The sequence below is a fragment of the Rhodococcus sp. C26F genome (genome assembly GCF_053345925.1).
On sequence record NZ_JBKFBA010000007.1, the window covers coordinates 146,647 to 203,264 of the forward strand.

Annotated in this window: 57 protein-coding genes, 1 tRNA gene and 1 pseudogene (2 of these 59 only partly in view); 39 read left to right on the forward strand and 20 right to left on the reverse strand. The window is 68.8% G+C overall.

The window, feature by feature from the left end; genetic code table 11:
- The 4 genes and pseudogenes from ACLBYD_RS11250 to ACLBYD_RS11265 form a co-directional block, all read right to left on the reverse strand.
- Positions 1-94 (reverse strand): annotated as a pseudogene (locus ACLBYD_RS11250) (Type 1 glutamine amidotransferase-like domain-containing protein); it reaches 549 nt to the left of the window's first position.
- A 4-nt stretch (positions 95-98) separates the two neighbouring features.
- Positions 99-953: a maleylpyruvate isomerase family mycothiol-dependent enzyme gene (locus ACLBYD_RS11255; RefSeq protein WP_264721787.1), complete on the reverse strand. Its 855-nt coding sequence runs from the start codon at positions 951-953 to the stop codon at positions 99-101.
- The gene (locus tag ACLBYD_RS11260) at positions 950-1,390 is read right to left on the reverse strand and encodes an HIT family protein (RefSeq protein WP_050993456.1); all 441 of its coding nucleotides are present in this window, start codon (positions 1,388-1,390) and stop codon (positions 950-952) included. Before ACLBYD_RS11260 ends, ACLBYD_RS11255 begins: the two co-directional genes overlap by 4 nt.
- Before the next feature lie 9 nt (positions 1,391-1,399).
- The gene (locus tag ACLBYD_RS11265; RefSeq protein WP_447816499.1) at positions 1,400-2,164 is read right to left on the reverse strand and encodes an SIR2 family NAD-dependent protein deacylase; all 765 of its coding nucleotides are present in this window, start codon (positions 2,162-2,164) and stop codon (positions 1,400-1,402) included.
- A 631-nt stretch (positions 2,165-2,795) separates the two neighbouring features.
- Here ACLBYD_RS11265 and ACLBYD_RS11270 point away from each other — a divergent pair.
- Genes ACLBYD_RS11270 through ACLBYD_RS11280 form a run of 3 tightly spaced genes read left to right on the forward strand, consistent with a single transcriptional unit; the run spans position 2,796 to position 5,677 of the window.
- Positions 2,796-3,923 carry a Re/Si-specific NAD(P)(+) transhydrogenase subunit alpha gene (locus tag ACLBYD_RS11270; protein ID WP_145691544.1) on the forward strand — a complete coding sequence of 376 codons (1,128 nt, stop codon included), beginning with the start codon at positions 2,796-2,798 and terminating at the stop codon, positions 3,921-3,923.
- Positions 3,924-4,253, forward strand: a complete 330-nt coding sequence (locus tag ACLBYD_RS11275; protein ID WP_006552916.1) for an NAD(P) transhydrogenase subunit alpha — start codon at positions 3,924-3,926, stop codon at positions 4,251-4,253. It abuts the gene before it with no gap.
- Positions 4,253-5,677: an NAD(P)(+) transhydrogenase (Re/Si-specific) subunit beta gene (locus ACLBYD_RS11280; RefSeq protein WP_138842486.1), complete on the forward strand. Its 1,425-nt coding sequence runs from the start codon at positions 4,253-4,255 to the stop codon at positions 5,675-5,677. Before ACLBYD_RS11275 ends, ACLBYD_RS11280 begins: the two co-directional genes overlap by 1 nt.
- 25 nt (positions 5,678-5,702) lie before the next feature.
- Here ACLBYD_RS11280 and ACLBYD_RS11285 read toward each other — a convergent pair whose 3' ends face one another.
- The 4 genes from ACLBYD_RS11285 to pdhA are packed head-to-tail and all read right to left on the reverse strand — an operon-like array spanning position 5,703 to position 10,316.
- Positions 5,703-6,878 (reverse strand): MFS transporter, encoded by a 1,176-nt coding sequence (locus tag ACLBYD_RS11285; RefSeq protein ID WP_447816500.1) that lies wholly within the window; start codon positions 6,876-6,878, stop codon positions 5,703-5,705.
- Positions 6,879-6,909: 31 nt separating this feature from the next.
- Positions 6,910-8,229: a dihydrolipoamide acetyltransferase family protein gene (locus ACLBYD_RS11290; protein ID WP_447816501.1), complete on the reverse strand. Its 1,320-nt coding sequence runs from the start codon at positions 8,227-8,229 to the stop codon at positions 6,910-6,912.
- A 9-nt stretch (positions 8,230-8,238) separates the two neighbouring features.
- Positions 8,239-9,222, reverse strand: a complete 984-nt coding sequence (locus tag ACLBYD_RS11295) for an alpha-ketoacid dehydrogenase subunit beta (RefSeq protein ID WP_447816502.1) — start codon at positions 9,220-9,222, stop codon at positions 8,239-8,241.
- A complete protein-coding gene (gene pdhA, locus ACLBYD_RS11300) occupies positions 9,219-10,316 on the reverse strand; it encodes a pyruvate dehydrogenase (acetyl-transferring) E1 component subunit alpha (RefSeq protein WP_447816503.1) in 1,098 nt (365 codons plus the stop codon). Before pdhA ends, ACLBYD_RS11295 begins: the two co-directional genes overlap by 4 nt.
- A gap of 166 nt (positions 10,317-10,482) precedes the next feature.
- Between pdhA and ACLBYD_RS11305 the strand changes: the two genes are divergently transcribed.
- A complete protein-coding gene (locus ACLBYD_RS11305; RefSeq protein WP_006552549.1) occupies positions 10,483-10,971 on the forward strand; it encodes an Lrp/AsnC family transcriptional regulator in 489 nt (162 codons plus the stop codon).
- Between the two features lie 4 nt (positions 10,972-10,975).
- On the opposite strand, the gene ACLBYD_RS11310 is transcribed toward ACLBYD_RS11305, so the two are convergent.
- Positions 10,976-11,449, reverse strand: a complete 474-nt coding sequence (locus ACLBYD_RS11310; protein ID WP_447816504.1) for an acyl-CoA thioesterase — start codon at positions 11,447-11,449, stop codon at positions 10,976-10,978.
- Between the two features lie 184 nt (positions 11,450-11,633).
- Between ACLBYD_RS11310 and ACLBYD_RS11315 the strand changes: the two genes are divergently transcribed.
- From ACLBYD_RS11315 to ACLBYD_RS11325, 3 genes are all read left to right on the forward strand, one after another.
- The gene (locus ACLBYD_RS11315; protein WP_447816505.1) at positions 11,634-12,473 is read left to right on the forward strand and encodes a sulfurtransferase; all 840 of its coding nucleotides are present in this window, start codon (positions 11,634-11,636) and stop codon (positions 12,471-12,473) included.
- A gap of 286 nt (positions 12,474-12,759) precedes the next feature.
- Positions 12,760-13,029, forward strand: a complete 270-nt coding sequence (locus tag ACLBYD_RS11320; RefSeq protein ID WP_447816506.1) for a hypothetical protein — start codon at positions 12,760-12,762, stop codon at positions 13,027-13,029.
- Entirely contained in the window at positions 12,993-13,487 is a 495-nt protein-coding gene (locus ACLBYD_RS11325; RefSeq protein WP_447816507.1) for a DUF5995 family protein, read from the forward strand. The genes ACLBYD_RS11320 and ACLBYD_RS11325 overlap by 37 nt, the downstream gene beginning before the upstream one ends.
- A gap of 28 nt (positions 13,488-13,515) precedes the next feature.
- On the opposite strand, the gene ACLBYD_RS11330 is transcribed toward ACLBYD_RS11325, so the two are convergent.
- Complete coding sequence (locus tag ACLBYD_RS11330) at positions 13,516-14,334, reverse strand: shikimate 5-dehydrogenase (RefSeq protein WP_447816508.1); 819 nt, start codon at positions 14,332-14,334, stop codon at positions 13,516-13,518.
- A gap of 92 nt (positions 14,335-14,426) precedes the next feature.
- Between ACLBYD_RS11330 and ACLBYD_RS11335 the strand changes: the two genes are divergently transcribed.
- Positions 14,427-15,209 (forward strand): enoyl-CoA hydratase/isomerase family protein, encoded by a 783-nt coding sequence (locus ACLBYD_RS11335; protein WP_447816509.1) that lies wholly within the window; start codon positions 14,427-14,429, stop codon positions 15,207-15,209.
- Between the two features lie 6 nt (positions 15,210-15,215).
- Here the strand turns inward: ACLBYD_RS11335 and ACLBYD_RS11340 are convergent, their stop codons facing one another.
- Positions 15,216-15,887 (reverse strand): HNH endonuclease family protein, encoded by a 672-nt coding sequence (locus tag ACLBYD_RS11340; protein ID WP_447816540.1) that lies wholly within the window; start codon positions 15,885-15,887, stop codon positions 15,216-15,218.
- Positions 15,888-15,957: 70 nt separating this feature from the next.
- The gene (locus ACLBYD_RS11345) at positions 15,958-16,881 is read right to left on the reverse strand and encodes an NADP-dependent oxidoreductase (protein ID WP_252174035.1); all 924 of its coding nucleotides are present in this window, start codon (positions 16,879-16,881) and stop codon (positions 15,958-15,960) included.
- 49 nt (positions 16,882-16,930) lie between these two features.
- Here ACLBYD_RS11345 and ACLBYD_RS11350 point away from each other — a divergent pair, with 49 nt between their 5' ends.
- From ACLBYD_RS11350 to ACLBYD_RS11385, 8 genes are all read left to right on the forward strand, one after another.
- Positions 16,931-19,738: a DEAD/DEAH box helicase gene (locus ACLBYD_RS11350; protein WP_447816510.1), complete on the forward strand. Its 2,808-nt coding sequence runs from the start codon at positions 16,931-16,933 to the stop codon at positions 19,736-19,738.
- A complete protein-coding gene (locus ACLBYD_RS11355) occupies positions 19,739-20,509 on the forward strand; it encodes an SWIM zinc finger family protein (protein ID WP_447816511.1) in 771 nt (256 codons plus the stop codon). It abuts the gene before it with no gap.
- A 108-nt stretch (positions 20,510-20,617) separates the two neighbouring features.
- A complete protein-coding gene (locus ACLBYD_RS11360) occupies positions 20,618-21,169 on the forward strand; it encodes a DUF1360 domain-containing protein (RefSeq protein ID WP_447816512.1) in 552 nt (183 codons plus the stop codon).
- Between the two features lie 178 nt (positions 21,170-21,347).
- Positions 21,348-22,880, forward strand: coding sequence for a CoA-acylating methylmalonate-semialdehyde dehydrogenase (locus ACLBYD_RS11365; protein WP_006552559.1), 1,533 nt, complete (start codon positions 21,348-21,350; stop codon positions 22,878-22,880).
- An 11-nt stretch (positions 22,881-22,891) separates the two neighbouring features.
- Positions 22,892-24,046 (forward strand): isobutyryl-CoA dehydrogenase, encoded by a 1,155-nt coding sequence (locus ACLBYD_RS11370; RefSeq protein WP_120282092.1) that lies wholly within the window; start codon positions 22,892-22,894, stop codon positions 24,044-24,046.
- Entirely contained in the window at positions 24,043-25,107 is a 1,065-nt protein-coding gene (locus ACLBYD_RS11375; protein ID WP_447816513.1) for an enoyl-CoA hydratase/isomerase family protein, read from the forward strand. Before ACLBYD_RS11370 ends, ACLBYD_RS11375 begins: the two co-directional genes overlap by 4 nt.
- A complete protein-coding gene (mmsB, locus tag ACLBYD_RS11380; RefSeq protein ID WP_447816514.1) occupies positions 25,104-26,012 on the forward strand; it encodes a 3-hydroxyisobutyrate dehydrogenase in 909 nt (302 codons plus the stop codon). The genes ACLBYD_RS11375 and mmsB overlap by 4 nt, the downstream gene beginning before the upstream one ends.
- Positions 26,009-26,785: an enoyl-CoA hydratase gene (locus ACLBYD_RS11385; RefSeq protein ID WP_060654796.1), complete on the forward strand. Its 777-nt coding sequence runs from the start codon at positions 26,009-26,011 to the stop codon at positions 26,783-26,785. Before mmsB ends, ACLBYD_RS11385 begins: the two co-directional genes overlap by 4 nt.
- A 71-nt stretch (positions 26,786-26,856) precedes the next feature.
- Here the strand turns inward: ACLBYD_RS11385 and ACLBYD_RS11390 are convergent, their stop codons facing one another.
- The 4 genes from ACLBYD_RS11390 to ACLBYD_RS11405 all read right to left on the reverse strand — a co-directional run bounded on the left by ACLBYD_RS11390 (position 26,857) and on the right by ACLBYD_RS11405 (position 30,572).
- Positions 26,857-27,384, reverse strand: a complete 528-nt coding sequence (locus ACLBYD_RS11390) for a MarR family winged helix-turn-helix transcriptional regulator (protein WP_006552564.1) — start codon at positions 27,382-27,384, stop codon at positions 26,857-26,859.
- Positions 27,385-27,456: 72 nt separating this feature from the next.
- Positions 27,457-28,605 (reverse strand): sulfotransferase family protein, encoded by a 1,149-nt coding sequence (locus ACLBYD_RS11395; protein WP_447816515.1) that lies wholly within the window; start codon positions 28,603-28,605, stop codon positions 27,457-27,459.
- A 12-nt stretch (positions 28,606-28,617) separates the two neighbouring features.
- Positions 28,618-29,409, reverse strand: a complete 792-nt coding sequence (locus ACLBYD_RS11400; RefSeq protein ID WP_447816516.1) for an SDR family oxidoreductase — start codon at positions 29,407-29,409, stop codon at positions 28,618-28,620.
- On the reverse strand, positions 29,406-30,572 hold the full coding sequence (locus ACLBYD_RS11405; protein ID WP_447816517.1) for a hypothetical protein: 1,167 nt from the start codon (positions 30,570-30,572) through the stop codon (positions 29,406-29,408). The genes ACLBYD_RS11400 and ACLBYD_RS11405 overlap by 4 nt, the downstream gene beginning before the upstream one ends.
- An 82-nt stretch (positions 30,573-30,654) precedes the next feature.
- On the opposite strand from ACLBYD_RS11405, the gene ACLBYD_RS11410 reads away from it, so the two are divergent.
- From ACLBYD_RS11410 to ACLBYD_RS11435, 6 genes are all read left to right on the forward strand, one after another.
- Positions 30,655-31,596 carry an IclR family transcriptional regulator gene (locus ACLBYD_RS11410; RefSeq protein ID WP_447816518.1) on the forward strand — a complete coding sequence of 314 codons (942 nt, stop codon included), beginning with the start codon at positions 30,655-30,657 and terminating at the stop codon, positions 31,594-31,596.
- Between the two features lie 115 nt (positions 31,597-31,711).
- Positions 31,712-32,644, forward strand: a complete 933-nt coding sequence (cysD, locus tag ACLBYD_RS11415) for a sulfate adenylyltransferase subunit CysD (protein WP_447816519.1) — start codon at positions 31,712-31,714, stop codon at positions 32,642-32,644.
- The gene (cysC, locus tag ACLBYD_RS11420) at positions 32,644-34,479 is read left to right on the forward strand and encodes an adenylyl-sulfate kinase (protein WP_447816520.1); all 1,836 of its coding nucleotides are present in this window, start codon (positions 32,644-32,646) and stop codon (positions 34,477-34,479) included. Before cysD ends, cysC begins: the two co-directional genes overlap by 1 nt.
- Positions 34,476-35,657 (forward strand): 3'(2'),5'-bisphosphate nucleotidase CysQ, encoded by a 1,182-nt coding sequence (locus ACLBYD_RS11425; protein WP_447816521.1) that lies wholly within the window; start codon positions 34,476-34,478, stop codon positions 35,655-35,657. Before cysC ends, ACLBYD_RS11425 begins: the two co-directional genes overlap by 4 nt.
- A gap of 52 nt (positions 35,658-35,709) precedes the next feature.
- Positions 35,710-36,708 (forward strand): MBL fold metallo-hydrolase, encoded by a 999-nt coding sequence (locus ACLBYD_RS11430; protein ID WP_447816522.1) that lies wholly within the window; start codon positions 35,710-35,712, stop codon positions 36,706-36,708.
- Positions 36,705-37,067, forward strand: a complete 363-nt coding sequence (locus ACLBYD_RS11435) for a nuclear transport factor 2 family protein (protein WP_447816523.1) — start codon at positions 36,705-36,707, stop codon at positions 37,065-37,067. The genes ACLBYD_RS11430 and ACLBYD_RS11435 overlap by 4 nt, the downstream gene beginning before the upstream one ends.
- A gap of 72 nt (positions 37,068-37,139) precedes the next feature.
- On the opposite strand, the gene ACLBYD_RS11440 is transcribed toward ACLBYD_RS11435, so the two are convergent.
- The 3 genes from ACLBYD_RS11440 to ACLBYD_RS11450 form a co-directional block, all read right to left on the reverse strand.
- A tRNA-Arg gene (locus tag ACLBYD_RS11440) sits at positions 37,140-37,215 on the reverse strand.
- Positions 37,216-37,335: 120 nt separating this feature from the next.
- On the reverse strand, positions 37,336-38,049 hold the full coding sequence (locus tag ACLBYD_RS11445; protein ID WP_447816524.1) for a DUF305 domain-containing protein: 714 nt from the start codon (positions 38,047-38,049) through the stop codon (positions 37,336-37,338).
- 2 nt (positions 38,050-38,051) lie between these two features.
- Entirely contained in the window at positions 38,052-38,873 is an 822-nt protein-coding gene (locus tag ACLBYD_RS11450; RefSeq protein ID WP_447816525.1) for a DUF3105 domain-containing protein, read from the reverse strand.
- Between the two features lie 155 nt (positions 38,874-39,028).
- Between ACLBYD_RS11450 and argS the strand changes: the two genes are divergently transcribed.
- The 8 genes from argS (at position 39,029) to prfA (ending at position 49,463) form a co-directional block, all read left to right on the forward strand.
- Positions 39,029-40,681, forward strand: a complete 1,653-nt coding sequence (gene argS, locus ACLBYD_RS11455; protein ID WP_447816526.1) for an arginine--tRNA ligase — start codon at positions 39,029-39,031, stop codon at positions 40,679-40,681.
- Positions 40,678-42,099: a diaminopimelate decarboxylase gene (gene lysA / locus ACLBYD_RS11460; RefSeq protein ID WP_447816527.1), complete on the forward strand. Its 1,422-nt coding sequence runs from the start codon at positions 40,678-40,680 to the stop codon at positions 42,097-42,099. The genes argS and lysA overlap by 4 nt, the downstream gene beginning before the upstream one ends.
- Positions 42,100-42,137: 38 nt before the next feature.
- Entirely contained in the window at positions 42,138-43,424 is a 1,287-nt protein-coding gene (locus ACLBYD_RS11465) for a homoserine dehydrogenase (RefSeq protein ID WP_016693794.1), read from the forward strand.
- Entirely contained in the window at positions 43,421-44,512 is a 1,092-nt protein-coding gene (thrC, locus tag ACLBYD_RS11470; protein WP_016693795.1) for a threonine synthase, read from the forward strand. The genes ACLBYD_RS11465 and thrC overlap by 4 nt, the downstream gene beginning before the upstream one ends.
- Before the next feature lie 37 nt (positions 44,513-44,549).
- Complete coding sequence (gene thrB / locus ACLBYD_RS11475) at positions 44,550-45,479, forward strand: homoserine kinase (protein ID WP_447816528.1); 930 nt, start codon at positions 44,550-44,552, stop codon at positions 45,477-45,479.
- Between the two features lie 391 nt (positions 45,480-45,870).
- On the forward strand, positions 45,871-47,937 hold the full coding sequence (gene rho, locus ACLBYD_RS11480; RefSeq protein WP_447816529.1) for a transcription termination factor Rho: 2,067 nt from the start codon (positions 45,871-45,873) through the stop codon (positions 47,935-47,937).
- A gap of 122 nt (positions 47,938-48,059) precedes the next feature.
- Positions 48,060-48,293: a 50S ribosomal protein L31 gene (rpmE, locus tag ACLBYD_RS11485; RefSeq protein WP_006552583.1), complete on the forward strand. Its 234-nt coding sequence runs from the start codon at positions 48,060-48,062 to the stop codon at positions 48,291-48,293.
- 90 nt (positions 48,294-48,383) lie between these two features.
- Positions 48,384-49,463 (forward strand): peptide chain release factor 1, encoded by a 1,080-nt coding sequence (gene prfA, locus ACLBYD_RS11490; RefSeq protein WP_120282109.1) that lies wholly within the window; start codon positions 48,384-48,386, stop codon positions 49,461-49,463.
- A 35-nt stretch (positions 49,464-49,498) separates the two neighbouring features.
- Here prfA and ACLBYD_RS11495 read toward each other — a convergent pair whose 3' ends face one another.
- A complete protein-coding gene (locus tag ACLBYD_RS11495) occupies positions 49,499-49,969 on the reverse strand; it encodes a hypothetical protein (RefSeq protein WP_447816530.1) in 471 nt (156 codons plus the stop codon).
- 184 nt (positions 49,970-50,153) lie between these two features.
- Here ACLBYD_RS11495 and prmC point away from each other — a divergent pair, with 184 nt between their 5' ends.
- The 9 genes from prmC to atpA form a co-directional block, all read left to right on the forward strand.
- On the forward strand, positions 50,154-51,077 hold the full coding sequence (gene prmC / locus ACLBYD_RS11500) for a peptide chain release factor N(5)-glutamine methyltransferase (protein ID WP_447816531.1): 924 nt from the start codon (positions 50,154-50,156) through the stop codon (positions 51,075-51,077).
- 51 nt (positions 51,078-51,128) lie between these two features.
- Positions 51,129-51,791 carry an L-threonylcarbamoyladenylate synthase gene (locus ACLBYD_RS11505; protein WP_024103704.1) on the forward strand — a complete coding sequence of 221 codons (663 nt, stop codon included), beginning with the start codon at positions 51,129-51,131 and terminating at the stop codon, positions 51,789-51,791.
- 19 nt (positions 51,792-51,810) lie between these two features.
- Positions 51,811-53,016: an MraY family glycosyltransferase gene (locus tag ACLBYD_RS11510; RefSeq protein ID WP_447816532.1), complete on the forward strand. Its 1,206-nt coding sequence runs from the start codon at positions 51,811-51,813 to the stop codon at positions 53,014-53,016.
- 11 nt (positions 53,017-53,027) lie between these two features.
- On the forward strand, positions 53,028-53,507 hold the full coding sequence (locus tag ACLBYD_RS11515) for a hypothetical protein (protein WP_006552589.1): 480 nt from the start codon (positions 53,028-53,030) through the stop codon (positions 53,505-53,507).
- Between the two features lie 409 nt (positions 53,508-53,916).
- Entirely contained in the window at positions 53,917-54,615 is a 699-nt protein-coding gene (gene atpB, locus ACLBYD_RS11520; RefSeq protein WP_006552590.1) for a F0F1 ATP synthase subunit A, read from the forward strand.
- A gap of 90 nt (positions 54,616-54,705) precedes the next feature.
- Positions 54,706-54,954: an ATP synthase F0 subunit C gene (locus tag ACLBYD_RS11525; RefSeq protein WP_006552591.1), complete on the forward strand. Its 249-nt coding sequence runs from the start codon at positions 54,706-54,708 to the stop codon at positions 54,952-54,954.
- Between the two features lie 13 nt (positions 54,955-54,967).
- Positions 54,968-55,531 (forward strand): F0F1 ATP synthase subunit B, encoded by a 564-nt coding sequence (locus tag ACLBYD_RS11530; protein ID WP_006552592.1) that lies wholly within the window; start codon positions 54,968-54,970, stop codon positions 55,529-55,531.
- Between the two features lie 5 nt (positions 55,532-55,536).
- Complete coding sequence (locus tag ACLBYD_RS11535; RefSeq protein ID WP_447816533.1) at positions 55,537-56,352, forward strand: F0F1 ATP synthase subunit delta; 816 nt, start codon at positions 55,537-55,539, stop codon at positions 56,350-56,352.
- A 60-nt stretch (positions 56,353-56,412) separates the two neighbouring features.
- Positions 56,413-56,618, forward strand: the 5' end (the start) of a protein-coding gene (gene atpA, locus ACLBYD_RS11540; RefSeq protein ID WP_059383708.1) for a F0F1 ATP synthase subunit alpha. Its footprint extends 1,438 nt past the window's final position; 206 of the gene's 1,644 nt are visible here — the first part of the coding sequence; its start codon is at positions 56,413-56,415; its stop codon lies off the right edge, out of view.

Consider the following 56,618-nt stretch of genomic DNA (forward strand, 5'->3'; position numbering starts at 1 on the left):
CGTTCGCGATCACCGCGATCCGGCCCGGCGCCACCAGACGGACGAAGGCGTCCGGGTCGGCGCCGAACCGGTAGGAGGACAGGAACAGCCGCACGACGTCAGATCGTGAACGCGAGGTTGTCGACGATGCGGCGCCCGACCTCGGTGTCGCCGCCGAGGGTGATCTCGTCGATCCGGTCCTCGGCGCGCACGCGTCCTCCGGCGAGCCGAACGAACAGTCCCGAGTCCATCGCGATCGTCGTGGTGGCCGGTTCGGAGAGGGCCGGGACCTCGGTTGCCCGTCCGTGCACCTCGACGTGGACGGTGCGTGCGAGGGGACCGGAGAGCTCGATCGTGATGCGTGCTCCCTCGGGGGCCTTGCCGCGCTTGCCCACGATGAACGGAACCGCACCGAAGACCTCCGCGGATCCGAGTTCGGCACGCGGGCCGCCCTCGCTGCCCGTCCTGCCGAGAGCGTCGCAGATGTCGAGTTCGTGGAGCCAGCAGTCGAACACGCGGATCCGCATGAAGCGTCCGTAGGGCGCCGGCCCGACGGGAGTGTTCGACTGCTTCCCGAAGTCCGCCTGGGTCATCGCGCCGAGTTGCTCCGTGCGTAGGGCGACGATCTCCCGGTAGCGCTCGAGCACGTCCGGGCCGGGGACGGGACGCAGCGACTCCACCCACAGCTCGTTGAAGGCCGCGATGTCGTTGCGGACGTGGTCGAACGAGCGCACGTCGCGTTCGACGCGCGGCGCTTCGGTGCCCGCGAGCATCGACTCGGTGCCGATGAGATGCGCAGTGATGTCCTTGACCGTCCATCCCGGTAGGCAGGTGGCGGTGGTCCACTCGTCCTCGGTCAGTCCCGAGAGCAGATCGTCGAGCACGGCGAACTGCTCGAGCAGCAGCGGCCGGATCGTGTCGATCGGGAACTCGGCAGCGGAGGTGTCGGGGGTGGTGTCGGGCTGCGATGTCACTGGTGCTCCTCGGCGGTGAGACGTTCGAGACCGGCGCGGATGAGTGCCGCGGTGGTCTCGGGGTCGTGGGGTCGACGGCGGACCAGACCGATACCCATCCGGACACGATCGCCGTTCCAGCGGGGCAGGACGTGCAGATGGGTGTGGAAGACGGTCTGGAAGGCTGCCCGTCCGTCGTTCAGGACGAGATTGGTTCCGTCGGTGGCGAGTTCGGAACGGGTCATCGCCCGGGCGATCCGCTGTCCGGCGCGGAAGACGGCCGCGCCCGACGCCGGATCGAGGTCCTCGAGGCGTGCGGCGTGCACGCGCGGGATCACGAGGGTGTGCCCGCGCGCGATCGGCCGGATGTCGAGGAAGGCCACGACCTCGTCGTCCTCGTACACCCGTGTCGCCGGACCGCTGCCGTCGGCTATGGCGCAGAACACACAGGAACTCACCGGGTCACCTTAACGCGGTGTGTCGGTCCCGATCCTCAGCGCGTCGACGAGGGCGGGAAGACCCACGGCGGCCGTGGTGCGCCAGACGTGGTCGACCTGATCGCTCAGATCGGTCTCGCGCGGATCGATCTGCACCACCGGCACGCCGTGACTGCGCGCGAGCGACGGCAGGCCGGCCGCCGGGTAGACGACACCCGAGGTGCCGACGACCAGCAGCAGGTCGGCCTCGCGCAGGGACTCGGTCGCGGTCTCCCACGGTTCCTGCGGCAGCATCTCGCCGAACCACACGACGCCCGGCCGGCCGTCGCCTCCGCACGCGGGGCACGACGGCGGATCGAGACGGGCGACGGGATCCTCCGGCGGATCGGGGAGCTCGACGGCACGCTCGCACCGGCTGCACCGCGGGGCGAACAGGCTTCCGTGCAGATGGGTGACCTCGTGGCTTCCGGCCCGCTCGTGAAGGTCGTCGACGTTCTGCGTCACGATCTGCACGTGCGCCGCCCGTGCCCAGTCGGCGAGGGCCCGGTGTCCGGCATTGGGTTGTACGCGCCGGACGAGCGCGACCCGCCACTGGTACCAGGCCCAGACCGTCGCGGGATCGTCCGCCCACGCCGCCGGTGTGGCGAGGGCAGTGGCGTCGAAGTTCTCCCACAACCCGGTCTGCGCGTCGCGGAAGGTGGGGACACCGCTCTCGGCGGACATCCCGGCACCGGTGAGGACGGCGACGCGGCGGGCCGAGCGGGCGAGGTCGAGGACGGGTTCCGGCACGTTCATGAGGCCAGGTTAGGTGCTCGGGTCAGGAGGGATCCGGGATCGAGTGCTCCCTGCCGCATCGCGGGCACGGTTCCTCCTCGGAGGTGAGCATCGCCCCGCAGTCGGGGCAGAGGAGATGGAGCCAGCAGACCGGGTCGCCGCCGAGGTCCTCGGTGCTGTCGTTCGCGGGGTCCTTCCGAGGTTCGTGTGTCACGGACGCCCCCCTACGCGGGCTGCCGGACGAGCGCAAAGGCCGGGTCCGGCGACCGGGTATCTGAATCGATTCCGAAGTGTTCTGAATCGGTACACACCGCCGTTCGGTACACACGGAACGAATCTGTTTGCACACCGCCTTCTTTCGCATCGGGGGCCGCTCCCCGGGCCGTTTCCGTGACCGATTCCGATCGTCCTACACGGTCTTGCTCACCGGAGGAAAATGGCATTTGTGAGGTGAGCTGCCTCACAAACTTGCGCCATCTTGCTGTTCGGACTCGATTCAGATGATCTGACCAGGTTGCGAGGTCACGGGAGGGCACGGTAGGTCTGCTTAAGCCTTTCAGTGCATGACAGGCCGTCACATGGCCTTCGATAACGCATCTTTCGCCGCCGATCGCGGCACGACGCGCACTTTCATCGACGCAGGAGTCAAGAATTGAGTACCGAAGGATCGAACACGGGGAGCGGAGCGCACCGCCGTCCGACCGTCGGCGTGGTTCGTGAGACGAACGACGGGGAACGGCGGGTCGCGCTCGTGCCGAAGATCGTGCCCTCCTTGATCGGCAAGGGTCTCGACGTCGTCGTCGAGTCCGGTGCCGGCCAGGGCGCGCTGATTCCGGATGCGGCCTACAAGGAAGCCGGCGCGACCGTCGGCGACGCCTGGTCCGCCGACATCGTCGTCAAGGTCGCTCCGCCGAGCGACGCCGAGATCGCCCACCTGAAGTCCGGCCAGCGCCTGATCGGCTTCCTCGCCCCGCGCAACGCAGACAACCAGATCGGCGCTCTGACCCGCGCCGGAGTCGAGGCGTACGCCGTCGAGGCCATTCCGCGTATCTCCCGCGCACAGGTCATGGATGCCCTGTCGTCGCAGGCGAACGTCGCCGGTTACAAGGCCGTGCTGGTCGCGGCGAGCGAATCCACCCGCTTCTTCCCGATGCTCACCACCGCCGCCGGCACCGTGAAGCCGGCGACCGTGCTGGTGCTCGGTGTGGGCGTGGCGGGTCTGCAGGCGCTGGCCACGGCGAAGCGTCTCGGTGGCCGCACCACCGGTTACGACGTGCGTCCCGAGGTCGCCGACCAGGTCCGGTCGGTCGGTGCCCAGTGGCTCGACCTCGGCATCGACGCCGCGGGTGAGGGCGGCTACGCACGCGAGCTCACCGAGGCCGAGCGGGCCCAGCAGCAGCAGGCGCTCGAAGACGCCATCAAGGGCTTCGACGTCGTCATCACCACCGCGCTCGTGCCGGGCCGCCCGGCGCCGCGCCTGGTGACCGCCGCCGCGGTCGAGGGGATGAAGCCGGGTTCGGTGATCGTCGACCTCGCCGGCGAGACCGGTGGCAACTGCGAACTCACCGAGCCGGGGCAGACCGTCGTCAAGCACGACGTCACCATCTGCTCGCCGCTCAACCTGCCCGCGACGATGCCGGAGCATGCCTCCGAGCTCTACTCGAAGAACGTGTACGCGCTGATCGAGCTGCTCCTCGACGAGTCGGGTGCCCTGGCCCCGGACTTCTCGGACGAGATCCTCGAGGCCGCCTGCGTGACGCGTTCGAAGGAGAACTCCTAGATGTACAACGAACTACTCGCGAACATCGCGATTCTGGTCCTGGCCGGATTCGTCGGTTTCGCCGTCATCTCCAAGGTGCCGAACACGCTGCACACGCCGCTGATGTCGGGCACCAACGCGATCCACGGCATCGTCGTGCTCGGCGCTCTCGTCGTGCTCGGTCATCTCCCCGGTGATGCCCACTGGGGCATCAAGATCATCCTGTTCGTCGCTCTGGTCTTCGGCACCCTGAACGTCGTCGGTGGCTTCGTCGTCACCGACCGCATGCTCGGGATGTTCAAGCAGCGCAAGGACTCCCCGGCTGCACAGAAGAAGGGGGCTGACGCCTGATGGGCTACCTCGTCTCGGTCCTGTACATCATCGCCTTCGCGATGTTCATCTACGGTCTGTCGGGTCTGACCGGCCCGAAGACCGCCGTGCGCGGCAACTACATCGCCGCCGTCGGTATGGTCATCGCGGTCGTCGCGGTGCTCATCGACATCCGGGAGACGGAGAACTGGGGTCTGATCATCGGCGGTCTGGCCGTCGGCATCATCCTCGGCGTCCCGCCGGCACTGAAGACCAAGATGACGGCGATGCCGCAGCTGGTCGCACTGTTCAACGGCGTCGGTGGTGGCACCGTCGCACTCATCGCGTGGGCCGAATATCTCGAGTCCACCAGCTTCACGACGCTCGACGACGACCCGACCGTGGTCATGATCGTCGGTTCGCTGTTCGCCGCGATCATCGGTTCGATCTCGTTCTGGGGTTCGCTCGTCGCCTTCGCGAAGCTGCAGGAACTGCTGAACAAGAACCTCGAGCGCAAGCTCGTCGCGTCGGCGAAGCTGTTCCAGCTGGCCAACATCGTGCTCGTCCTCGCGTCGATCGCCATCGCCGTCTACATCGGCATCAGCGCCGACGGTGACCCGCTGGCCTCGTGGTGGATCCTGGCGCTGCTCGTCGCCGCCGGCCTGATGGGTCTGTTCGTCGTGCTGCCGATCGGTGGCGCCGACATGCCCGTCGTCATCTCGCTGCTCAACGCCCTGACCGGTCTGTCGGCAGCAGCTGCCGGTCTCGCGCTGAACAACCAGGCCATGATCGTCGCGGGCATGATCGTCGGCGCCTCGGGCACCATCCTGACCAACCTCATGGCCAAGGCCATGAACCGGTCGATCCCCGCGATCGTCTTCGGCGCCTTCGGTGGCGGCGAGGCGGCCGCCGGTGTGGCCTCGGCGTCGGGTGGCACGGTCAAGGCCACCTCGGCCTCGGACGCCGCCATCCAGATGGCGTACGCCAACCAGGTCATCGTCGTCCCCGGCTACGGTCTGGCCGTCGCCCAGGCGCAGCACGCCGTCAAGGAGATGGCAGCGCTGCTCGAGGACCGCGGTGTCGAGGTCAAGTACGCGATCCACCCGGTCGCCGGTCGTATGCCCGGCCACATGAACGTCCTGCTCGCCGAGGCCGACGTCGAATACGACGCGATGAAGGAGATGGACGACATCAACGGCGAGTTCAACCGCACCGATGTCACCATCGTCATCGGCGCGAACGACGTCACCAACCCGGCTGCCCGCCTGGACTCGACGAGCCCGATCTACGGCATGCCGATCCTCAACGTCGACCAGTCGAAGTCGGTCATCGTGCTCAAGCGCTCGATGAGCTCCGGTTACGCCGGTATCGACAACCCGCTGTTCACCGCCGACAACACCTCGATGCTGTTCGGTGACGCGAAGAAGATGGTCTCGGAGGTCACCGAGGAACTGAAGGCCCTGTAGGCCTTCCGGACCTGTCGCTGCTCCGTCACGGCGCCCACGCGGNCGCCGTCGGCGTCAGTACGGGAGCCAGCAGTGCGGCGAGGAGCACGCATGCGAGCGGTACGACCATCGCCGTCGTGAGGGAGGTCGCCTCGGCGATCCACCCGATGCACGCAGGGCCGGCCAGGAAACCCAGATAACCCAGACCGACGACGCGGGACATGTTCGCGCCGGGGGATCCCGAATCGAGATTGCCCGCGGCGCTGAACAGCTGCGGGAGGGCACCGGACAACCCCAGGCCGAACAATGCCCATCCGGCGAGTGTGAGGACCAGCCACGGCGACAGTGCCACGGCGCCGATCCCGACCGCGGCGACCAGCGTTCCGTATCGGATGACGGCGGCGCTGCCGAACCGGGCGGTGACCCGGTCGGCGACGAAGCGCCCGATCGTCATGGTCGCCGAGAACGCACCGAACGCGAGCGCGGCCACCGACTCCGGACTGCCGAGCCGTTCCTGCACCTGCAGCGCGCTCCAGTCGTTCGCGACCCCCTCGCACAGCATCAGCGCGAACGCCACACCTCCGAGCAGCACCACGCGGCGCGAGTAACCGGCCCGGGGCCCCGGTGACGACGATCGGATCGGCGGCTCCGTCCGGACGAGGCGCGGCCCCGCCCGGCCCACCACCGCGGCCGCGACGACCCCGGCGACCGCGAGCGTGAGCGCGGGGCGAACCCCGGCGGCCAGGGCGGCCGCGCCCACCAGCGACCCGGCGATCCCGCCCGCGGAGAACAACCCGTGGAAGGCCGACATGATCGGTCGCCGGTACCGCTGTTCGACCACGACCGCCTGGGAGTTCATCGACACGTCCAGCGCGCCGTTCGCGAAACCGAACACTGCGAGAGCGAGTCCGAGCTGCCACGGCGCCGCGGCCAGGCCCGGCCCGACCACCGTCAGGGACAACATCAGAGCGAAGACGATCGTCGTGCGGTGGCTACCGATCAGGTCGGCGAGCCGACCCGTCACGTGCATCCCGCCGAGCGCCCCGAGGGCGAGCAGCAACAGCAACGATCCGAGTGCCGCGTGATCGATGCCCACCCGTTCCCGGATCGCCGGGATGTGGACGACCCACAGGGCGAGCAGGAAGCCGTTGAGCCCGAAGATCGCGAACACCGCCGCCCGGGCGTGCGTGAGCCGGTCCGTCGTCCGTTGCGAATCCACCACGTGGAGGCACGCTACCGAGCGTTCGCGGCCCCTACGTATCGGCGAGCAGCATGGGCACGGGATCGCCGAGGAACGCACCGATCGTCGCGAGTGCCCGTCCCGCCTGCTCCCCGTCGACGAGCCGATGGTCGAACGACAGCGACAACGTGACCACCTTCCGGATCGCGAGAGCACCGTCCACGACCCACGGGCGGTCGGAGATCGCTCCGACGGCGAGGATCGCCGACTCGCCGGGATTGAGGATCGGTGTTCCCCCGTCCACCCCGAACACGCCGACGTTCGTCACCGAGACCGTCGAACCCGTCAGCTCGGACGGCGTGGAGCGGCCCGTCCGCGCGCGGTCGGCGACCTCGGCGATCGACCGGGCCAGACGCGGCAACGACAGGCGCTGGGCCTCCCGGACCACGGGGACCTTCAGGCCGTCGGAGGTCGCAGTGGCGATCCCGAGATGCACGTCGTGGTGGAGCACGATCTCGCCCGTGTCGTCGTCCCAGTGCGCATTGAGCGACGGCTCGTCGGCGATCGCGTGCAACAGCGCGCGGGAGACGATGCTCAGCGCCGTCGGACGGACGCCTTCGAAGGCCGGCGACGCGCGCAGGGTCGACACCAGGTCGACGGTGGCGGTCGCGTCGCACGTGAGGAAGACGCTCGCGTGCGGGGCGGTGAAGGCGCTGCGGGAGACGGCCTCGGCGGTCCGCTTGCGCACCCCTCCGACGGGTATCCGCGTGGTCCGTTCGGGGGACGGCTCAGGGGCGGGTGAGTGTGGTCGTTCGGAGGTGGGTTCTTCGCCGTGGCCTGCGGTAGGTTCGTCGCCGTGTCCGGCGGTGCGCCGCACGTCGTCGCGCGTGATCACACCGCCGCGGCCGGTGCCCGTCACCGTGTCCAGATCGACCTCGAGGAGAGCCGCGAGTTTGCGTGCGCCGGGCTTCGCGTCGGGTCGTGCGGGAGGGGGATCGCCGTCGCGGGCACGACCGGCGTCCGCCGAGTCACGGCGGGTCGCGCGTCTGCTCTCCGGGGCGTCGCCGGGTCCGTATCCGACGAGCACCGACGGTCGGGACGGGCCGTCGCTGTCACCGGCCGGTTCGGCGGGCCCGTCCTCGGTCGCGATCCGCAGCAGGGGTGCCCCGACCGGCACCGTCTGCCCCGGTTCGACCAGCAATTCCTCGACCGTGCCGGCATAGGGCGACGGCAGTTCCACCGTGGCCTTGGCGGTTTCGACCTCCCCGATGACCTGGTTGAGTTCGACACGATCGCCGACCGCGACGACCCAGTGCACCCAGTCCGCTTCGGTGAGTCCCTCACCGAGATCGGGAAGACGGAATTCCTCTACTGCGCGTGTGGGGTTCGTCATCGGTGCGCCTCACGCTGCGAGTGCGCGGTCGACCGCGTCGAGGATGCGATCCGGGTCGGGACGGTGGTGGGATTCGAGTTTGGCCGGGGGATAGGGGATGTCGAATCCGCCGACCCGCAGGACCGGTGCCTCGAGCTGGTAGAAGCACCGCTCGGTCGTGCGGGCGGCGATCTCCGCGCCGATGCCGCAGAAGACCGGTGCTTCCTGCACGACGACGAGCCGGCCGGTCCGTCGTACCGACGCCTCGATCGTGTCGAAGTCGATGGGGGACAGCGACCTCAGATCGACGATCTCGAGCGAACGTCCTTCCGCCTCGGCGATCTCGGCTGCGCGCAGCGCGGTGCCGACCAACGCACCGAAGGTTACAACCGTCGCGTCGGAACCGGACCGGACGACCCGCGCGGACGTGAGCGGGAGGTCGGGTGTGGTGTCCGTGTCGACCTCACCGCGTTCCCAGTAGCGGTGCTTCGGCTCGAGGAAGATCACCGGGTCGTCGAGCGCGACGGCCTGCTGGATCATCCAGTACGCGTCGGACGGGGTACTCGGGCTCACGACCCGCAGACCCGCGGTGTGGGTGAAGTACACCTCCGGTGATTCCGAATGGTGTTCGACCGCACCGATGCCGCCGCCGTAGGGGATCCGGACGGTCAATGGGGCCACCACGGCACCGGCGGTGCGGTAGTGGATCTTCGCGACCTGCGAGACGATCTGGTCGAAGGCCGGATAGACGAAACCGTCGAACTGGATCTCGCACACGGGCCGATAGCCACGCAGCGCCATCCCGAAGGCCGTTCCCACGATCCCGGATTCGGCGAGCGGCGTGTCGATCACGCGACCCTCACCGAAATCCTTCTGCAGGGTGTCGGTGATGCGGAAGACGCCACCGAGGGTGCCGACGTCCTCGCCCATGATGACGACCTTGGGGTCGTGTTCGAGTGCGCGGCGGAGTCCGGCGTTGAGGGCGCCGCCGAGCGTCATCGTCGTGGTGGTCATCGTCGCGCCTCCTCCGTGGGTCCGAAACTCGCCAGATACTCGGCGTAGTCCGCACGTTCCTGTTCGACGAGCGGATGCTCGGTGGCGTAGACGTGGTCGAACAGCGCGTCGGGTTCGGGGTCGGGCATCCCGAGCGTGCCGCGTCGGAGCCGCATCGCGGCGTCGTCGGCGGCCGTCCGGACCTCGTCGAAGAAGTTGTCGTCGGCGTGCCCTTCGCGTTCGAGCAGTCGTCGCAGCCGATCGATGGGGTCGCGTGCCTGCCACTCCTCGAGATCGGCGGGTGTTCGGTAGCGGGTGGGGTCGTCGGAGGTCGTGTGCGGGCCCATGCGGTAGGTGAGTGCCTCGATGAAGAACGGACCGGCACCCTCGCGGGCGTGCCGGACGGCACGCCGGGTCACCGCCAGGACTGCGAGAACATCGTTGCCGTCGACCTGCACGGCCGGCATCCCGAATCCGGCGGCGCGCCGGGCGAGGGGGACCGGGCTCTGCACGTGGGTGGGCACGCTGATCGCCCAGTGGTTGTTCTGGCAGATGAACACCACGCCGACGCCCCAGCTGACGGAGAAGACCATGGCCTCCGAGAGGTCGCCCTGGCTCGTGGCGCCGTCGCCGAAGTACACGACGGTGGCGATCTCGGCTCCGTCGAGCTTCGCGCCCATCGCGTAACCGGTGGCGTGCAGGCCCTGGGCGCCGACGACGATCGCCGGGTTGGTGGTGGCGACCGTCTGCGGATCCCATCCGGACAGGCCGCACCCACGCCACAGGCGGGTCATGTCGGCGGGGTCGACGCCGCGGCACAATGCGACGGCGTGCTCGCGGTAGCTGGTGAAGACGTAGTCGTCGGGCGCGAGTGCCCGGGCGGAGCCGACCTGCGCGGCCTCCTGGCCCTGGAGCGGCGCCCAGAGGCCGAGCTCACCCTGCCGTTGGAGCGCCGTAGCCTCCGCGTCGACGCGTCGCGCGACGACCATGTCGCGGTAGAGCCCGCGCAGTTCGTCGGGGCCGACGTCGGCGACGAGTGGGCCGTACTCGGTGTCGAGGACGCGTCGCCCGTCGGGTTGGATCAACTGGACCGGATAGGCGGTCGGTACAACCATCGGATCACCTCGTCGGTGCGGATCCGGCGTGCCCTCGTGAGGCCCGACCGGATGATGTGTGCCGTACATCACATCATCCGGGCAAATCGCGCGTGCGCAATCGATCCGCCCCCGACCGTGCAGAAAGCACGGTTTCGGGGTGCTCCTAGCTGGCAGACTGCGAAGAATGACCAGTCTGGATGCCACCGATGCGCGTCTGCTGCTCGAACTCACGCGCACACCACGGGCCACGGGAGTCGAACTCGCGCAGCGTCTCGGGTTGTCCCGCAACACCGTCCAGGCGCGTCTCGCCCGATGGGAGGCCGAGGGCGTGCTCGCCTCGTTCGACCGGCGGGTGGATCCCGTCAGCCTGGGTTATCCGCTCGCCGCCTACGTGGCCACCCGGGTCGATCAGCACCGTCTCGACGAGGTCGTCGACGAACTCGCACAGATCCCCGAGGTCACAGAGGTCTACGGGCTGACCGGGCAGATCGACCTGTCGGTGAAGGTGGTCGCCCGTGACGCCGACGACCTCTATCGGCTCGCGGGCCGGATCCTGAAGATCCGCGGCGTCGAACGCACGGACATGTCGCTGGTCATGCAGGACCTCGTCCCGCAGCGCACGGCGCCGCTGCTGGCCCGGGCCGCCGGGCGCAGCGGAGACGAGGCGACCTAGAGCACTAGCGGCCCGCGTTCGGGGTGGCCAGCTGGGCGGCGGCCTTGCGGATCTGATCGGGGATCGGGACGGGGCGGCGCGTCTGCGGATCGACGTAGACGTGGACGAACCGGCCGGTCGCCGCGGGGATCAGGTTGTCGTCGGCCTCCCGGAAGATTGCGAGCGAATAGGTGATCGACTGTGCGCCCAGGCGTTCGACCGCCAGTCCGACCTGCAGGCGGTCGGGGAAGGACAGTTCGGCGAGATAGCGGCAGGAGGTCTCGGCCACGACCCCGATCGCGTCGAGTTCGCGGATGTCGACACCGGTGGTGGAGATGAGCCACCCGTTGACCGCCGAGTCGAAGTACGAGTAGTACGTGACGTTGTTGACGTGGCCGTAATGGTCGTTGTCGGCCCAACGCGTCTGCATGGGCCACAACACCGGGAACTGCTCCGGCTCAGGCGGGGCGGCTGGGCTCGTCGGTTGGCGGTTGCTCACGTCTCGACGATAGTGCTCTCCGCACGTCAAATCAGACCAACCCCCACGCCAATCCCGAACCGAGACGCAAAACCCTCGAATCGGACGTGCACAGGGCGTGTCCGCCTGCCGGGGTCGTCCCGGCACGCACGGCGTGTCGCCCCAAAGCCGGAACGGCGTGTGCCGTTCGTGTCAGGATCGGGTCATGTCCGATACCCCCGTTCTTCTCTCCACCGTCGAACTCGCCGAGATGATCGAGCAGGGCCGGTCACCGGTGATACTCGACGTCCGCTGGGCACTCGGCGACAGACACGGACGGGACCGATTCCATGAGGGGCACATCAGCGGCGCGGTCTACGTCGACCTGGACGAGGATCTCGCCGATCCGCCCGCACCCGAGCTCGGTCGTCATCCGCTGCCCGACATCGACCGTTTCCAGGCCATCGCACGCCGGTGGGGGACCGACGACGGTGCTCTCGTCGTCGCATACGACGACAGCGGCGATCTCTCCGCGGCCCGCGCGTGGTGGCTGTTGCGCTGGGCGGGGCACTCCGAGGTGCGGCTGCTCGACGGCGGACTGCAGGCGTGGATCGCCGGCGGGCACCCTCTCGCCGCAGGACCGGGCGGCGAGAAGAAGCCCGGCAACGTGACGTTGAGCCCCGGCCACATGCCCACCATCGGTCCCGACGAGGCCGCGACCTACGCGACCCACGGAGTTCTGCTCGATGCGCGCGCCCACGCGCGGTACCGCGGCGACGAGGAGCCGGTGGATCGCCGGGCGGGCCACATCCCCGGCGCGGTCAGCGCGCCGACCACCGAGAACCTCCGTCAGGACGGGTCGTTCCTGCCCGCGGATCAGATCGCGCACCGCTTCTCGACACTGGGCGTGAAGCGCACCGACGTCGCCGTGTACTGCGGATCGGGAATCAACGCCGCACACGAGATCGCCGCGCTCGAGATCGCGGGCATCGACGCCGCGCTGTATCCGGGTTCGTGGTCGCAGTGGTCGGCGGATCCGAAGCGGGAGGTCGCCACCGGCAGTTGAGCGGCGATCCGCCGGCCGATGCGCAGTTCTCGTCGACGATTCGCAACATCGCCGACGAGAACTGCACTCCGGAGGCGGGACCACCGGTCGTGAATGGACTCGCGGAGTATCCCGGAGAAACGGCCGGTAAATCAACGCAAATGAAACATTTCGCCCGAGGCCGTACGGCTGTCACGCCCGAGGCCGTACGGCTGTCACGGTAGGTGCTGCAGTCCTGGCGACCCTGCTCGCCGCACCGACCGTCTCGGCCGCACCGGTGCCGGTCGATTCGGCACCGTCCCACTGCGTGTCTGCTGTTCCCCAGGCCGACATCGCCGCGCTGACCGATCCCGCGGGAATCGAGACCTTCGACGACGCCCGCACCCGGATCGCGGAGTTGCGCGACCTCCTCACACGCAGCGACGACTACCGCGGCACGTTCGTCCTTGCCTTCGACGAGATCCTCGAACTCACCGGCCCGACCCTCGACTCCGGGATCTACGCGATCCGGAATGGGCGTCCGCGCTCGCCCTCGAAGTGGTGCGTCTCTACCTGGCGAATCTGCACGAGTACGTGACCGGCGCGTCGCCGGCGCCGCACTGGGCGGACGCGCTCGCGCTCACCGAACAGTGCGACCGCAGTCCCGGTCGCGTGCTGCTCGGAGCGATCGTCGCCCACCTGGTGATCGACTTCCCGGAAGCGCTCGTGACCATCGGATCGACGCCTGAGCACACGCGTGACTTCTACACCTTCGGTGAAGCGCTCGTCGAGGCCGCACCGGTGATCGCCGACGAGTTCGAGGTGACCTACGGCGTCGACCTCGGCCCGTTCTTCACCGGCTGGTTCGTCGGCGACCTGGTGGGCGACACCGAGACCACCACGTTCATGTTCCAGTCGGCGCGAACGGCCGCGTGGGTCAACAACTTCGGTCTGCAGAACCCCGCCACGCACGACATCACCCGCGTCGAGATGACCGTCGCGGTCGATGCTGCCACCGTGGTGCTCGACGGTCTCGAACGGGGCCGGATCGTCTGACGGCCGAGTCCTCCTCGGTCCCGACCGTTCAGGAACGGGAGTACTCCGACGCGCGGCGTACCTGCTCGCGCGTCGGGGTCACCCCCGTGTAGAGCTCGAACTGCAGTGCCGCCTGCAGCGCGATGACCTCGTCGCCCGTGATCACCGGGATGTCGTGCTCGCGGGCGAATCGGACGAGCGGGGTGTCCGGCGGCACGGCCACGACGTCGAAGACCGTCGACGCTGCGGCGACGAAGTCGTGGGGCAGCGGCAGGTCGCCCGATTCGGCACCGCCCGCCATCCCGATCGGAGTGGCGTTGACGATCAGCCCGGGTGCGACGTCGCTCGTGTCGGCTCGCCATTCGTAGCCGTACTTGCGTGCGAGGGGCCGCCCGGTGTCCTCATTGCGCGCGACGATCGTTCCGTCGGTGAATCCGTTGTGGCGCAGCGCCGCTGTCACCGCCTTCGCCATGCCGCCGCTGCCCACCACCGTGACGGGCAGGGCGGAGTCGACGCCGTGCTCGACGAGCAGATCGCTCACCGCCTGGTAGTCGGTGTTGTAGGCGTGCAGGACGCCGTCGTCGTTGACGATCGTGTTCACGGACTCGATGGCCCGCGCCGAATCGTGCAGTACGTCGACGAGGGGCAGCACGGCTTCCTTGAACGGCATCGACACCCCGGCGCCGCGGATGCCCAGGCCGCGTATCCCCGCCACGGCATCCTCGATGTTCACGGGCGCGAACGCCTTGTAGACGAAGTCGAGGCCGAGTTCCTCGTAGAGATGGTTGTGGAACCGGGTGCCGATGTTGCTGGGACGGCCGGACATCGAGATGCACAGCCGGGTGTCCTTGGAGATGCGCTCGAGCATTTCCTCACCGTAGTCCCGACATACACGGAAACATCGATGTTCTTGTACGAGCATGCTGTTCTCGAAACAAAGAATGAGATACTGTCCGATGCATGGGAGACGATCTGGGTGCAGGTGGACTGAGATTCGAACGGGAAGGCGCGATCGGCTGGTGCATCATCGACCGGCCCGCAGCGCGCAACGCGTTCACTCCGGCGATGTACTACGGACTCAAACGTGCGGTGCGACTGGTCGATTCCGATCCCGACCTCGCCGCCCTCGTCATCACCGGTGTCGACGACGTCTTCGCGCCCGGCGGTGATCTCGGCGGTCGCGCCGAACCCGGCGACGATCTGCCCGAGGGCCTCTCGGGGGTGGACGTCGTCCCGTTCCTGACCATCCGTGACAGTCGCGCCCCCGTCATCTCCGCCGTCAACGGCATCTGCCAGGCGGGGGGACTGCTGGTCGCGATGATGTCCGACATCGCCGTCGCCAGTGAGCGCGCGACCTTCCGTGTCCCCGAACTCCTCCGGGGCATCCCCGACGCGACCTTCGCCGCCGCGCTGCCCGCGCACGTCGGTCTCGCTGCCGCCCGCGACCTGCTGTTGTCGGCCCGGGTCTTCGACGCCCACGAGGCGCAGCGTCTGGGTGTCATCTCGCGCGTCGTCCCGCACGAGCAACTGCGCGAGGCCGCACTCGAGGCCGCGCGGCAGGTCCTGCGCACCGCGCCGATCGCGCGCGCCCAGGTCAAGCGCATGCTCAACGAGCGCTACGGACAGTTCGACTACCAGACGATGTTCGGGGCACTCGAGACCTCACCCGAACCCCGCGAAGGAATGCGGGCGTTCATGGAGAAGCGCGAACCCGACTGGATCCCGCGCAACCTTCCCGCCTGAGCGGTGTCACGGGCACGACTCCGCCGCGCTCACCAGGGCGCGGTGGTCGTCGGCCGTGATCGGCAACGCGTAGCGCACCGCCACGGTCAGGTACCGGCCGGCGAACCAGCAGCGGTAACCGGCGGCCGGTGGCAGCCACTGGGCCGGCGTGCCGTCGCGCTTGTCGAGGTTGGCCTGCCCGTCGACAGCGACGAGGTTGTAGGTGATGTCGTTCGCGAACCGGAGTCGACGTTCGGCGGGCCATGCGGCGGCACCGAGATCCCAGGCCGCGGCGAGCGGATAGATGTGATCGATGTGCACGGCGTTCGCCTCGGCACGCCGGAACTCCACGCGCGCCCCGGTGTACGGATCGTTCAGGACCCCACTCGTCACGACACAGTCGTCGCTACCGGCTCGGAAGGTGGGGGAGGCGAGGTCGCGCGCGAGGACGTTGTTGCGGGTGTCGCAGCCGTCGTGCCCGCCGGCACCGGGGTGGTCGTCGGACCAGGCCGGACCGAACACGCATCGCTCGCCCGGGCCGCAGCCCCGCTGATAGCCGGGCACCTTTCGGCGCTGATCGACCACCGTCACCTGCTCGAGCAGGGCATGCACCTCGGCTCGGGTGGGGCTGCCCGGCACCGTCCCGGACCCCGGCGCGGTGCGGTCCCACAGCCAGGACACCACCACCGCGACCACCACTGCCGCCACCCACCACGTCGCGTTCCCCCCACGCACGCGGCGATCCTGGCACGCCCTGCCGACAGGATCTTCAGGGCACGGTGACGACGATCTTCCCGCCGGCGTGCCCGGACTCGACGAGTTCCAGCGCAGCCCCGGCCTCGGTGAGCGGGAAGGTCCGCTCGACGCGCGGCGTCAGGACACCACGCTCGACGAGCGCCGCGACATGTTCGAACACCTCCCGGGTCCGTCGCCGCGTGATTCCCGAACCGCCCAGCTCCTCCGCGCGTGCAGGGTCGGCGACACTCACGACCCGTTCCGGCGCCCGCGTCAGCGCGACCGCCCGCTCGAGTACGTCGCCGCCGACGAGGTCGACGACCGCGGTCACCGCCCCGCACCGTTCCGCGGTGGCCGCGACTCGCGCGTCGAACCCGTCGCCGGACTCGATCCACATTCCGCCGCACGATTCGACGAGCTCCCGTTTCCCCGCGCTCGTCACGCCGAGCACAGCGGCACCTGCGGCGTGCGCGAGCTGCGTCGTCGCCGACCCGACGCCACCACCGGCACCCAGGACGAGGACGGTGTCCGCATCGACGATCTCGAGGTGCTCGACGATGTCGAAGGCCGTTCCGGCCGCGACCGGGAGGGTCGCCGCCACCTCGAACGGCACCGACTCGGGCACGAGCGCGGCAGCCCGCGCGTCGACGAGGGTGTACTCGGCGTAGCCGCCGTAGCCCTCCGCGGTGGCCCCGAAGACGGCGTCGCCCGGCCGGAAGCCGGTGTCCGGACCGGCGGCCTCCACCACACCGGCGACCTCCCGGCCGAGGACCGCCGGAAAGTGCACCGTGACGCTGCCTGTGCGCCGTCCGGACCGCACCTTCCAGTCGGCGGGATTCACGCCCGCGGCCCGGACTGCCACGAGGAGTTGCCCCGGACCGGGCGATGGGACGGGGGTGTCGAACAGCTGCTGTGTCTCCGGACCGCCGTACTCCACGAAGCCGTATGCGCGTGCCATGGGACCCAGCCTGCCATCGGGGTCGGGTGCGGCTGGCACGATAGTGGGCATGTTGCACGGGCTGTGGTCACCGGGATCCGGCCTGATGCTGTGGTGGGACCCCGCCGCAGAGCCCGATCCCGACGCGCTGCCGTCTGCGCTGCGCCGGTGGATCGACCGCCCGTTCCGCCATCGCGTCACCCTCACCTTCCCCACGGAGACCGAGCCGAGCACGCTGCCCGCCGTCGCGGTCGCACCGGCGGACGCAGCCGAGCTTCTGCTGGACATGCCGCGGCGTCCCGGGGGTGTCGGCGGCGATCTGCGATATCTCGCGCACGTCGCCCGTGGCATCGAGAGGTGGGCGCAGGCCGGCCGGGTCGCACCGGAGCTCGTGCGTGTCGAGAAGCAGTGGTGGGCGCGGTGGCGCCTGCTCGGCGGCGAGAAGACGCGGGCCTGGTCCGCCGAACTCGCGGCCGCGATGTCTCCCGCGCAACGACAGCTCGGACGGCCCGTCGATCTCCTCGACGATCTGTGCCGCGAACTGACCGACCCCATCGTGCGCACCCTCCACGGCTCGTCGACCTCGCTGCACCCCCTCGTCGCTGCACTGGCCGAGGGCAGTCCCCATCCCCGCGGGACCCAGCGCATGGCCGATGCGCTCGAGGAATGGCGCGCCAGCCTCGCCGGATACGAACCCGACCTCGTGCTGCGCCTCGTCGAACCGGACGACGTCGACGACGGGGTCGGAGCCGACTCCATCTGGCGGCTCGAGGTGTGCCTGCGTCCGGAGGGACAGTCCCCGACGCCGCTGCCCGTCGAGGACACCGACCCGCACCTGCTCCAGATCGGCGTGCGCAAGCTCGGGATCGCGCTCCAGGCCTATCCTCGCCTGCAGGACGTGCCCCGCGATCCCGACAGTCTCGACCTGCTGCTGCCCACCCCGGTCGTCGTCGATCTCGTCGAGCACGGCGCCCGGGAGCTCGACGCCGCGGGCATCGCGGTGCTGCTGCCGCGCGCCTGGACCCGGGTCGATCCGTCCCTGCGTCTGCAGGTCGAGTCACCCGTCGCCCCCGTGAGCGCCGACGACAGCGTCGTCGGGATGAGCGCGATCGTCTCGTACGAATGGCAGCTCGCCGTCGGCGACATGCTGCTCACCCCGTCGGAGATGGAAGAGCTCGTCGCGGCCAACAGCGACCTGGTCAAGCTGCGCGGCAAGTGGGTGCGGGCAGATGCCGAGGCACTGGCCCGCGCGGCCCGGTACGTCACGGCGCATTCCGCCGAGGATGCGACCCTCGGGTCGTTGTTCGCCCAGTTCACCGGCGACGATGCTCCGCCCGCGGAGGTCACCGAGATCTCCGCCTCCGGCTGGGTCGAGATGCTGCTCGACGGGCAGGCGCACCCCGAGCCCGTCCCCGTGCCGGCGGGACTGAACGCCGAACTGCGTCCCTACCAGCAGCGCGGCCTCGACTGGCTCGCGTTCATGAGTCGGCTCGGTCTCGGCGCCGTGCTCGCCGACGACATGGGCCTGGGCAAGACCATCCAGGTGCTCGCGCTGCTCGCCCACGAACGAGAGTCGGGCCTGCGGAACGCCCCGACCCTGCTGGTCTGCCCGATGTCGGTGGTGGGCAACTGGCAGCGTGAGGCCGAACGGTTCGTGCCCGACCTGCGGGTGCACGTCCACCACGGCGCCCAGCGGCTGAGCGGACCGGCGCTCGCCGCCGCTGCCGCCGACCACGACCTCGTGGTGACGACCTACGCCATCGCCGCCCGCGACGTCGCGCAGCTCGCGACGCTGACCTGGCAACGCGTGGTCCTCGACGAGGCCCAGCACGTGAAGAACACCGCGACCGCGCAGTCCCGCGCCACGCGCGCCGTGCCCGCGGCGCACCGGATCGCGCTCACCGGCACACCGGTGGAGAACCGGCTCGAGGAACTGCGCGCGATCCTGGACTTCGCGAATCCGTCCCTGCTCGGCAGCGCGGCGTCCTTCCGTGCCCGGTTCGCGGTGCCGATCGAGCGCGACCACGACGCCGTCGCCGCGGCACGGTTGCGGGCACTGTCCGCACCGTTCGTGATGCGCCGCGTCAAGACCGACCCCGACGTGATCTCCGATCTGCCCGAGAAGTTCGAGCAGACCGTGCGCGCCAACCTCACGGCCGAGCAGGCCGCCCTGTACCGGGCCGTCGTGGACGACATGATGCGCCGGATCCGCGACAAGGAGGGCATGGCCCGCAAGGGCGCGGTGCTCGCGGCGCTGACCCGGCTCAAGCAGGTGTGCAACCACCCCGCGCACTATCTGGGCGACGGCTCGCCCGTCCTGCGTCGCGGACGGCACCGCTCGGGCAAACTCGGCCTGGTCGAGGACATCGTCGAGTCGGTGCTGGCCGACGGCGAGAAGGTGTTGCTGTTCACGCAGTTCCGCGAGTTCGGTGAGCTCGTCGTCCCCTATCTCGAGGAGCGGTTCGCCACGACGGTGCCCTTCCTGCACGGGGGAGTGTCCAAGGGCCGGCGCGACGCGATGGTCGACGGCTTCCAGGGTGAGGGCGGACCGCCGATCATGGTGCTCTCGCTCAAGGCGGGCGGCACCGGACTGAACCTCACCGCCGCCAACCACGTCGTGCATCTCGACCGGTGGTGGAATCCGGCGGTGGAGAACCAGGCCACCGACCGTGCGTTCCGGATCGGGCAGCGCCGCGACGTCCAGGTCCGCAAGCTCGTCTGTGTGGGAACGGTGGAGGAGCGTATCGACGAGATGCTCACCGGCAAGCAGGAACTGGCCGAGATCGTGGTCGGGGCAGGGGAGAACTGGATCACCGAGCTGTCCACCGATCAGCTGCACTCCCTGCTCACCCTCGGCGACGACGCGGTGGGGGACTAGATGGCACGGGGCAACGTACGCCGCTACGGCACGGCCCGCCGGATCGACGGCGGCATCGAGGCGCGCACCAAGCGGGGCTCGATCGGCCGCAGCTGGTGGTCGAAGGAACTGATCTCGGCGATGGAGGAGGTCGCCGAGAAGGGGCGACTGACGCGGGGCCGTGCGTATGCGCGCGCCGGCCAGGTGATCTCCATGCGGCTCGAACCCGGAGTGGCCGTCGGCGACGTGCAGGGCAGTCAACTCACCCCGTTCACCTCGGCGGTGCGGGTGCGCACGCTCGACGAGGGGGCGGTGGGAGAACTCGTCTCGCTCGTCCGCTCGTCGCCGGGCATGCTGGCGCGACTTGCGGCGGGTATCCTTCCCGAGGAACTCGGATCGGCCCTCCTCCCGCGACGCGCGGGTGAACTCGACTTCGACTGCACCTGCCCCGACGACGGGTGGCCCTGCAAGCACGCCGCGGCCGTCGCCTACCTGCTCGCAGAACACGTCGACGACCAACCGCTCGCGGTCCTGACCCTGCGCGGGGTGGACCTCGCGACGCTGATCGGCGGCGTCGACGATGCGGACGCCGACGAAGAGGTGGCCGCGGCGCGGGACTTCTACGGCGACGACACCGAGTTGCCCGAGCTGCCCACGGAACGGTTCCGTCCCGCGCTCGAGGACCTCGATCCGATGCTGCTGCGCCGCGCGTTGCGGGCCGGCGGAACCGACGAAGCCGTGGTGATCCGGGGGATCACCGACCTCGAGGATCTCTACCGCCGCATGCGCTGACCTCGATCGGTCGCCGGTGGTTGTGCCGTCCGTTCCCGGGGTATGCCGCCCGTGAAGGTGACGGCTCCGGTCGCGCCACCGACAGCACATGCCACGAGTGGAGGATTCATGCGGACACCGGAAGCATCGTCGACAGCGCGGGAGAACGCCGAACGTGCGGTCGATGCGGTCCAGGACGAGGCCGACACCTATCGGAACGGGGAGGATCGACCCCTCGGTGGATATGCGGTGCTCATGTCCGTGTACCTCACCACTGTCGGCACGCTCGGCGCCGTCGCGGCCAAGCGCGGGCGGCCGATGCCGAAGCCCGATGCCGGCGATCTCGTGGTGACCGCGCTCGCGAGCCACAAGGTCTCCCGGATCGTGAGCAAGGCGGCGGTGACCAGTCCCGTCCGCGCACCGTTCACGAAGTTCGACGGCCCCGGTGGTCCGGCCGAGGTGATGGAGCAGCCCCGCAAGTCGTCGCGGGTCCGTCACGCCGTCGGGGAACTGCTGGCCTGCCCCTTCTGCCTCGACCTGTGGACGGTGACGGCGATGGTCTTCGGCCGCGTCTACGCTCCGAATCTCACGCGTCTGGTGGCCGGTTCGTTCGCGGCGCTGACCGGAGCCGACTTCCTGCACCTGGCGTACGCGAAGGCGCAGCAGATCGCCGAGGGCTGATCGCGATCCCTCGTAGATCGACCCCGCGTGAGGGGTGCCGGCCGATCCGGTCCGGTGTGACGGTAGACATACGTGGACTTCCAACTATAGGATGAGCGAAGACTTCGGGCCTGCGCCCGTTCGCGCCGAAAATCGCACACCCCACGTCATCGCACACCAGTAAAGGACGGGATCGGACATGAGCGTTCGAGAATTGACCCACTTCGTCGGCGGACAGCACGTCGCCGGCACCTCCGGCCGCTTCGCCGACGTCTTCGCCCCCAACACCGGAGAGGTCCAGGCCCGCGTGCCGCTCGCGGCCGACTCCGAGGTCGACGCCGTCATCGCCAACGCCGCCGAGGCGCAGAAGGTGTGGGCGTCCTGGAATCCTCAGAAGCGCGTGCGCGTCCTCATGAAGTTCGTGTACCTCGTGCAGGAGAACATGGACGAGCTCGCCCACCTGCTGTCGAGCGAGCACGGCAAGACCGTCCCCGACGCGAAGGGGGACATCCAGCGCGGCCTCGAGGTGATCGAGGTCGCCATCGGCGCCCCGCACCTCCTCAAGGGTGAGTACACCGAGTCCGCAGGCGGCGGAATCGACGTGTACTCGATGCGTCAGCCCCTCGGCGTCGTCGCCGGGATCACCCCGTTCAACTTCCCGGCCATGATCCCGCTGTGGAAGGCCGGCCCGGCGCTCGCCGCCGGAAACGCGTTCGTGCTCAAGCCTTCCGAGCGCGACCCCTCCGTGCCGCTCCGTCTGGCCGAGCTGTTCCTCGAGGCCGGCCTGCCCGCCGGTGTGTTCAACGTAGTCAACGGCGACAAGAGCGCCGTCGACTACCTGCTCGACGACCCGCGCATCAAGGCGATCGGCTTCGTCGGCTCGACCCCCATCGCGCAGTACATCTACGAGACGGCCGCGAAGAACGGCAAGCGCGCACAGTGCTTCGGTGGTGCGAAGAACCACGCGATCGTCATGCCCGACGCCGACCTCGACCAGGTCGCGGACGCACTCGTCGGCGCCGCCTACGGCTCGGCCGGTGAGCGCTGCATGGCGCTGTCCGTCGCCGTCCCCGTGGGCGAGGAGACCGCGGATCGTCTCGTCGCCAAGCTCACCGAGCGCATCGCCGAACTGCGTATCGGCACCAGCTTCGACGAGAAGGCCGACTTCGGTCCGCTCGTGACCGCCGCCGCCCGCGACCGCGTGCACGGCTACATCGCCCAGGGCGTCGAAGAAGGCGCCGAGCTGGTCGTCGACGGCCGGGACTTCGTCCTCGAGGGCCACGAGAACGGCTTCTTCTCGGGCGCCACCCTGTTCGACAAGGTCACCCCCGAGATGTCCATCTACAAGGAGGAGATCTTCGGCCCCGTGCTCACCGTGGTGCGTGCGCGCGACTACGAGGACGCCCTGCGCCTGCCCACCGAGCACGAGTACGGCAACGGCGTCGCGATCTTCACCCGCGACGGCGACACCGCCCGCGATTTCGCGGCCCGCGTCGAGGTCGGCATGGTCGGCATCAACGTCCCGATCCCCGTCCCGATCGCGTACTACACCTTCGGCGGCTGGAAGGCCTCCGGCTTCGGCGACCTCAACCAGCACGGCCCCGACGCCTTCCGCTTCTACACCAAGACCAAGACGGTCACGCAGCGTTGGCCGTCCGGTGTCAAGGAAGGCGACATCGAGGGTGCGCACGTGGCCGATACCGACCACTTCGTCATCCCGACGATGAACTAGGCGGTCCATCGATGTTCGTTCTCACCGACGACGACCGGGCGATCCGCGACACCGCCCGGGACTTCGCCACCGAATATCTGGTCCCGAACGCGGTCGAATGGGACCAGAGCAAGCACTTCCCCGTGGACGTGCTGCGCAAGGCCGCCGAACTGGGCATGGGCGGGATCTACGTCCGCGAGGACGTGGGCGGATCGGGGCTGCGACGCCTCGACTCCGTCCGCATCTTCGAGGAGCTCGCGAAGGGCTGCCCGTCCATCGCCGCCTACATCTCCATCCACAACATGGTCACGTGGATGATCGACAAGTTCGGCAACGACGACCAGCGCAAGCAGTGGATCCCGAAGCTCTGCACGATGGAGCACCTCGCGAGCTACTGCCTCACCGAGCCGGGCGCCGGATCCGACGCAGCGGCCCTGAGCACCAAGGCCGTTCGTGACGGCGACGAGTACGTGCTCACTGGAGTCAAGCAGTTCATCTCCGGGGCCGGCACGTCCGACGTCTACGTGGTCATGGCCCGCACCGGCGACACCGGCGCGCGCGGCATCTCGGCGTTCATCGTCCCGAAGGACACCCCCGGGCTGTCCTTCGGCGCCAACGAGAAGAAGATGGGCTGGAACGCGCAGCCCACCCGCCAGGTCATCCTCGACGGTGCCCGCGTGCCCGCCGAGAACCTCCTCGGCACCGAGGGCGGCGGCTTCCGGATCGCCATGCACGGCCTCAACGGCGGCCGCATCAACATCGCCGCGTGCTCGGTGGGCGGCGGTCAAACCGCCCTCGACCGGGCGGTCGCCTACCTCGCCGAGCGCAAGGCATTCGGCGAGCGGCTGCTCGACTCGCAGGCGCTGCAGTTCCGCCTCGCCGACATGCGGATCGAACTCGAGGCCGCACGCACGATGCTGTGGCGTGCCGCCGACGCGCTCGACCGTGGCGCCGACGACGTCGTGGAGCTGTGCGCGATGGCCAAGCGCTTCGCCACCGACACCGGTTTCGAGGTCGCGAACGAGGCGCTGCAGTTGCACGGCGGATACGGTTACCTCGCCGAGTACGGGATCGAGAAGATCGTGCGCGACCTGCGCGTGCATCAGATCCTGGAAGGAACCAACGAGATCATGCGGGTGGTCGTCGCGCGGAGCGTGGTGGCCGCAGCGCAGAACGGAGCGGCATGACCGGGCAGGAACCCGAGATCCTCATCGACGTGAAGGACGGCATCGGCCGTATCACGCTCAACCGGCCCAAGGCCATCAACGCCCTCAACCACGCCATGGTCCTCGAGATGTCGAAGGCCCTGAGCGCGTGGGAGAACGACGATTCGGTGCGTGCCGTGCTGGTGCGCGGTGCCGGTGAGCGCGGCCTGTGCGCCGGCGGCGACATCGTCTCGATCTACCACGACGCCAAGGACGGCGGCACGGGATCGCAGGACTTCTGGCGCGACGAGTACATCCTCAACGCCGTCATCGGTCGTTACCCGAAGCCGTACATCGCGATCATGGACGGCATCGTCATGGGCGGCGGCGTCGGGATCTCGGCGCACGGCAACGTCCGGATCGTCACCGAACGCTCGAGCATCGCGATGCCCGAGACCGGAATCGGATTCGTTCCCGACGTCGGCGGCACCTACCTGCTCTCGCGCACCCCCGGCGAGATCGGCACGCACATCGCGCTGACCACCGGACGGATGAAGGCCGGCGACGCCGTCGCCCTCGGCTTCGCCGACCACTACCTGCCGTCCGAGTCGCTCGACAAGTTCGTCGCCGCACTCGAATCCGGCTCGGTCGAGGACGCGCTCGCCGAATATTCGCAGCCCGCACCGGAATCGGCCCTGCTCGGGCAGCGCGAATGGATCGACGCGGCGTACTCCGCCGACACCGTCGAGGAGATCGTCGAACGCCTTCGGGCTTCCGACGTTCCGGAGGCACGGGAGACCGCCGACCAGGTGCTCGCGAAATCGCCTGTCGCGCTGAAGGTGACCCTCCGCTCGCTGCGTCACGCCCGGCAGCTCGGCAGCCTCGAAGAGGTGCTGAACGAGGAGTTCCGGGTCTCGACCGCCTCGCTGAAGTCGCACGACCTCGTCGAGGGCATCCGCGCACAGGTCGTCGACAAGGACCGCAACCCGCAGTGGTCGCCGGCGACCCTCGCCGATGTCACCGAGGCCGACGTCGACGCCTACTTCCAGCCGCTCGGCGATCTCGAACTCGGGCTCGCCGCTCCCAAGGAGAACGACCGATGAGTGAACTTCCCACCGTCGCCTTCCTCGGCCTCGGACACATGGGCGGGCCGATGGCCGCGAACCTCGTCCGCGCCGGGTACACCGTCAACGGTTACGACCCGGTTCCCGCTGCGCAGGAAGAGGCCACGAAGAACGGCATCACCGTCGCCGAGGCCGCGACCGACGCGGTGCGCGGCGCCCAGGTCGTGATCACCATGCTGCCCAACGGCAAGCTCGTCCTCGACCTGTACGACGAGATCCTGCCCGCGGCCGAGGCGAACACGTTGTTCGTCGACAGCTCGACCATCGACGTCGCCGATGCCCGCGCGGCGGCGGAGAAGGCGCAGAAGGCCGGTCACCGTGCCGTCGACGCCCCGGTTTCCGGCGGTGTCGCCGGTGCCGCCGCAGGCACCCTCGCGTTCATGGTCGGCGGCAACGAGGACGACTTCGCCACCGCGAAGCTGCTGCTCGAGGCCATGGGCCGCAAGATCGTCCACTGCGGCGGGTCGGGCAACGGCCAGGCCGCGAAGATCTGCAACAATATGATCCTGGGCATCTCGATGATCGCCATCAGCGAGGCGTTCGTCCTCGGTGAGAAGCTGGGCCTCGACAACCAGGCACTGTTCGACGTCGCGTCCAACGCGTCCGGCCAGTGCTGGGCGCTGACGAGCAACTGCCCGGTGCCGGGCCCCGTCCCGACCACCCCCGCGAACAACGACTACACGCCGGGCTTCGCGGCCGCGCTCATGGACAAGGATCTCGGACTGGCCGCGAACGCGGTGCGCGCCAACGGTGTCGAGGCCGAACTCGGGCTGCGTGCAGCCGAGCTCTACCATCGTTTCAACACCGAGGGTGGTGGAGGACTCGACTTCTCCGCCATCATCACCGACATCCGAGACCGCTCGACCGCGAAGGACAGCCAGTGACCGATTTCGAGACCATCCTGCTCGACCGCAAGGGCCGCGTCGGCATCGTCACCCTCAACCGGCCGAAGGCGCTCAACGCCCTCAACAGCCAGTTGATGCGTGAGGTCGTCGCCGCCGTCGAGGAACTCGACGCGGACGACGAGATCGGTGCGATCCTGCTCACCGGCTCGGAGAAGGCGTTCGCCGCCGGTGCCGACATCAAGGAGATGGCTCCGAAGACCTTCGCCGAGGTCTACGCGGAAGACCTGTTCTCGCAGTGGGATCGGCTCTCGTCCGTCCGCAAGCCGATCGTCGCCGCGGTGTCGGGTTACGCGCTCGGCGGCGGCTGCGAGTTGGCGATGCTGTGCGACTTCATCATCGCGTCGGACACCGCCAAGTTCGGTCAGCCCGAGATCAAGCTCGGCGTCATCCCGGGCATCGGCGGATCGCAGCGCCTCACCCGCGCCGTGGGCAAGGCCAAGGCCATGGACATGTGCCTGACCGGCCGCAACATGGACGCCGAGGAGGCCGAGCGCGCCGGACTCGTCTCGCGCATCGTTCCCGCCGCGGACCTGTTCGACGTGGCACTCGAGACGGCGACGACCATCGCGTCGATGTCGCTGCCGGTCGCGATCATGGCGAAGGAGGCCGTCAACCGCTCCTTCGAGACGACGCTGGCCGAGGGTGTGAAGTTCGAGCGCCGCGTGTTCCATTCGACGTTCGCCACCGCCGACCAGAAGGAAGGCATGGCGGCCTTCGTCGAGAAGCGCGCGCCGGAGTTCAAGCACGCCTGATCCCCACCACTCGTACACGACGAAGGGCCGCCCCGAACGNCCCTCCTCGTTTCTCGGCCGTCTCTCGCGCCTCACCACTTGGAAGGCGCACCGCCGGTGTCGAAGTCGCCGGCGTCGTGCCGCATCGTCGCGATGATGCGCAGCAGTGTGTCGATGTGCTCCTCGGGAATGCCGGGCCGGGCGAAGACCTCCGTGTTGAGCTTCTCCGTCGCCTGGATCGCCAATGCCCGTCCCTCGTCGGTGAGTTCGATGAGTGTGGCCCGTCGATCGCTCGGATGCGGGGTACGCCGGACCAGTCCGGCCTTCTCGAGGCGGTCGACGGCGTTGGTGACGCTGGTGGGGTGCACCTGCAGGCGCGCGCTGGCCTTCGCCATCGGTAACGCTCCCGACCTGGTGAAATGCAGCAGCGTGAGGAGTTCGTAGCGCGCGAAGGTCAGGCCGAAGGGCTTGAGCACCTCCTCGACCCGCGCCATCATGATCTGCTGCGCCCGCATCACCGAGGTGACCGCGGCCATGCCGTCGGCGACTTCGCCCCAGCCGTGGGCGGTCCACTGGCGGTGGGCTTCGGCGATGGGGTCGAGGGGGAGTGGTGCGGGCATGCCTCCATCATCCCACGGACGAACGCGCAGGTAGCCAGGGCACACCGGTTTCCGGTGCCTTTCCTGCCGGGTTCAGCGGTACGCGTAGTCGCGGAAACGCTCGTCGACCTCGCCCACACTCAGCCCGAACTCCTCGAGCGTGTACCGGTGCGCGGGTTTCCTTGCCCCGCTGCGGCTTTCTTCGTGCAGGTCGGCCATCGCGCGTTCGGCCCCCGCTGTGAACGGCAGACCGAACCGGTCGTACAGGCCGCCGACGGTGCCGAGCGGATCGGCGACGAAATCCCGGTAGTCCACGTCGACGAAACGGGCGGGATCGTGCCGGCGGCGCACCTCGGTGAAATGATCGAAACCCCGTGCCCAGAGGTCGAGCTGGCTGCGCCCGATCGTCTCACCGACGAACGCGTCGGACCATCCCTCTGTGGCCTGCGCCGCGAGGCTGCACACCGACGGGATCACGGTGCGCGGATCTCGATGGGTGACGACGACGAGCGCGTCCGGATACACCGTGAGCAGTTCGTCCAGTGCGAACAGATGACTGGGATTCTTGAGCACCCACCGCTTGTCGGCGTCCGGCAGTCCGATGAGCTGCAGATTCCTCCGGTGCCGGGCATAGGCCGCGGTCCAGTCCTGCTCCGCGAGCCACTGCGAATAGATGGGCAGGTGGGCCAGGCACTCGTAGGAGATCGAGCGGAACGACTGGCGCAGCAACTGCCAGCATTCCTCGACCTCGGCGGCCGACATGTAGTGCACACCCATGAACTCGGGATGCTCGACGTGGTGCTGTGCGAATCCGGCCTCGATCCCGGCGAAGACGGGATTCTCCGCCCAGGTCTCGCGAGGAGGTCGCGGTTGCGGCATCTCGGTCAGCCACATCTCGAGCCCCTGATGGGCGGGATCCGCGGCGAGCAGGCGGTGCAGTGCCGTCGTGCCGGTGCGGGGCAGGCCGGTGACGAAGATCGGCCGGGTGATCGGGACGTCGGCGTGCTCGGGATGGGCGGCCCAGGCCGATTCCGACAGCAAGCGCGCCATGAGGGCGCCGCGCAGGAAAACCCGTGACATCTTGCTGCCGAGCGGGGTGAGGTTCTCGTCCCGCGCATACGATTCGAGCAGGACCTCGAGCCCGTCACGGTAGTCGTCGTCGCCGAAATCGGTCAGGCCCGTCAAACGGGTCGCGGAGGCGTGCAGATCCTCGACGGTGCCGACGGTGGTGCGTTCGCTCATGTGCTGTCCCGTTCAGTGGTGGTATTCGCCGCAATTGACGTCGATGCACTGGCCGGTGATCGCCGACGCCATCGGCGAGGCCAGGAAGATCACCGCATCCGCGACTTCCTCGGTGGTCGGGAGACGCTTCAGATCGGAGGCGGCGGCGGTGTGCTCGTAGATCTGTTCGACGGTGGTGCCGTACTTTCCCGCCTGGTGTTCGAAGTACCCCTGCAGGATCGGCCCCCAGATGTACCCCGGTGCAACGGAGTTCACCCGGATTCCCTGCGGTCCGAGTTCCGTCGCCAGGGACTGCGACATCGCCAGCAACGCCGACTTCGCGAGTTTGTAACTGCCGTAACGTTCCTGGGAGTGCCGCAGCACCATCGAATTGATGTTGACCACCGCGCCGGCCGACTCGGCGAGGGCGGGGGTGAACAATTGCGTGAGCCGCAGCGCGCCGAGGACGGTGAGCTCCACGCTGTCCCGGATCTGCTGGAAGTCGGTGCGCGCCAACGGCTTCATTGACGGAACGGAGAACGCGTTGTTGACGAGCACGTCGACACCACCGAACTCCGAGACCGCAGACTCGACAAGGGCGGCGGCGGACTCGTCGTCGGTGATGTCGGTGGGCACGACCAGGGCCCGGCGGCCCGTGCTCTCGACTTCCGCTGCAACCTTCTCGAGCCGCTCCCGGGTCCGGGCGGCGAGCACCACGTCGGCGCCGTGTTCGGCGCACCGCAGCGCGAGCGTGCGCCCCAGTCCCGGACCGGCACCGGAGATCACGACGACGCGGTCGCGGAGCAGTCCCGCTGCCGCGCTCATGCGAGCATCCGATCGGCGACGCCCCGCTGGCGGTCCGCGATGCGCTGCGCCCAGGCCTCGGGAGTGATGCGGTTCGAATCGTGGAAGGGCAGGATCTCGGGGAGCCGGTCGAACGGCACCACCTCGGCCGTCGGGCCGTCGGCTGCGGTGAGTTCGCGATCGAGGCGCTGCCAGCGGAACTGCAGGATCCCGCGGCTGCGGCCGAGGGTCTCGACCCAATTGGTCAGCCCCGGATCGCGGGCCGAGACCACGATCCGGACCATCCCGTCGGGATCGACCTGCGCCTGACTGTTGTTCAGGGAGGTCTGGTGGTGGATGTAGTCCAGGGAGATGTACCAGAGGCTGCCGATCTGGAAGCCCAGATAGGGCGCGTCGCTCGCCGGGAGGGTCAGGACCATCGCCTCGTCGTCGCCGAGTTCGTAGTGCCCGACGGATGAGTACTGCGTGTCGAGACCACCTGGGGTGCGGCGCGGCTCGGTGACCGTGTTCACCGGCAGCTTCAGGTAGAACCACTCGGGGAACTGCAGCCAGGTCTTCACCCGCGAGACCAGTGCGCGACCGGCACGTTCGTAACGGGTGACCGCGTCCTGGTGGGTGGGTTCGGGTGCCGGGGTGCCGAGGCTGTCGAGCCGGTGGATGCTCAGCATGCCGCGGCGCTGCGTCCAGTCGCTGTAGACCTCGCGGACCACGAGCTGCGACGAGCCGGGCGCGAGCGGGAAGTGGTTACGTTCCGGATCTCGTGGGCCGGGTCCGAACCGCACCTCGAAGGTGCCGTCGTCGGCGATGGTCAACGCGCGGTCGTCGAAGGCCGTGACGTTGCCGGGCACCTCGGCGTCGGTGTAGTTGCCGGCCAGCACCTGGAAACTGAGATCGCAGGTTGTGCCGCGGCGCCCGGTGACGACGTACTCGGCGTCGTCGCGGATCGATGCGCCCCAGTACAGGGTGTCGGGATTGTCGAGGCCCATCTTCGCGTAGGGGCCGGTGCCGGTGACGAAGACCGGATGGGATCGGCTGTACGCGAAGGTGGCGTGGACGCACGCCGAGATCCCACCCGCCAGATATCCGTATCCCTCGACGAGGTCCTGTTCGGTGCGGATGTGCGGGGCTGTGGCGACGAGTTTCTCGGCCTCGGCTATCGCCGCGGTGAGCGGATCGGTGAGCACTACGATCTCCTGTGGTCCAAATATGTACCGCTGCGGTAGTCTTCCGTTGCGCCGAGAGTAGAACGTGTTCCAGGGAGGGTCAATGGCTCGTCGCGAGACCGAGACGCTCGGGGAGCCGACCGCCGGGGCGGGAGCCGCCCGCCGGTCGCCGCCCACGGAACGCGTCGTGCAGGTCCTCGACCACCTCGTCGCGCGACCCGGTGTCCGGTTCGGACTGTCGGAACTGGCGCGCGAACTCGACCTGAGCAAGCCCACCTGCCTGGGCATCCTCACCGTGCTCGCCGACGCCGGCTATCTGATCCGCGACCCCGTCGACAAGACCTACGGTCTCGGGCCTGCACTGATCGTCGCGGGACGCGCAGCCCAGCGCGGCTTCGCGTCCGGGCCGGTCGCCCACCGGCATCTCGCCGCCCTCGCCGAGGAGTTCGGCGTGATGTGCTCCGCGTCGGCGGTCGTCGGCGACCGGATCGCGGTGCTCGACGTCATCGGTGGCCACGGCACGGCCGCGGCGGCGCGGGTGGGGGAGGTGTATCCCTTCGCGCCCCCGGTGGGTCTGATGTACGTGCTGTGGGACACCGACGAGCGCATCGAACAGTGGCTGCGGCGAGAGCCGACCCTGCCCGTGACCGCCGACCGCGACGACCTGTGGCGGATCGTCACCGAATGTCGCCGGACGGGTTATCTGGCCGAGTCCCTCACTCCCGGCGGCCGTCGCCTGTACGCGCTCATGGCGGGAGTGGTCTCGCACGACCTCGCGCCCGAGATGCGGGAGATGCTGGCGGAACTCGTGGCCAGCCCCGGCGAGCGCGTGCTGCTGCCCGACGCCTTCGCCGCGGGGGAGAAGCGGGCGGTCAACCTCGTGGCCGCCCCGGCCTACGATCCCGACGGCCACCAGTCGCTCGTGCTCACGCTGCACCTCGAGCGGGAGGTGGACGCAGCCGGGATCGAACGGTACGGCGCGGCGCTCGTGGCGGTCGCGGATGCGATCACCGCGGATCTAGGCGGACACCGGCCACCGCGCTGACGGAGGGCTGCGGAGACCACCCGTTGACCTGGAATTGAAACTCGTTCTACTGTTGCGGAGTAATCTTCGACCGCATCGGTACACATGTGTACCGAGCCGGGTGAGAGGGGCACGAGTGACCACGGTGCCACCGCAACGACCACCGATCTACGAACTTTCGCTGCTCGGTGCGCTCGAAGCCGAGTCCGTGCACATCTTCCGCGAGGTCGCCGCGACCTTCTCCCGTCCCGTCCTGCTGTTCTCGGGTGGTAAGGACTCCGCGGTGATGCTCCACCTCGCGGCCAAGGCGTTCTGGCCGGCGCCGCTGCCGTTCCCCGTGCTGCACATCGACACCGGGCACAACTTCGACGAGGTGATCGACTTCCGCGACCGTACCGTCGAGCGCCTGGGGCTCCGGTCGATCGTCGCCTCGGTGCAGGACGACATCGATGCCGGGCGTGCCGTCGAGGACGACGGACCGCACGCGACCCGCAACCGGCTGCAGACCGGAACCCTCCTGCGCGCGTTGCGGGAAGGGGGATTCGACGCCGTCTTCGGGGGTGCTCGTCGCGACGAGGAGAAGGCCCGCGCGAAGGAACGTGTCTTCAGCCTGCGCGACGAGTTCGGGCAGTGGGACCCGAAGGCGCAGCGACCCGAACTGTGGCAGCTGTACAACGGTCGGCACCGCCGCGGCGAACACATGCGGGTCTTCCCGCTGTCCAACTGGACCGAACTCGACATCTGGCGCTACATCCGCGACGAGGGCGTCGACCTGCCGTCCCTGTACTACGCCCACCGGCGACCGGTGATCGAGCGCGACGGAATGCTGCTCGCACACACCCGTTTTCTCACCCTCCTCCCCGGGGAAACCCCGCGCGAGAGCCTCGTCCGGTTCCGCACCGTCGGTGACGCGACGTGCACCGGCTGCGTCGAATCCGCCGCCACCACCGCGGACGAGGTGGTCACCGAGGTCTCCGCCAGCCGGGTCACCGAACGCGGCGCCACGCGGGCGGACGACCGGATCTCCGACGCCGGGATGGAAGACCGCAAGAGGGAAGGCTATTTCTGATGTCCCACCTGCTGCGCATCGCCACCGCCGGCAGCGTCGACGACGGCAAGTCCACGCTCATCGGCCGATTGCTGTTCGACTCGAAGGCCGTCTTCGAGGACCAACTCGAGGCGGTGACCCGCACGAGCCTCGGCCGCGGCGCCGACCGCGCCGATCTCGCGCTGTTCACCGACGGCCTGCGCGCCGAACGCGAACAGGGCATCACGATCGACGTCGCCTATCGCTATTTCGCCACGGCGCACAGAACATTCGTCATCGCCGACACTCCCGGTCACGAGCAGTACACGCGCAACATGGTCACCGGGGCGTCCACCGCAGACCTGGCACTCGTTCTCGTCGACGCCCGCAACGGCATCGTCGAGCAGACCCGCCGGCACGCCTTCCTCGCGTCGCTGCTCGGGGTACGGCACGTGGTGCTGTGCATCAACAAGATGGACCTGGTGGACTGGTCGCAGAGCCGGTTCGACGAGATCTGCGACGAGTTCCGGAATTTCGCGGCGAAGCTCGACATGCCCGACCTCGCCTTCGTTCCCGTCTCCGCGCTGCACGGCGACAACGTCGTCTCCCGCACCGCGAACATGCCGTGGTACGAGGGGACTTCGCTGCTGCACCATCTCGAACAGGTCCACATCGCGTCGGACACCAACCTCATCGACGCGCGACTGCCCGTGCAGTACGTCATCCGCCCGGGCGAGGGCGAGCACCGCGACTTCCGCGGCTACGCCGGAACGGTCGCCGCCGGCGGATTCGCACCCGGCGACGATGTGGTCGTTCTCCCTTCCGGTTTCGGAACACGGGTACGGACGTTGTGGGGGCCGGGCGGAACGGAACTCGAGCACGCCTTCGCCGGTGCGGCGGTGTGCGTCGAACTCGAGGACGACCTCGACGTCGGACGCGGCGACATGCTGTGCCGCCCCAACAACCGTCCGCTCGTCGGGCACGAGATCGACGCCATGGTGTGCTGGTTCGACGAACGCTCCGCCCTCGACCCGGACGTCCGCTACGCCCTGCTGCACACCACGCGCTCGACCACCGCGCGGGTCGCGCGCCTCGACTACCGTCTCGACGTCAACAGCCTGCACCGCGACGAGGCCGCGACGACGCTCGGTCTCAACGAGATCGGCCGCGTGCAACTGCGGACGCAACAGCCGCTGCTGTTCGACCCCTACCGGCGCAACCGCACCACCGGAAGCTTCGTGCTCGTCGACGAACGCACCGGCAACACCGTCGCGGCCGGAATGATCACCGGCCCGACACTCGCCGACACGGCGGTGGTCTGGCACTCGGCGGCGGTCTCACGGGCCGAACGGGGGAGGGCCGGGGCGACGGTGTGGCTCACCGGGCTGTCCGCCTCCGGCAAGTCCACCCTCGCCGTCGAACTCGAACGACGACTGCTCGCCGAGGGCATCCCCGCCTACCGCCTCGACGGTGACAACCTCCGGCACGGCCTCAACGCCGACCTCGGATTCGGTCCGGAGGACCGCGCGGAGAACGTCCGCCGCGTCGGTGCGGTCGCCCAGCTGATGGCCGACGCCGGACTCGTCGCGATCTGCGCGCTCATCAGTCCCTACCGTCAGGACCGCGACCGCATCCGCCGGCAGCACGAGGAGTCCGGGATCCGCTTCGTCGAGGTCTTCGTCGACACCCCGCTCGCCGACTGCGAGGCCCGCGACCCGAAAGGCATGTACGCGCGGGCACGTGCCGGTGAGATCACCGGTTTCACCGGCGTCGACGATCCCTACGAACCACCGTCCGATCCCGAGCTGGTCGTGCGCCCCCACGACGGCACGCCTGCCGTGCAGGCGGACCTCGTCGTGGAATTGTTGAGGCCATGACGCACGACAACAGCGACGACGCTCGACCCGCGGCCGAGGGCGACGACGCTCGGCTCGCGGCCGAGAGCGACGACGCCCGACTCGCGGCCGAGACGGCTTCCGGCGCAGGTGAACTGCTGCTCACGGTCCGCGCCATCGAATCGGATGCCCTCACCGGGCGCGAGCTGGGCCGGCGCGGCGACCACGCCGCCAACACCTACATCCTCGAACGGCTGGCGACCGCGCGGCCCGGCGACGCGGTGCTCTCGGAGGAATCCGCGGACGATCCGGCCCGGGTCGGCGCCGACCGCGTCTGGATCATCGACCCGCTCGACGGGTCGAAGGAGTACGGGATGCCCGACCATGTCGACTGGGCGGTCCACATCGCGCTCTGGGAGGCAGGACGAGGGCTCACCGCCGCCGCGGTCGCGCAACCGGCGATCGGCGTCGTCCACAGCACCGCAGATCCGGTCCCGGCGCCGCGGCCGGCCCGCCGTCGCCCCCGCATCGTCATCAGCGGGAGCAGGCCGCCCGCCTTCGTCTTCGATCTGGCCCACGATCTCGGTGCCGATCTGATCCGGATGGGTTCGGCCGGTGCCAAGGCCATGGCGGTGGTCCGCGGGGAGGCCGACGCCTACATCCACGCCGGCGGTCAGTGGGAGTGGGATTCGGCGGCGCCGGTCGCGGTCGCGCGCGCCGCGGGTCTGCACTGCGCGCGGATCGACGGCAGCGAACTCGAATACAACCGGCCGCACCCGTATCTGCCCGACCTCGTGATCTGCCGCGCAGACTGGGCACCGGAGGTGATGTCCGCGCTGGCCGCGCACGCCACCGGGCCGACCGACAGCCCCCGCGCCGCGATGGCACGCGCATACATCCGATCCCTGGTCAGCCACGACGCGTCCCACGTCCGGCTCGCCGAGGACGCCTGGCGGGTCGAGAACGGGGAACGCACCGGCGACAGCGGCATCGAGATCCGCGACCGCCTCGAGAACGGCCCGGAATACCGGCCCATCCGCCGCGTCCGCGACCTGCAGTTCCGCGAATGGCACCACAGTGTCGTCGCGCGGTTCGTCCTGGACATCGCAGCAGGTCCGGGCGCCGAGACGTCGGTCGCGGTGACCGAGCACTTCGACATCCCGGCGGGGGAGATCCGGTCGATCGTGGCGATCATCGAGCCCGCGCAGGGTAATAGTTGAATTCATTGTTGTAGCTTTCGAACGAAAGTCACCATGATCGAGAGGCATCACCATGGCCGAAGCGCGTGATATCGGGGACGGCATCCACGTCGTTCCCGTCCCGGTGGCGGACCTGCCGGTCGGCGACACCCAGGTCTACGTGATGGAATCCCCGCGCGGCGTCGTCCTCGTCGACGTCGGCTGGAACGACGACCGGTCGTGGGCGGCGCTGCAGGACGGCCTGGCCACGGCGGGCCTGTCGGTCACCGACGTCGAGGGCGTGGTGGTCACCCACTTCCATCCCGACCACGTCGGGCTCACCGGACGCATCCGGGAGGCCTCCGGGTGCTGGGTCGCGATGAACGAGGCCGACTTCGCCCACCTCGAGGTCATGCTCTCCGACGACGATCGCCGTCCTCAGGAAGCCGAACTGCTGCGCCGCGCAGGGGCACCCGAGGACGCGATCGAGGAGTCGCTCGCCACCCTCGTACCGGCGGTCGGCCGTCCCGACGCGCTGCCCGACCGCAAACTCGGTGCCGACGAGACGATCCCGCTGACGGGACGATCCATGCGCACCGTGCTGACCCCCGGCCACACCGCCGGCCACGCGTGTTTCCTGCTCGAGGAACACGGCGTGCTGTTCAGCGGCGACCACGTCCTCGCGACCACGACCCCGCACGTCGGCGAGTTCGATTTCCCTCTGCCGCAACGCGACGCGCTGGGGGAGTACCTCGACTCGCTGCGCGCGGTCGCCGGCCTGCCCGTGCGACGCGCACTGCCCGCGCACCGGCAGCAGATCGACGACCTGCCGCACCGCGTCGGCGAATTGATCGCCCATCACGACCAGCGCCTCGACGATCTCTACGACGCGTTCGGCGACGAGGAACTCACGTTGTGGGAGGCCACTGCCCGCATGCGCTGGTACCGGCCGTGGGACGAGACTCCCTTGCACGGCAAGCGGATGGCGCTCGCAGAGGGCTCGGCGCACGTCCGGCAGCTCATCGAGCGGGGACGGGTCCGTCGCGTGCCCGGTACGGAACCCGCCCGCTTCGCGCGCGTGCAGACCCGATGAGCCCCGACGAGCTGGTCACCGAGTTCTGCCGTCGCTGGGCCGATCCCGATCCTGCCGAGCTCGCAGCCTTCTTCGCCGAGGATGCGGTCTTCCACAACATCCCGATGGAACCGATCCGCGGGCGTGCGGCGATCGAGGAGTACATCGCGGGTTTCGTGACGTCCTTCGGGGCCATCGACTACCGCATCCACCACCAGGCGGTCTCCGGCAACGTCGTGCTCAACGAACGCACCGATGTGTTCACGATGAACGGCCGGACGATCGAGCTGCCCGTCACGGGCGTCTTCGAGATCGTCGACGGGAAGATCGCGGCCTGCCGTGACTACTTCGATCCCACACCCTTCACTGCCGGAAACTGACCGGCCCCTGGGGCACCGAAGGCCCCTGGAACACCTGAAGGCCCCTGGAACGCCGAAGGNGCGGGGCCTTCGTGGTGCCCTCGGCAGGATTCGAACCTGCGACTTCTTGCTCCGGAGGCAAGCGCTCTATCCCCTGAGCTACGAGGGCATCCGGACCACCGGATGACCGGAGGTGCGGGAGTTAGCCTAGCGCATCGAGCGCTCAACTCCACATCGCCAGGTCAGAGCCGGTTTTCGGCCCGAAGTCGCGGTTCGCCCGCGCGAAGGCTCAGTTGAGGGGCAGCGGTTCGGCGCCGCGCTCGGCGAGCAGCGACCTCATCAGATCCGACTCGCCCTGCTGCGTGGCGACCATCGTGCCCGCCAGATTGCGCACCGCCGAGGTGCTCGCGTACTGCTCGCCGTACTCCATCATCGGCAGACCACCCTCGTGGTGGCGCAGCATCAGCTGGAGGAAGAGCACGTCCAGTTCGGGACCACGAGCGGCCCGGAGATTCGCGAGATCCTCGGAGGTCGCCATGCCCGGCATCAGGTGCGAGCCGTCCGAATCCTCGGACTCGGTCGTCGCGCCGTGACCGCCGTGGCCGTGACCCGTCTCCGTCTCGGTCATCCACTCCATGTACTCGCCCGTCGGCAGCGCCGGCTGTCCCCACAGCGACAACCAGCCCTGCATCTGACCGATCTGGTTCTGCTGCGTGGTGAGGATGTCGTACGCGATGTTGCGGATCCGATCGTCCTCCGAATTGGAGACCACCACGGCGGCCATCTCGACGCCCTGGTCGTGGTGCACGATCATGTCCTGCGCGAATCCGACGTCCACCGAGCCGGCCTCCGGCGCTGCCTGCGCGGAGTCCTCGAAGGGGATCCGGGACAGGAACCCCGCGAGGAAACCGACGGCGACCGCGGCGACGGTGAGCAGCACCAACAACAGCCGGTTGTGCCCACCGCGCTCGGGGGTGGAGATGTCCGAGGTGGTCTCGCTCATCGTCAGCTCCCGGCCGGTGCCTGCTGCATGTCGCCGGCGGTCTCCGCGTTCATCGGCACCGCGTCGGGGCCGGGCTCGGAGGCGTCGAAGGCCGGCGGGTTCGCCGGATCGAACGAACCGGGGATCGTCGAGCAGCTCGCACCCACCTCGGGGTAGGTGTACTGGTTCAGGCGCAGCGCGCTGATGAACTGGTCGATGCGTTCGTCGTCGACGCTGTCGACCTTGAGCTGGTGACCCCACGACTGCAGCGCGATCGGGGCGTCGAGGCCCGGGTAGGGCGACATCAGCGTGTAGGTGCGGCCGTCGACCTTCTGGCGCAGCGTGTCGACCGCGGCGTCGTCGAGCAGATCGGGGTTGTAGGCCACCCACACGGCGCCGTGCTCGAGGGAGTGGACCATGTTCTCGGTCCGGACCGGCTGCTCGTAGACCGTTCCGGTGCAGGTCGCCCAGACGGAGTCGTGGGGGCCACCGAAGGGCGGCGACTGGTCGTAGGCGACGCGCTGGCCCGGCGCGACGTGCACACCGGCCGGATACTCGATCTTCAGCACGCCCTCGATGTCGTCCGACGGGTCCTGATTGGACTCCGACGGCGTCCACGCCGACATTTCCTGCTGGTTCTGGTACTTCGGGATCAGGCTCACAGCGATCACGCCGACCAGCACGACGACCAGGGCCACGCCGCCGATCGTCAACCACGGGATCTGACGCTGCGCGGGGACCCCGCGAGCGCCGCCGCTCTTCTTCTTGGCGGCCTGGATGGCCTTCGACGACTTGGCTCCGGTCTTCTTGTTACCGGAGCCGCCACTAACCGAACCGCTGGGCATCGCTGTGTGCTCTTTCGACGGGTGGACAGGCGGACGCGCGCCCATCGGGCGCACAAACACCCACAACTCTACGGGCGTGCTCCCGCGCGGTGCCCGGAGCTGCCGGTAGGGGGAGCGTCGGCGCCGCGATCGACCAGCCAATAGGATGGACACCTGTGACTCCCTCCGACCTTGCTCAGCTGCTCCGCGGAACCGCCGCCGGTGTCCTCACCGACCGTGGTCTCGACGCGTCCGTTCTTCCCGAGACCCTCACCGTCGAGCGCCCGCGCAATCCGGAGCACGGCGACTACGCGACCAACGTCGCGATGCAGGTCGCGAAGAAGGTCGGTGTCAATCCCCGCGAACTCGCCACCTGGCTCGCCGACGCCCTGACCGCCGCCGACGGCATCGATTCCGCCGAGGTCGCGGGCCCCGGCTTCCTCAACATCCGACTCGCCGCCGACGCCCAGGGAGCGATCGTGGCGAAGGTGCTCGCCGAGGGTGCCGCCTACGGCAACGGCAGCGACCTCGCGAACACCAAGATCAACCTCGAGTTCGTCTCCGCCAACCCCACCGGCCCGATCCACCTCGGTGGCACCCGCTGGGCCGCGGTCGGCGACGCGCTCGGACGCATCCTCACCGCACAGGGCGGCGAGGTCACCCGCGAGTACTACTTCAACGACCACGGCGCGCAGATCGACCGCTTCACCCGGTCGCTCATCGCCTCCGCGTTCGGACAGCCCTCCCCCGAGGACGGCTACGCCGGCGCGTACATCGTCGACATCGCCTCCTCCGTGCTCGAGCAGCGCCCCGACGCCCTCGAACTCCCCGAGGCCGAGCGGCACGAGACGTTCCGCTCGATCGGCGTGGACCTGATGTTCGCGCACATCAAGCGCACCCTCCACGAGTTCGGTGTCGACTTCGACGTGTACTTCCACGAGAACTCCCTCTTCGAGAGCGGAGCGGTCGACAAGGCCGTCGAGACCCTCGAGGCGTCGGGCAACCTGTACTTCGAAGACGGCGCCTGGTGGCTCAAGAGCACCGACTACGGCGACGACAAGGACCGCGTCGTCATCAAGTCCGACGGCAACGCCGCCTACATCGCCGGCGACATCGCCTACTTCCAGGACAAGCGCTCGCGCGGTTTCGACCTGTGCATCTACATGCTCGGGGCCGACCACCACGGCTACATCGCGCGCCTCAAGGCCGCCGCCGCCGCTTTCGGTGACGACCCCGACACCGTCGAGGTGATGATCGGCCAGATGGTCAACCTCGTCCGCGGTGGCGAGGCCGTGAAGATGAGCAAGCGGGCCGGCACCGTCATCACCCTCGACGACCTCGTCGAGGCGATCGGCGTCGACGCCGCGCGCTACTCGCTCGTGCGGTCGTCGGTCGACCAGAGCATCGACATCGACCTCGAACTGTGGGCCAGCACCACGAACGAGAACCCGGTCTACTACGTGCAGTACGCCCACGCGCGACTGTCGTCGATCGCGCGCAACGCCGCCGATCTCGGCCTGACCACCGAGGGCGCCGACTTCGCACTGCTCACCCACGAGCGCGAGGGCGACCTCATCCGCACCCTCGGCGAGTACCCCCGAGTGCTCGCGAAGGCGGCCGAACTGCGTGAACCGCACCGCGTCGCCCGGTATCTCGAGGAACTCGCGGGCACCTACCACCGCTTCTACGACGCCTGCCGGATCCTGCCGCAGGGCGACGAGGAGGCCGGCCCGCTGCACACCGCGCGACTCGCGTTGTGCGCGGCTGCACGTCAGGTCCTCGCCAACGGCCTCGGCCTGCTCGGCGTCACCGCCCCGGAGCGGATGTGAACGCGCATCCGGCGGGACCGCGCCACGCCCAGATCCCGCACGCCCCGAACCTGCCCGAACGGCCCACCGACGCCGCGGCGCTCAACGCGCTCGCTCCGCACGTGTGGCCGCGCAACGCGTCGCGCGGCGACGACGGCGTCATGCGCATCGCCGGCATCCCGGTGACCGAGCTCGCCGAGAAGTACGGCACCCCGCTGTTCGTCGTCGACGAGGACGACTTCCGCTCCCGCTGCCGGGAGATCGCGGAGGCCTTCGGTCCGTCGGCGAAGGTGCACTACGCGTCGAAGGCGTTCCTGTGCAGCGAGATCGCGCGGTGGGTCCACCAGGAAGGGCTCTCGCTCGACGTCTCGTCCGGTGGTGAGCTCGCCGTGGCCCTGCACGCCGGCTTCCCCGCCGGGAAGATCGCGATGCACGGCAACAACAAGTCCGTCCGCGAACTGCAGGCCGCCGTGACCGCCGGGGTCGGGCACATCGTGCTCGACTCGCTCGCCGAGATCGACCGGCTCGACGCGGTCGCCGGTGAGGCCGGTGTCGTCCAGGACGTGCTCATCCGCGTGACCGTGGGAGTCGAGGCCCACACCCACGAGTTCATCTCCACCGCGCACGAGGACCAGAAGTTCGGGCTCTCGCTCGCCGGTGGCAACGCCATGCAGGCCGTGCGCCGCGTCTTCGCGGCCGACAATCTCCGCCTCGTCGGCCTGCACAGCCACATCGGCTCGCAGATCTTCGATGTCGACGGCTTCGAACTGGCCGCCCATCGCGTCATCGGCCTGCTGCGCGACATCGTCGCCGAGTTCGGTGTCGACAAGACCTCGCAGATGAACATCGTCGATCTCGGCGGTGGCCTCGGCATCTCGTACGTGCCGAGCGACGACCCGCCGCCGGTCGCCGATCTCGCGGCGAAGCTGGGCGACATCGTCCGCACCGAGTCCGCGCTCGCCGGGCTCCCGGCCCCGACCCTCGCGGTCGAACCGGGCCGCGCCATCGCCGGACCGGGCACGGTGACGCTCTACGAGGTGGGAACCCTCAAGGACGTCGAGGTCGGTTCCGGGCACGTCCGCCGCTACATCAGTGTCGACGGCGGTATGAGCGACAACATCCGCACGTCGCTGTACCAGGCGGAGTACGAGTCGCGCCTCGTCTCCCGCGTGAGCGACGCCGAGCCTGTCGTCTCGCGCGTCGTCGGCAAGCACTGCGAGAGCGGCGACATCGTCATCCGCGACGCCTGGATGCCCGCCGACGTCGCAGCCGGTGATTTACTGGCGGTCGCGGCGACGGGTGCATACTGCTACTCGATGTCGAGCAGGTACAACCTGCTTCCTCGCCCCGCCGTCGTGGCGGTCAAGGACGGTGTCTCGCGCGTTCTGCTGCGTCGCGAGACCCTCGAAGATCTGCTCAACTTGGAGGTTTCGGAGTGACCAGTGCAACGGCGACCGATGCTTCGGGCCGGCGTCCGGTGGGTGTGGCGGTTCTCGGGCACGGCACCGTCGGTGCCGAGGTCGCGCGGATCATCCGCGAGGACGCCGCGGATCTCGAGGCGCGCATCGGTGCCCCCCTCGAGCTGAGGGGCGTCGCCGTGCGCGACGCCGCCCGCGACCGGGGTCTTCCCGCGGAGCTGGTCACGACGAACGCCGAGGCGCTGATCCGCCGCGACGACGTCGACATCGTCGTCGAACTCATCGGTGGCATCGAACTGCCCCGCAAGCTCGTGCGCACGGCGCTCGACGCCGGCAAGTCCGTCGTCACCGCCAACAAGGCACTTCTCGCCGCCTACACCGGCGAACTGGCCGAGGTGGCCGAGGCCCGCAACGTCGACCTGTACTTCGAGGCGTCCGTGGCCGGCGCGATCCCGGTGATCCGCCCGCTGACCCAGTCGCTCGCGGGCGACAAGGTCAACCGGGTCGTCGGCATCGTCAACGGCACCACGAACTACATCCTCTCGGCGATGGACGAGACGGGCGCCGACTACGGCGAGACGCTCGCCGAGGCGGGCCGCCTCGGATACGCCGAGGCCGATCCCACCGCCGACGTCGAAGGCTTCGACGCCGCCTCGAAGGCGGCGATCCTCGCGTCGATCGCCTTCCACACCCGCGTGACGGCCGCCGACGTCTACCGCGAGGGCATCTCCTCGATCACCGCGGCCGACCTCACCTCGGCGCGCGCGCTCAACTGCACGATCAAGCTGCTCGCGCTGTGCGAGCGCGTCCCGTCCGCAGACGGCAAGGACCGCGTGTCCGCCCGGGTCTATCCGGCCCTCGTGCCCCGCGAGCATCCGCTGGCCTCGGTCAACGGCGCGTTCAACGCCGTCGTCGTCGAAGCGGAGTCCTCGGGTCGGCTCATGTTCTACGGCCAGGGTGCCGGTGGCGCTCCCACCGCCTCCGCCGTGATGGGCGATCTCGTGATGGCCGCCCGCAACCGGGTGCAGGGTGGTCGTGGTCCGCGTGAGTCGAAGTACGCGCAGCTGGAGATCGCGCCCATGAGCGACATCCTCACCCGCTACTACGTCAATCTGAAGGTCGCCGACCGCGCCGGCGTGCTCTCCGCGGTGGCCGCCGAGTTCGCCACGCGGGGCGTGAGCATCGCAGCGGTCCGCCAGGAAGGCGCCGGCGACGCTGCCCGTCTGGTGGTACTCACCCATCAGGCCACCGACCGTGCGCTGGCGGATACCGTCGCAGCGCTCGACAAACTCGAATCCGTGATCGCTGTGACCAGCGTCCTGAGACTGGAGGGATCCGCCGAATGAGCGCGGCCGAGAAGAACACCACCCCCGTGCACACGCCGTGGCCGGGCCTGATCGAGGCGTACCGTTCGCGCCTGCCGATCGGTGACGACTGGAAGACGGTCACGCTGCGCGAGGGTGGCACGCCGCTGCTCCCGGCTCCGCGCCTGTCGGAGATCACCGGCTGCGAGGTGCATGTCAAGGTCGAGGGTCTCAACCCCACCGGCTCGTTCAAGGACCGCGGTATGACCATGGCGGTCACCGAGGCCCTCGCGACCGGCAAGCAGGCCGTGCTGTGCGCCTCCACCGGCAACACCTCCGCGTCGGCCGCCGCCTACGCCGCCCGCGCCGGTATCGGCTGCGCGGTTCTCGTGCCGCAGGGCAAGATCGCGATGGGCAAGCTCGCCCAGGCCGTCATGCACGGCGCGAAGATCGTCCAGGTCGAGGGCAACTTCGACGACTGCCTCGAGCTCGCCCGCAAGACCACCGCGGAGTTCTCCACCATCGGTCTGGTCAACTCGGTGAACCCGGTGCGCATCGAGGGTCAGAAGACCGCGGCCTTCGAGATCGTCGACGCGCTCGGCGATGCCCCCGACGTGCACATCCTGCCCGTCGGCAACGCCGGCAACATCACAGCCTACTGGAAGGGATACAGCGAGTACGCGGCCGACGGCCTCAGCACGCGCCGCCCGCGCATGCTCGGCGTCCAGGCGGCCGGTGCGGCCCCGCTCGTCCTCGGCCATCCCGTGAAGGATCCCGAGACCATCGCGACCGCCATCCGGATCGGTGCCCCCGCATCGTGGAACGGCGCGGTCGCCGCCAAGGAGGAGTCGAACGGCGCGTTCCGTGCGGCGACCGACGAGGAGATCCTCGAGGCGTACCGGCTGCTCGCGAAGTCCGAGTCGATCTTCGTCGAGCCGGCTTCGGCCGCCTCCATCGCAGGTCTGCTCGCCGCGAGCAAGGAAGGCTGGCTCGAGCGCGGCCTCAAGGTCGTGTGCACCGTGACCGGCAACGGTCTCAAGGACCCCGATACGGCCCTGCGCGACGTGCCTGTGGTCGAGCCCATCCCGGTCGACCCGGTCGCGGTCGCCTCCGCGCTCGAGTTGGCCTGAGTTGACCGCCACGCCTTCCTCCGTTGGGAATCAGGACATGACGCAGACGTTGCCCGTGGGGCTTTCGGTGACGGCACGGGTTCCCGCCTCGAGCGCGAATCTCGGCCCCGGCTTCGACTGCCTGGGTCTCGCCCTCGGTCTGTACGACGAGATCACCGTCACGACAACGGCTTCCGGGCTCGACGTGAAGGTGGAGGGGGAAGGCGCCCAGGAGGTTCCGTGGGGACCCGCCCATCTCGTGGTCCGTGCCGTCGAGCGGGGACTCGAGGCCGCCGGTGTGTGGGCGGACGGACTGGACGTCGTGTGCCACAACGTCATCCCGCACTCGCGTGGCCTGGGATCCTCCGCCTCGGCGGCGGTGGGAGGGCTGGCAGCGGCCAACGGGCTCGTCCGCAAGATCGCTCCCGAGCGTGTCCTCGACGACGAGCAGCTCGTGCAGCTCGCCTCCGAGTTCGAGGGCCATCCCGACAACGCCTCCGCGAGCGTCCTCGGTGGGGCAGTGGTGTCGTGGACCGAGGCCGAAGTCGACTCCGAACAGCGGACCTACCGCGCGGTGAACCTGCGTGTGCACCCGGACATCAAGGCGTACGCCTTCGTCCCGTCGGTCCGTTCGTCGACGGCCCACACCCGGGGCCTGCTGCCCGAACTCGTCCCGCACCGGGACGCGGCGTTCAACGTCAGCCGGGCGGCTCTGGCGGTCGTCGCGCTCACCGAGCGGCCCGAACTGCTGATGCCGGCGACGCAGGATCTGCTCCACCAGGCCCAGCGGGCACCCGCACTGCCGCTCACCACCAAATGGGTGGCTGCACTGCGCGAGGCGGGCATCCCCGCCGTCGTCTCGGGTGCCGGACCGACCGTCCTTGCGCTCACGACCTCCGCACTGCCCGACGAGCTGCGGGCCGCCGCCGAGGCCGACGAACTGACGGTGCTCGACCTCGAGATCGCCGAGGGCGTCCAGGTCGACTGAGCCGACGCGCAGTGCTGGGGGACCGACGGATGGTGCCGGATGGGGGTCGACGGGTGGTGCAACACACACGTCCCATCCGGCACGGCGATTCTTGCTCTACGTACAGATCGTCGCTATTCTGTGGGGTGTCCGCACGTCGTGCGTATCAGTCGCCGGATTCTCCAGGGCAATCACTCCAGCTCCATCGGGGCGTCGAGCCTGGATCGATCCTCACCTGCTCCCGGATCCGGGAGGGGGACAGACCGCACCTACCGGATTTCGGTGTGGTGGCGGACGTGCCGACCGTTCGTTTTCCCTGAACTCGTACGGCAAATCCCAGCTCAGTGGACGAACTGATCTGCGGGACGAACCCTCTGCTGCGCATGAGCGAGCGAGGGAAGGAAGGATCTCCGTGACAGATACGGACCTGATCACTACACCTGCACTCGACATTCCCGAGGCCGGTAGCCGGACGACCACGCGCGGTCGCCGCGGAGCAGGCCTTTCGGGCATGGTGCTCGCCGAGTTGCGGACTCTTGCCGCCGAGCTCGGAATCAAGGGCACCTCCGGGATGCGCAAGGGTGATCTCATCGCTGCGATCAAGGAGAAGCAGGGAGGCGGCGCCGCCGCACCTGCCGAGCAGCCTGCCTCCGGCGCCGAGAAGACGGCTGCCCCCGAGAAGGCCGAAGCAGCAGCGAAGACCGAGACGGCCGACAAGCCCGAGGAAGCGCCCTCGCGTGGCACCCGCGGTCGCCGTGGCCGTGCCGCCGCCGACGAGACCGCCGCGCCCGAGCAGAAGGCCGACGCCGAGCCGGCCGAGCAGAAGGCCGACACCAAGCCGGCCGAGCAGAAGGCCGACGTGAAGTCCGGCGACGAGGGCTCGCAGGAGAAGCCGCAGGGCGGCCAGACCCCCAGCAGCGACAACGAATCCGACGGGAACCGTCGCGGCCGTGGCCGTCGCGGACGCCGCGGTGGCGACAACTCCGACCAGAACCAGCAGGCCGAGAGCACTGACGCGTCCGAGGACGGTCGCCAGGACCGCGACTCGCAGCGCGACAAGGGCCAGGATCGCGACTCGCAGCGCGAGCGTGGCCAGGACCGCAACTCCGGCGACGGCTCCTCGCGCCGCGATCGCAACCAGGGCGACCGCAACCAGGACGGTGGCGATCGTGACGGCGGTAACCAGGGTCCGCGCCAGGGCCAGGACAACCGTGGGGGAGACGACGAGGAAGGCGGCCGCGGTCGCCGGGGTCGTCGTTTCCGTGAGCGTCGTCGTGGACGCGACCGCGGCGAGAGCGGTTCGGACTCGCGCGAGCCCGAGATCCGCGAGGACGACGTCCTGCAGCCGGTCGCCGGCATCCTCGACGTCCTCGACAACTACGCGTTCGTGCGCACCTCCGGCTACCTCGCCGGCCCGAACGACGTGTACGTGTCGATGAACATGGTGCGCAAGAACGGCCTGCGCCGCGGCGACGCCATCACCGGCGCCGTGCGGGTTCCCCGAGAGGGTGAGCAGGGCAACCAGCGTCAGAAGTTCAACCCGCTGGTCCGCCTCGACACCGTCAACGGCCGCGAGGTCGACTCGGCCAAGCGCCGTCCCGAGTTCAACAAGCTCACGCCGCTGTACCCCAACCAGCGACTGCGCCTCGAGACCCAGCCGAACATCCTCACCACGCGCGTGATCGACCTGGTCATGCCGATCGGTAAGGGTCAGCGCGCACTCATCGTGTCGCCGCCGAAGGCCGGTAAGACCACCGTCCTCCAGGACATCGCGAATGCGATCGCCGTCAACAACCCCGAGTGCTACCTGATGGTCGTGCTTGTCGACGAGCGTCCCGAAGAGGTCACCGACATGCAGCGTTCGGTGAAGGGTGAGGTCATCGCCTCGACCTTCGACCGGCCGCCGTCGGATCACACCTCGGTCGCCGAACTCGCCATCGAGCGTGCGAAGCGTCTCGTGGAGATGGGCCAGGACGTCGTGGTGCTCCTCGACTCCATCACCCGTCTCGGCCGCGCGTACAACAACTCGTCGCCGGCATCCGGACGCATCCTCTCCGGTGGTGTCGACTCGACCGCGCTGTACCCGCCGAAGCGTTTCCTCGGTGCTGCCCGCAACATCGAGAACGGCGGATCGCTCACGATCATCGCCACCGCGATGGTCGAGACCGGTTCCACCGGCGACACGGTGATCTTCGAGGAGTTCAAGGGCACGGGTAACGCCGAGCTCAAGCTCGACCGGAAGATCGCCGAGCGGCGCGTGTTCCCGGCGGTCGACGTCAACCCGTCCGGTACGCGCAAGGACGAGCTGCTCATGAGCCCCGACGAGTTCGCCGTGGTGCACAAGCTCCGCCGCGTGCTCTCGGGCCTCGATTCGCACCAGGCGATCGATCTGCTCATCGACCGGCTCAAGAAGTCCAAGACGAACATCGAGTTCCTCATGAATGTGGCGAAGACCGCACCGGGGGCACTCGACGACTGACGTCGGCGCCCCGGGGAATTTCTTCCCGGGGCCCTACGTTTGGCATAATCGACAGGCTCAGTCCGGCTCCGGTTCACGTCTTCGACCCGCGAAGGCGACCCGGCGGCCATGAAAGGGACACCATGAAGGCAGGAATCCACCCCAACTACGTGACGACGACCGTCGTCTGCGGTTGCGGTAACACGTTCGAGACGCGCAGCACCAAGGAGTCGGGACGTATCAACGTCGAAGTCTGCTCCAACTGCCACCCGTTCTACACCGGCAAGCAGAAGATCCTCGACACCGGTGGACGCGTCGCGCGCTTCGAGGCTCGCTACGGCAAGCGTGCGCCGAAGAAGGCCGCTTCCGACAGCTAGCTGTCACGCCGACGCCCGGTACTGCCCTCGTGCAGGCCGGGCGTNTCGGCTTTTTTCATTGCAAGACCGAAATCAGAGCGGAGCACACTCATGGCGGGGCAGACCAAGCCGTCGGCCATCGACGACATCCTGGCCGAACACGCGGGTCTGGAGCAGCAGCTGTCCGACCCGTCGCTGCACGACGATCCTGCGGCAGCGCGTCGGGTGGGTAAGCGGTTCGCCGAACTCGCCCCCGTGATGTCGACCTACAACGCTCTGAAGCAGGCCCGCGAAGATCTCGAGGCGGCACGCGAACTCGCCGCCGACGACTCGTCGTTCGCGTCCGAGGTCGACGACCTCGAAGGGCAGGTCGCCGAGCTCGACCGCTCGCTGACCGACCTGCTCGCCCCGCGCGACCCGCACGACGGCGACGACGTGGTCCTCGAGGTCAAGTCCGGTGAGGGCGGCGAAGAGTCCGCCCTGTTCGCCGGCGATCTCACCCGGATGTACACGCGCTACGCCGAACGTGCCGGTTGGCGCGTCGAGGTCCTCGGTGCCACCTACTCCGATCTCGGCGGCTACAAGGACGTCACGCTGTCGATCAAGTCGCGGACCGACGTGCGCGACGGCGTGTGGTCCCGTCTGAAGTTCGAGGGCGGCGTGCACCGCGTCCAGCGTGTGCCCGTCACCGAGTCGCAGGGACGCGTGCACACCTCCGCGGCCGGCGTCTTCGTCTACCCCGAGCCCGACGAGGTCGAGCAGGTGCAGATCGACGAGAGCGACCTGCGCATCGACGTCTACCGGTCGTCCGGCAAGGGTGGTCAGGGTGTCAACACCACCGACTCTGCCGTGCGCATCACGCACCTTCCCACCGGCATCGTGGTGACCTGCCAGAACGAACGCTCGCAGCTGCAGAACAAGGCCCGCGCGATGCAGGTCCTCGCGGCGCGCTTGCAGGCGGCGGCCGAAGAGGCGGCCGAGGCCGAGGCATCGGCGGGTCGCGCCAGCCAGGTCCGGACCGTCGACCGGTCGGAGCGCATCCGCACCTACAACTTCCCGGAGAACCGGATCACCGATCACCGCATCGGCTTCAAGTCCCACAACCTCGACGCGGTGCTCGACGGCGAACTCGACGCGCTGCTCGACGCCCTGGGCGCCGCAGACAGAGAGGCCCGGCTCGCGGCGGAGTAACCGCGAACCGGGCTCGTCGGCAGGGGAGCGGGGCTCTACTCCACCGTCGGGTCGGTGTTCTCGTCCTCGTCGGGTGCCGCTGCCGGCGGAACATTGGTGAGATCGACGCCCGGCAGCAGGAAGCAACCCTCGCCGCCGGAGTTCTGATGGGCGCCCCAGACTGCGCTGACGACGAGTCCGTCACCGGTCTGGAGGGCGACCGCAGGCTCGTCCTCGTCGATTGCTTCCGGAAGGACACCGCCGCCCAGCTGCAGCGTCCTCAGGTTCAGCCAGTTGATCTGGCCTCCGCCGCTGCCTTCCTGCTCGATTTCGTACTCGATCTGGCCGGGCGCCGCGTCCTCCTCGGCGAGAACGGTCTCCGTGTCGACCGGGCCGATGCCCGCCGGGCATCCGATGGGGATCGGCTGGAAGTCGATGGGCTCGGCACTCGCGAGAGCAGGAGCCGCAAAGGCGGTCGCGCCGGCAGCGGCAAGAACGGTGATTCCACGCACAGTCCGCGTCTTCATGAAGCAATCCCTTTCTGTCGATGAAACCGACCGGAAGGTATCGGTCCTCGTTCGGGTGCCCACCTCGTCGTGTCGTCAATCACGTTGCCGGAAACGCGTCCGATGTCCGGTCCGGGTGTTCTGCGTGCAATGTGAGGGCTACCTCGGCGTAGTGCAGGTCCGAGGTCGTGGCACGCTGTAAGGCGTGAGCCGTCAACCTCTGCGCCTGGCCATCATCGAAGCGGCATCGGTCCTCGAGGAAGCCGGAGTCCCGAGTCCCCGGGTCGACGCCGAACTTCTCGCAGCGCACCTGCTCGGCATCGAGCGCGGGCGACTCGGTCTGGTCCCGCTCGTCGATGCGACGACCATCGGCGCCTACCGCTCGATGGTCGAACAGCGGGCGAAGCGGATTCCTCTGCAGTACATCACCGGCACCTCGCCGATGGGGGAGATCGACCTGGCAGTGGGGCCGGGGGTGTTCGTCCCGCGACCCGAGACGGAACTGCTGCTCGGGTGGGCGCTGGCCTTCCTCGAACGCCACGGCAGCCGCAACCCGGTCGTCCTCGACCTGTGCACCGGATCGGGCGCGCTGGCCCTGGCGATCGCGCATGCGCGTCCCGACGCCGAGGTCCACGCCGTCGAACTCGAAGCGAAGGCCCTCGCCTGGGCGCGTCGGAACGCCGAGACCCGCGCGGAGGAAGGGGACACCCCGATCCGGCTGTACCAGGGCGATGTCACCGACCGCATGCTGCTCACCAACCTCGAAGGCAGTGTCGACCTGGTGGTCGCCAACCCGCCCTACATCCCGGAAGGGGCCGACCTCGAACCCGAGGTGGTCGAACACGATCCGCACTCGGCGCTCTTCGGGGGAGCGGACGGGCTGTCCGTCATCCGGCCGATGGTCTCCAATATCGCGCGGTGGCTGCGGATCGGGGGAGCGGCAGCGGTCGAGCACGACGACACGCACAGCCTGCTGGTCGCCGAACTGTTCGAGCAGCGTCGGGTGTTCGGCGACGTCGTCCGGCACCCCGACCTCGCCGGGAAGGCCCGCTTCGTGACCGCGCACCGTGTTCCCACAGCGGTGGAGGCCGACCGCATGAAGTCGGTACGGTCTGCGGCGGACGGCTGACGGGCAGGACCCGTCCGGTGCCGATTGCGGCCGAAGTGGAAGGATGAGCGCGTGAGCACCGTGTACGACTGCAACAACGAAGCTTCGCGCGCCGCCGGACTCAACGCGGCGCGCGGCGCACTCAAGGCCGGACGACTCGTCGTCGTACCCACCGACACGGTGTACGGCATCGCTGCCGACGCCTTCGACTCCGACGCCGTAACGGCGCTCCTGCGCGCGAAGGGGCGCGGCCGCGACATGCCGGTGCCGGTCCTCGTCGGCTCCTGGACGACCATCGACGGTCTCGTCGCCTCGGTGCGTCCCGAGGCGCGGGAGTTGATCCGCGCGTTCTGGCCGGGCGGGCTCAGCCTCGTGGTGCACCAGGCACCGTCCCTGGCCTGGGACCTCGGGGACACCCGCGGCACCGTCATGCTCCGCATGCCGCTGCACCCCGTCATCCTGGAACTGCTGCGCGAGGTCGGTCCGCTCGCGGTCTCCAGCGCCAACGTCTCCGGCCGGCCCCCTGCCACGAACGTCACCGAGGCGCGCGAGCAACTCGGAGCATCGGCGAGTGTCTATCTCGACGGCGGTCCGGCAGAGCACGGGGTCGCATCGACGATCGTCGACCTGACGGGCGACCGCCCGCGCATCCTGCGCGAAGGCGCGGTGACGGCCGAAGCACTCGCGGAGGTGCTCGGCGACGATCCCGAGCGCCTTCGGTCCGGCGGGGAGTAGCGGCGGAGGAACGGAGCACGTGACTGCAGCCGACACCACCGCCGTACTGCTCGCCCAGGCCGGGCGCGGCGCCGGCGTTCCCATCCGGGAGCTTCTCCTCGTCCTGCTCACCGCCGCGGTGGTGACCTTCCTCGCGACCGGTGTGGTGCGGATCCTCGCGCTGAAGTTCGGAGCGGTCGCCGTTCCCCGCGACCGCGACGTGCACGTGACCCCGACCCCGCGGATGGGTGGGGTCGGCATGTACATCGGCCTCGTCGCAGGAATCGTGTTCGCTCAGCAATTACCTGCTCTGACAAGGGGTTTCGAATTCACTCCGGATATGGGGGCGGCGCTCGTCGCGGCCTCGATCATCGTCGTCGTCGGCATCGTCGACGACCGGTGGGGACTCGACGCGCTCACCAAGTTCGTCGGCCAGGTCACCGCGGCCGGCGTGCTCGTGATCATGGGCGTGAGCTGGATCGTCATCTACGACCCGTTCAGTGCCTCGACGCTCGTCCTCGACCAGCTCCAGGGCGGTCTCATCACCGTCGCCGTCGCCGCGGTGACGATCAACGCGATGAACTTCGTCGACGGACTCGACGGTCTCGCGGCCGGACTGGGGCTTATCGCCGCACTCGCGATCTGCGCGTTCTCCGTCGGTCTGCTGCTCGATCAGGGCGGCGACGTCTCCGCCTACCCGCCGGCACTCATGGCCGCGGCCCTCGCCGGTGCCTGCCTCGGCTTCCTGCCGCACAACTTCCAGCCCGCCAAGATCTTCATGGGCGACTCCGGGTCGATGCTCATCGGTCTCATGCTCGCCGCGATCTCCACGAGCGCCTCGGGCCTCATCCCGCTCAGCGCCTACGGTTCGCGCGACCTGCTCGGTCTGCTCTCGCCGCTGATCCTGGTCGGTGCCGTGATGTTCATCCCGATCCTCGACCTGCTCCTCGCGATCGTGCGGCGCACCCGGGCCGGCGTCAGCCCCTTCAGCCCCGACAAGATGCACCTCCACCACCGCCTGCTGCAGATCGGGCACTCGCACCGTCGCGTGGTGCTGCTGCTCTACCTGTGGGTCGGCATCCTGGCCTTCGGGGCCGTCGGTTCCTCGCTGCTCGACCGGCGGGCGGTGGTGTTGATCCTCGCGGGCGGTCTCGTGTTCGCCCTCGTCGTGACCGCCGTGCCGTCGCTGCGGCGGCACGACGAGTCGGGGGAGACGCCGCCGGGGCACTCCCGAGAGGTCGGTTAGGCTCGGATATCGTGACGAACCCGGATCATCCCGAACCCGACCACGGTCTGCCCTCGCTGCCCGACCCGATCGCGCCGATGCGCGCGGCCGTGCGGTACGGCGCCCTCGGTCTTCTCGCGCTCGCCGTCGTGGCGTCGGTGATCTCGGTGCTCGTCGCCGGGATGCCCGGCCTGTGGGGTGCGCTCATCGGAGCGGCCGTCGGCGGAGGGTTCATCCTCTTCACCGCACTCGGCGTTCTCCTGACGTCGAAGATGCCGGCGATGACCGCCGGAGCCGTACTTCTCGGCACCTGGCTGCTGAAGCTGATCCTCGCCATCGTCGTGATGGGCTCGCTCGATTCGCTCGACTTCTACAACCGCAACGCGCTCGTCCTCACCATCGTGTTCGCCCTGGTCATCGTTCTGGGAGCCGAGACCTACGGGGTGCTCTCGCAGCGCGCCCTGTATGTCGATCCTCAAGCGTCGTCCGGATCCGACAACGACGATCGGTAGTAGCACCGCTTGTCCATAACCCCCCACGTAGGAACCCACCTACGCACTGTCGTAGAGCAGTTGGTAGGGTGAGTTCTGCGAGAGTGACGCTGCCCGCATCGGGTTCGAAGAGGGTGCGCAGTTGTGACTTCGTAGGCGGTCGTGTTCAAATGGCCGCCGAGTCGACGAGAGTCGCCGACACCGGCAGGAAGCGGGACCGTTCACGCGGTTCGGACCACTGGCGAATACGCGAGCCGACCTGGTCGACTTCTGGATCGTCAATGTCCGATCGAACCGCAGACGGCATGCCTGCGGCCGACTACGGGAGAGAGCGCTGAGCGTCACCACCTTGGCAGCCGGAGAATTCCACGCGCCGTCACTAGCTGATTTTTTCCCACCGGCAGTCCTGTTCGAAGGCACCCCCTTCGAGATGGACCGGTTGATGCTCATCCGCGTCGCCGTCGCCCTGATCGTCGCGCTGTTCTTCTTCTTCGCGCTGCGGAGTCCGAAGATCGTGCCGCGGGGCGTGCAGAACGTCGCCGAGATCATGCTCGACTTCGTCCGGATCCATATCGCCGAGGACATCCTCGGTAAGGAACAGGGACGCCGGTTCCTCCCGGTGATCGTCACCATCTTCTTCCTGGTGGTCGGTCTGAACCTGACATCGGTCATCCCGTTCCTCAACATCTCGTCCAACGCACGAATCGGTATGCCGATCGTGCTCGCGGCACTCGCCTACATCGTCTTCAACTATGTGGGCATCAAGAAGTACGGATTCTTCCGCTACGTCAAGAGCAGCATCGTCATCCCGAACCTGCCGCCCGCTCTCCACGTGCTGGTGATCCCGATCGAGTTCGTCTCGACGTTCATTCTGCGGCCGTTCACGCTGACCATTCGTCTCATGGCCAACATGCTGGCCGGTCACATCATGCTCGTGCTGTTCTTCAGTGCCACGCAGTTCTTCTTCTTCGATTCCGACGGCTTCATGAAGGTGTTCGGCATCGGTTCTCTCATCGGCGGAATCGCGTTCACCTTCTTCGAGCTCCTGGTGATCGTCCTGCAGGCCTACATCTTCGCGCTGCTCACCGCGGTGTACATCGATCTGGCCCTGCACGCCGAAGAGCACTAGCTCGACGAACGGCACGACCCACATCTACACAAAGACTGACTCGGTTGCCGACTCCCGGGGCCGAGCCACAAGAAAGGGAATGGAACACCAATGAGCGTTGCGCTTCAGGCAGCAGACGTCCTCGCCCAGGAGACCACGATCTCGGGTGCAGGCGCCATCGGCTACGGCCTCGCCGCCATCGGCCCCGGCATCGGCATCGGCATCGTCGTCGGCAAGGCGATCGAGGGCATGGCTCGTCAGCCCGAGATGGCCGGCCAGCTGCGCACCACGATGTTCCTCGGTATCGCATTCACCGAGGCCCTCGCGCTGATCGGCATCGTCGCCGGCTTCATCTTCTGATCCGACGATCACAATGGCTGACAGCATCCTGATCCTCGCGGCAGAGGAAGGGGAGACTCCCAATCCCCTTCTCCCCGCGACATACGACATCGTCTGGTCGCTGGTCGCCCTGATCCTCGTCGGATTCGTCTTCTGGAAGTTCGTGCTTCCGATGTTCCAGAAGGTGCTCGACGAGCGTTCGGAGCTGATCGAAGGCGGCATCAAGAAGGCAGAGGAAGCTCAGGCGGAGGCTGCGGCCGCGCTCGAGCAGTACCGTAGCCAGCTCGCCGAGGCCCGCACCGAGGCGGCGCAGATCCGTGAAGAGGCCCGTGCACAGGGCCAGCAGATCATCGCCGACATGAAGGCGCAGGCCCAGGAGGAGAGCGACCGTATCGTCGCCGCCGGTCACAACCAGCTGCAGGCCCAGCGCCAGCAGATCGTGGCCGAGCTGCGTAGCGATCTCGGACGCAGCTCCGTGGATCTCGCCGAGAAGATCCTCGGCGAAGCGCTCGCGGACGACGTGAAGCGTGCCGGCTCGATCGATCGGTTCCTCGACGAACTCGACTCCCTCAGCGCTGACTCTGCATCCGGAAAGTGAGCACCATGTACGCAGCAAGCCGTGAGGCACTCGCTCATACGCGTTCCGCGTTGCAGTCCGCCCTGGGCTCGGGTGCCGCGACTGCCGCTGCGGCTCAGGCCGGTTCCGAACTCTTCTCGGTGGTCGAGGCGCTCGACAGCCAGCGGGCCCTCCGGACCGCGCTGGCCGACGCCTCGGCCCCGGCTGCCGTTCGCGAGCGGCTGGCCGAGCAGGTCTTCGGCGGCAAGGTTTCGGCCCAGACCCTCGCGACCGTCGAGGCCGCAGCGGGGCAGGACTGGTCGGCACAGTCCGACCTGACCGGCTCGCTCGTCCAGCTCGGCCGTGAGGCACTGCTGAAGGCCGCAGCGGAACAGGACCAGCTCGACACCGTCGAGGACGAACTGTTCCGCCTCGGTCGCATCGTGGCAGGCGACCCCGAACTCGAGCAGACGCTCTCGGATCGCAGCACCCCGGCTTCGGCCAAGCGTGATCTGCTGACGCGCCTGCTGTACGGCAAGGTCACCGCAGTCACCGAGGCGCTGGCGGTCCACGCGGTCGGTCGGCTGAGCAAGTCGCCGGCCGAGACGTTCGACGAGTTGTCGGCGCTCGCCGCGGCCCAGCGGGACCGTGCCGTCGCGCACGTCCGCAGCGCGGCACCGCTCGATGCGAAGCAGGAGGAGCGGCTCACCGCGACCCTGACCCGCATCTACGGGAAGCCTGTGACGGTGCACGTCGAGGTCGATCCCGAGCTTCTCAGTGGATTGGTCGTCCGGGTGGGCGACGAGGTCATCGACGGTAGTGCCGCGGGTCGACTCGCTGCAGTGCGCAAGAGCCTCACGTAGTCCACTACCGAACACACACATAGATCTTTTCGAAGACCAGATACCGAGAGCAGGAAGAACATGGCGGAGCTGACGATCTCCTCCGACGAGATCCGTAGCGCGATTGACAATTACACCGCGAGCTACTCCCCGGAGGCCTCCCGCGAGGAGGTCGGCGTGGTCGTCGACACCAGTGACGGCATCGCGCACATCAGCGGTCTGCCGTCGGCGATGGCGAACGAGCTGCTGGAGTTCCCCGGTGGCGTCCTCGGTGTGGCCCTCAACCT

Bases quoted from the DNA above. Each gene is read 5' to 3' on its own strand.
- ACLBYD_RS11425 (WP_447816521.1), top strand. From the start codon at position 34,476: ATGACGCACGACAACAGCGACGACGCTCGACCCGCGGCCGAGGGCGAC.
- ACLBYD_RS11410 (WP_447816518.1), top strand. From the start codon at position 30,655: ATGGCTCGTCGCGAGACCGAGACGCTCGGGGAGCCGACCGCCGGGGCG.
- ACLBYD_RS11525 (WP_006552591.1), top strand. From the start codon at position 54,706: ATGAGCGTTGCGCTTCAGGCAGCAGACGTCCTCGCCCAGGAGACCACG.
- thrB (WP_447816528.1), top strand. From the start codon at position 44,550: ATGACGCAGACGTTGCCCGTGGGGCTTTCGGTGACGGCACGGGTTCCC.
- ACLBYD_RS11265 (WP_447816499.1), bottom strand. From the start codon at position 2,164: ATGAACGTGCCGGAACCCGTCCTCGACCTCGCCCGCTCGGCCCGCCGC.
- ACLBYD_RS11530 (WP_006552592.1), top strand. From the start codon at position 54,968: ATGGCTGACAGCATCCTGATCCTCGCGGCAGAGGAAGGGGAGACTCCC.
- rpmE (WP_006552583.1), top strand. From the start codon at position 48,060: ATGAAGGCAGGAATCCACCCCAACTACGTGACGACGACCGTCGTCTGC.
- ACLBYD_RS11370 (WP_120282092.1), top strand. From the start codon at position 22,892: ATGTTCGTTCTCACCGACGACGACCGGGCGATCCGCGACACCGCCCGG.
- ACLBYD_RS11295 (WP_447816502.1), bottom strand. From the start codon at position 9,222: ATGACCACCACGACGATGACGCTCGGCGGCGCCCTCAACGCCGGACTC.
- ACLBYD_RS11290 (WP_447816501.1), bottom strand. From the start codon at position 8,229: ATGACGAACCCCACACGCGCAGTAGAGGAATTCCGTCTTCCCGATCTC.
- ACLBYD_RS11350 (WP_447816510.1), top strand. From the start codon at position 16,931: ATGTTGCACGGGCTGTGGTCACCGGGATCCGGCCTGATGCTGTGGTGG.
- ACLBYD_RS11335 (WP_447816509.1), top strand. From the start codon at position 14,427: ATGGGAGACGATCTGGGTGCAGGTGGACTGAGATTCGAACGGGAAGGC.
- prfA (WP_120282109.1), top strand. From the start codon at position 48,384: ATGGCGGGGCAGACCAAGCCGTCGGCCATCGACGACATCCTGGCCGAA.
- ACLBYD_RS11375 (WP_447816513.1), top strand. From the start codon at position 24,043: ATGACCGGGCAGGAACCCGAGATCCTCATCGACGTGAAGGACGGCATC.
- ACLBYD_RS11495 (WP_447816530.1), bottom strand. From the start codon at position 49,969: ATGAAGACGCGGACTGTGCGTGGAATCACCGTTCTTGCCGCTGCCGGC.
- ACLBYD_RS11355 (WP_447816511.1), top strand. From the start codon at position 19,739: ATGGCACGGGGCAACGTACGCCGCTACGGCACGGCCCGCCGGATCGAC.
- ACLBYD_RS11390 (WP_006552564.1), bottom strand. From the start codon at position 27,384: ATGCCCGCACCACTCCCCCTCGACCCCATCGCCGAAGCCCACCGCCAG.
- ACLBYD_RS11345 (WP_252174035.1), bottom strand. From the start codon at position 16,881: ATGGCACGCGCATACGGCTTCGTGGAGTACGGCGGTCCGGAGACACAG.
- ACLBYD_RS11435 (WP_447816523.1), top strand. From the start codon at position 36,705: ATGAGCCCCGACGAGCTGGTCACCGAGTTCTGCCGTCGCTGGGCCGAT.
- mmsB (WP_447816514.1), top strand. From the start codon at position 25,104: ATGAGTGAACTTCCCACCGTCGCCTTCCTCGGCCTCGGACACATGGGC.
- thrC (WP_016693795.1), top strand. From the start codon at position 43,421: ATGAGCGCGGCCGAGAAGAACACCACCCCCGTGCACACGCCGTGGCCG.
- ACLBYD_RS11305 (WP_006552549.1), top strand. From the start codon at position 10,483: ATGACCAGTCTGGATGCCACCGATGCGCGTCTGCTGCTCGAACTCACG.
- ACLBYD_RS11395 (WP_447816515.1), bottom strand. From the start codon at position 28,605: ATGAGCGAACGCACCACCGTCGGCACCGTCGAGGATCTGCACGCCTCC.
- pdhA (WP_447816503.1), bottom strand. From the start codon at position 10,316: ATGGTTGTACCGACCGCCTATCCGGTCCAGTTGATCCAACCCGACGGG.
- ACLBYD_RS11360 (WP_447816512.1), top strand. From the start codon at position 20,618: ATGCGGACACCGGAAGCATCGTCGACAGCGCGGGAGAACGCCGAACGT.
- ACLBYD_RS11450 (WP_447816525.1), bottom strand. From the start codon at position 38,873: ATGCCCAGCGGTTCGGTTAGTGGCGGCTCCGGTAACAAGAAGACCGGA.
- ACLBYD_RS11315 (WP_447816505.1), top strand. From the start codon at position 11,634: ATGTCCGATACCCCCGTTCTTCTCTCCACCGTCGAACTCGCCGAGATG.
- atpB (WP_006552590.1), top strand. From the start codon at position 53,917: ATGGACCGGTTGATGCTCATCCGCGTCGCCGTCGCCCTGATCGTCGCG.
- ACLBYD_RS11280 (WP_138842486.1), top strand. From the start codon at position 4,253: ATGGGCTACCTCGTCTCGGTCCTGTACATCATCGCCTTCGCGATGTTC.
- ACLBYD_RS11400 (WP_447816516.1), bottom strand. From the start codon at position 29,409: ATGAGCGCGGCAGCGGGACTGCTCCGCGACCGCGTCGTCGTGATCTCC.
- ACLBYD_RS11535 (WP_447816533.1), top strand. From the start codon at position 55,537: ATGTACGCAGCAAGCCGTGAGGCACTCGCTCATACGCGTTCCGCGTTG.
- ACLBYD_RS11430 (WP_447816522.1), top strand. From the start codon at position 35,710: ATGGCCGAAGCGCGTGATATCGGGGACGGCATCCACGTCGTTCCCGTC.
- ACLBYD_RS11275 (WP_006552916.1), top strand. From the start codon at position 3,924: ATGTACAACGAACTACTCGCGAACATCGCGATTCTGGTCCTGGCCGGA.
- cysC (WP_447816520.1), top strand. From the start codon at position 32,644: ATGTCCCACCTGCTGCGCATCGCCACCGCCGGCAGCGTCGACGACGGC.
- ACLBYD_RS11445 (WP_447816524.1), bottom strand. From the start codon at position 38,049: ATGAGCGAGACCACCTCGGACATCTCCACCCCCGAGCGCGGTGGGCAC.
- ACLBYD_RS11330 (WP_447816508.1), bottom strand. From the start codon at position 14,334: ATGCTCGAGCGCATCTCCAAGGACACCCGGCTGTGCATCTCGATGTCC.
- ACLBYD_RS11365 (WP_006552559.1), top strand. From the start codon at position 21,348: ATGAGCGTTCGAGAATTGACCCACTTCGTCGGCGGACAGCACGTCGCC.